This is a genomic window from Pseudomonas sp. efr-133-TYG-5 (assembly GCF_030209175.1).
Classification (GTDB): Bacteria; Pseudomonadota; Gammaproteobacteria; order Pseudomonadales; family Pseudomonadaceae; genus Aquipseudomonas.
The window spans coordinates 224,339-278,387 of the sequence record NZ_JARVSM010000007.1; the positions used below are offsets into that span (position 1 = coordinate 224,339).

A 54,049-nucleotide genomic window follows, 5' to 3' on the forward strand; every position below is an offset into this window, starting at 1 on the left:
GGCGAATTTTTGATCGCCGACTCCTCTCGAAATCCAAAAGAACCGCAGCAATGCGGTTTTTTTTGCTCTGAAAGTCTCTGGCGCTCCAGCTCAGTTTGGTGAAACTCTCAGCAATGTTATTGTGCTATCACTGCGCATAGGTAGGTCTGACGAATTGAACGAACATTTCGCTGGGGCGAAATAGCTTTCTCTTTGCTCTTGGCATTTGGAAGCGATAGGGAGTTGCAAGCACAACGGAAAAATTTGCCACGGTTTTGCTGTGAAAAAATTTAGTGTCATCAAGTTCGGTGAGAACGGAGCCAAACAGAGCCAGGCTGTTTCCTGGCAATCAAGGAAGTCCGCAATGAAACTGATTTTCGCCCTGTTGTTGATGTTCAGCGGTTACACGTTTGCCAGTTGTTCCAGCATCAGTGACAACGATCAACGCAACTATTGCCAGGCCACGCAAGAAGGCAGTACCTGTTCCGCCATTCGCGATAACGATTTGCGTGCGTCGTGCGAAGCGGAGAAGGGCAGTACGTGCGCCAGCATCCGTGACAATGACCGGCGCGCCTATTGCGAGGCCAAAAAGGGCAGCACCTGCGCGAGCATCCGCGATAACGATTTGCGTGCGTCCTGCGAAGCGGAGAAAGGCAGTACCTGCGCCTCCATCGGTGACAGCGACCAGCGCGCGTTCTGTGAGGCGAAGAAAGGCAGTACCTGCGCGAGCATCCGGGACGGCAATCTGCGCAGCCAGTGCGAAGCGATGAAACGCTGATTGCCGCTGGCGCGCGGGGCGGCTCGACGGCCGCGAACGCCTTCGCCAGTGTGATTGGCATGAAAAAGGGACACCCTCGAGTGTCCCTTTTTCATGCGCGCGAACCGCGTGTTATTTGCTCTTCCAATGGCCGCCGCCGTTCTCGCAATCAATTTTCGCCTGGGCCAGATGCTCGGCATCGTAGTAGTAAGTGGTCACTTGGGCGCTGTCGGGGATGTTCAGTGCTTTGGCGTTTTTGTCCTTGCTGGTGGAGTGCGGGTTGGCCAGGGATTCCTGGGTGAGGGTGGCGATGCACGTGGCCTGGTAGTGGTCGGCGCAGTGTTCGACTTTTTTCTTGCTGGCGTTGAGCATGTCCTTGCTTTCATTGCTGCACGACCAGTCGATGGCATCAACGGGCATGCCTTCGTATTCGTAACAGCTGTGGGTTTCGACGGCAGCCACGGAGGCGCTGGAGGAGCGGGTCTGCACGTCGCAGCCCTGGGCCATGACGCAGGTGGGAATGACGCAGAATGTGGCGATCAGCAGCAGAAGGCGGATATTCATCGGCGGATCCTCTTCAAGGGCGCCTGTTTTGAGCGAAACCCGGCGCTTTCAGGTTTCGAGGTGGGGGCATGGCGGGAGGTTCCATCGAGATTGGATTTGCGCCGCCCGGGCAGACTGCGAAACAATCGCGCGCATCTCGCGCCCCACGGACTGGAACACCGCCCATGATTGAAATCGGCCGCCGCAACATCGCTCCCACCTCGCAGCATCCGTTTCACGACGTCTATCTGTTCCATATCGATCTCTCCAGGCCCGCCACGCCTTTTTGTTTCGAACAATCGATGGGCGGCGGACACATGGAGCACGGCGGGGCGCGATTCCTGGCGCTGGCTGAGCTGGACGCCTGGCCCGGCGACTGGCGCGAGCATTTGCGCAAGGCGGGTTGCGCCTGGGTGGCGGAGTTGATCGATGCGTATCCCGGGGTGGAGCAGATGACGGTGGTGGCGCTGATTCTGCAGCGGCACAGTGCCAATGCCAAACCGGTCAGTCGCTTGCAGGCCATCGGGCGCTGGTTCCGGCGCCATTTCTATATCGGCGGCCGCTATGGCCTGTAACCCTCGGAGACTCCCATGACGCAGACCCTCGAACGCGCCATCGCCATTGCCGCCACGGCCCACGCCGGGCAGGTCGACAAGGGCGGGGCACCATACATCCTGCATCCGCTGCAAGTCATGCTGCGCATGCACACCCTGGAAGAACGCATCGTCGCCGTGCTGCACGACGTGGTCGAAGACTGCGGCATCAGCCTCGATGACTTGCGCCAGGAAGGCTTCAGCGAGGACGTGCTGAGCGCCATCGCATCGGTGACCAAGGTGCCGGGCGAATCCTACGAGGATTTCGTCGAGCGTGCCGCGCAGAATCCGATCGGGCGGGTAGTCAAGCTCGCGGATCTGGAAGAGAACAGCGATCTGTCACGGATCGCCTCGCCGAGCTGGGAAGATCTCGAGCGGGTCGAGAAGTATCGCAGGGCCATCGGCCGGTTGCGTGCCTGACGCAGCGAAGAGTCGTCAGCCTGCGTGTATCAGTTAACGGCAAGGAGCCAGGACATGGATTTCGCGACAATTGTTCAATTACTCACGGTCATTGGCGTGGTTGCCGCCGCGACCAAGGTGGTGCGTGAGTTGTCATTCATGGGCAAGAGCCGCCTGGCCGAGGAGTACCGGGTCGCAAAAGAAGTGCTCAAGGACATTCAGGACAATCCCGACTTGCATCCGTTGGTCGTGGAAAGGGGCTATTTCGCCATTGCCGGCACATCGGCGATCAATCCGGCTGACGTCGAGTACCTGATATCAATCGTCAACCCGGCCACTAGCCTCAAGGATTATGTGCGTTCGAGGAAGTACGTCGAGCTCGATGAGCGACGGCGTCGGATCGACTTTCGGCCCAAGTACAAACGGAAGTTTTCCAGGCTCTGGAGAAAGGCCTGGTATCTGATGATGTATATCGTCTGGTGCGTCGTTGCGATGGGGCCGCTTCTGTTGATTCAACCCATGAAGCTTGAACCCAAGTTCGCGTTCTGGGCGTTCATAACGCTGCCCGGGGCGGGGCTGCTGGCCATCAGCGCGTTGATCGACTGCCTGAAGATTTCCAAGAGCGAAACACTGGTCAAGTGTCAGGAACCGCACACGCCGAGGATTCTGGCGGCGCACGCCGCGAAGGGGACGGCCATTGCCCTGAACAGGCCCCGAGCCTGATTTACTCCGCTGAGGCGATAACGCCGTAGAGCCATTCCAGACGTTCGATCCACGCCGGCGAGGCCGCGAATCTTGCGCAGTAGGCGCGCTTTTCAACGTCACTCAAGCGGGTGAAGAACGGCACGAAATAGCAATCGTTGTAGTGGCCCTGCGCGCCTTGCATGTTGTCGCTCCACCAGGACGGCGGGTAATCGTTGAAAGCAATCCACGGCGGCGGTACGGCGAAGGTTTCCTGGCTCAGCAGGTTGAGAAAGTCCGTGCTGTTGGTCACCAGGCGCATCGTCACGCCGTTGAACTCCTGGCTGGAGCCGAACAGGACCAGTCGCTCTGCGTTCAACCGGTGGTGGTACTCGACGACGGGCTGTCCATTGAACGTTCTTTGGTGGGTTGCACGGAAGCGAGATGCTACGAGGGATGCAAGGCGCGCCGCATCCTCGGGATCCATGAGAAAAGTGGCGTGGCAGGCCGCTATACCGCTGTCGATCAACGGCATCAGGTTGACCTGATTCGTCAGGTCCGCCAGGGATAAGGGCGCGTTGAAAAGCGCCTGCAGCTCGCGCTTGCTGTACCCAGCGATCTGTTCCGACGGTCCAGCACTGATCATGGACAGCAGTCGGCTGAGCAGATTCATGGGCAGCCGTCCTTGGGGCAGGTAAACATCGTCAACATCCGTGTGAAAGCACTGGGCGGATGTTACACACCCGCACGATCGCCGGCCACGTACTTGAAAGATCCACCCGTGGCGCGCAGCGATCCGGCGTAACAATGGCTACGTGAGCCTTTGCCCGCGTCGCGCCGAGTCAGGCATGCCCCAATGCGATGGCAAACGACACGACGACCATGCAAGCAAATGCGAAATTGAGATTCATCAGCTGTTCATCCTGAGCCTTGAGTGGTGCCGCCATTCTGAACAGGGCACCGGCGGAGGAAAAATTCGCCGTGGTGATTCCAATGATCGAAACAATTGATAGCCGGTTTGTGTTTGTCCGCAGGGTTCGCTAGGCTCGGAAAACCTGCAATTACCCGCATAAACAGGCATAATCATGCACGATCATTCCACTGCCGAACTGCCATCCCTGCGTCGGCAGAAAATCCTCCTGCTCCTCGAACGCGACGGCAAGGTCATGGCCTCCGAGCTGAGTCAGCATTTTGCGGTGTCCGAGGACACCATCCGCCGCGATCTTGCCGAACTCGACAACGCCGGGCTGGTGCAGCGGGTGCACGGCGGGGCGTTGCCGCGGCCGAAAGACAGCGGCAAGGATTACTTCACCCGACTGGAGGAAATCGATGAGGTGAAGGTCCGGCTGGCGCAATTGGCAGCGCAGAAGGTCGAGGATGGGCAGACGGTGCTGTTCGATTCCGGCTCGACCACCTTGCAGGTCGCGCGTTCGTTGCCGACGGACATCCGCATCACTGCCGTGACCGCAGCACCGATGACGGCGATTGCCCTGGCGGAGTACAAAAACGTGAAGGTGATTCTGGCCGGTGGCCAACTGAACCCGAAAACCCTGGCGGCCGGTGGCCATGAGGCGCTGCGTCTGATCGCCGGGATCAAGGCTGACCTGGCGTTCACCGGTGTCTGTGCGATTCATCCGCAGGTGGGCATCACCTCGCTGCATTTTGATGAAGTGCCGGTGAAACAGGCGCTGCTCGACAGTGCGGCGCGGGTGATCGCGGTAACCTCCGCGGACAAGCTCGGGGCGGTGGAGCCGTTTGTGGTGGCACCGTGCGAACGCCTGCACACGCTGATTACCGAGCGGCACCTGGCCTCGGGCAGCGTCGAGGATTATCAGCGGCTGGGGATTGTCGTGGAGCAATTGCCTGACTGAGATTTTAGTGAGGCTGATGTCCCCATCGCTGGCAAGCCAGCGCCCACATGGATCATTGTGTACACAGAGTCTGTATACGGCGCCAATCACTGGGGGAGCTGGCTTGCCAGCGATGAGGCCAGCCGAGCCCATGCATAAACCGGCATGCGGCCGAGGGATCAATCAGCGCAGTTTTTCCAGCATCTGGTAGTACCACATGCCGGCCGCGAGCATCGGATTGCCCAGCAGGTCGCCCATCGGCACGCGGATGTGCGAGCACGCGGCAAACGTGTCGAACTGCTGCATCTGTCCGGTGATCGCCCGGCTCATGATTTCGCCCATGATATGGGTGGTGGCGATGCCGTGGCCGGAGTAGCCCTGGCAGTACCAGACGTTATCCGACAGCTTGCCTAGTTGCGGGATGCGGTTGATGACGATGCCCATCGCGCAGCTCCACTGGTAATCGATTTTCACCCCCTTGAGCGCCGGGAACGTCTGCTCGATGCACGGCCGCAGCTCGCCGGCGATGTCCCGCGAATCCTTGCCGCTGTAGTTGGCGCCGCCGCCGAACAGCAGGCGGCCGTCGGCGGTGAGACGGTAGTAATCGAGGACGAAGCGGCAGTCGTAGACGGCCAGGTCTTCAGGGTTGATCTGCTTTGCCAGCTCACCCAGCGGTTCGGTGGTGACGATGCCGCCCATGGCCGGGAAGATCTTGCCCTTGAGCTGGCCCGGTTCGAGCTTGTGATAGACGTCACCGGCCAACAACACCTGGTTGGCGTCGATCTGGCCATGGGCGGTGCGCACGCCCGGCGTGGCGCCGTGGATGATCTCCAGCACTTCACTGTTTTCGAAGATCAGCGCGCCGAGGCTTTCCGCTGCCCGCGCTTCACCGATGCACAGGTTGAGCGGGTGCAGGTGCATGTTGCGGGTGTTCTTGATCGCGCCGTGATAGAGCTCGCTTTGCAGCAGATCGCGCACCTGGCAGCGGTCGAGCAGGCTGACTTCATCACCCATGCCGCGACGCACGGCTTCGTCGTAGTCGCTGCGCAAACCGGCCATGTGGCTCGGCTTGTAGGCGGCGTGCAAATGGCCGTGCTTGAGGTCGCAATCGATCGCGTATTTCTCGACCCGCTGCTGGATGATTTCGTGGCCGCGCCAGCGCAGGTGCCAGATGAAGTCATCGACCTCATAGCCCAAGGTGTTGCGCATCTGTTTGCGCATCGCGCCGTCACCGGAGAGGCTGCCGGTGACCTGACCACCGTTGCGCCCGGTGGCGCCCCAGCCGATCTTGTGGCTTTCGACGATGGCGACCTTGAGGCCTTTTTCGGCCAGTTCCACGGCGCTGGCGACGCCGGTGAAACCGCCGCCGATGATCACCACGTCGACCTTGTGCCGACCTTGCAGGGTCGGGTAGTCGGTGTCGCGGTTGAGGGTGGCGGTGTAGTAGGAATTGCTGCGTTGAGTCATGTCAGTGTCCAGATCCGGTAGTCGGTGCACGGACCCTGTGGGAGCGGGCTTGCTCGCGAAAGCGATGCGTCAGTCACCTGAAGTGTTGAATGTGACGACGCCTTCGCGGGCAAGCCCGCTCCCACAAGGGGGGAGTTGTGAACGATCAGGCTTCGGTCAGATACCAACGCCAGTCCTGCTCACCCACTTCGGCCATGAACTGCCGGTACTCCGCACGTTTCACTGCCAGGTACACCCCGAGAAACTCCTGCCCCAGCGCATCCCGCGCCCACACCGATTTTTCCAGCGCCGTGAGCGAGGTCAGCCAGTCGGTCGGCAGCAATTCCTTCGCCTGGGCATAACCATTGCCTTGCACCGGCTCGCCCGGATCGATGTCTTCTTTTATCCCGCGATGAATGCCCGCCAGAATCGCCGCGGCCGCCAGATAAGGGTTGGCATCGGCGCCGCAGATGCGGTGCTCGATGTGCCGGGTGTGGGCCGGGCCGCCAGGCACGCGCAGGCTGACGGTACGGTTGTCGACGCCCCAGGTCGGCGCCAGCGGCGCGTAGCTGTTGGCCTGGAAGCGCCGGTAGGAGTTGGCGTTCGGACAGAACAGCAGCAGCGAATCGAGCAGCGAGGCGAGCATGCCGCCAATCGCTGTGCGTAACAGCGGCGTGCCGGCCGGGTCCTCGGCGGCGAACAGATTGTGCCCCGCGCCATCGGCGAGGCTGACGTGCATGTGCATGCCGGTGCCGGCCAGATGATCGAACGGCTTGGCCATGAACGTCGCCTGCATGCCGTGCTTGTGCGCCACGGCTTTGACCAGGCGTTTGTAGCGCACCGCCTGATCCATCGCCGCCAGTGCGTCACCGTGTTCGAGGGTGATTTCCACCTGGCCCGGGGCGTATTCGGAGATGGCCGTGCGTGCCGGAATGCCGTGCAGTTTGCAGGCGCTGTAGAGATCGGCGAGGAACGGTTCGATCTGCTCCAGTTCCCGCAAGCCGTAGACCTGGGTGTGGTGCGGTCGACCGCCGTCGGCATCCAGCGCTGGCTGTGGACGGCCCTGGTGATCGCGCCTGGCGTCGAGCAGATAGAACTCCAGCTCGCAGGCCATCACCGGGTGATAACCCTCGGCCTTGAGGCCGTCGATGACCTTGATCAGCAAGTGGCGCGGGTCGGCGATGCTGGCGGGCAGGCCCTGTTGCGGGTGCATGCTGACCTGGACGGCGGCGGTCGGAATCTGCCGCCACGGCAGGCGCACCAGACTGCCCTCGAGCGGGTAGGCGCGGCAGTCGATGTCGCCGACGTCCCAGACCAGGCCGGAGTTTTCCACGTCCTCGCCGTGCACGGTCAGGCCGAGGATGGTGCTCGGCAACGGGCGACCGCTTTCGTACACGGTGAGCAATTCCTCGCGGTGCAACAGCTTGCCGCGCGGCACGCCGTTGGCGTCGATGATGAACAGCTCGATCATGTCGATGTCGGGGTTTTGCTCAAGAAAATCACGGGCGTCTGCAATGGCTGCGAATTTCATATCAATCACTCACGATGGCGCCGCACAGGCGCGCAGATTCGGGCCGGACGCAGCGCGGCAACAGGCGCAGGCATCCAGGCAGGGAGATCGGGCAAGAGGGGGACTGTCGCGGCGTGTAACGGGCGCGATCAGACGGGCAGGGCGATATCCGGCGGGCGTGCGGAGTGACGCAGCTTGGAACGGCGCAGGGCCATGGGCAGATTGACGATGCGATTCATGCGCAGCCCCTGCGAGAGAGGGCGCACACAGCGGAGACGTTCAACGGTTGGAGTTGTTGTAGTGACGTGCTCATGACGCGTGTTTCCGTTGGCGGAAAACGTCGGTGGCGGGAGTGCCCGCCGACCGGTGTGCCTGGATAGTAAGGGGGAATCCCCGGACAAGTAAACGCCTTATTCCGCCATGACCGGCAGGCGCGCAGGGTCAGCGCAGCAGGTGAAAGCCCAGCCCGATCAGGGCGCAAACGATCAACACCGCGATGACGCCGCGCTTGAAGACAAACAAGGCAAGCGCCGCCGCCACGGCCAGCACCAGGGAAAAAATATCCGCCTGGCCGGCAAACCCCTGGGGCCAGAACACGTGATAGGCGAAGAAGCACGCCAGGTTCAGAATCACCCCGACCACCGCTGCCGTGATCGCCGTCAACGGCGCGGTGAACTGCAGTTCGTTGTGCGTCGACTCCACCAGCGGCCCGCCGGCAAGAATGAACAGGAACGAGGGCAGGAAGGTGAACCAGGTCACCAGCGTCGCCGCCAGCGCGCCGGCCGCGAAGGCGTGCTCCGCACCGAACGCCGGTTGCACGTAGGCACCGACGAAACCGACGAATGCCACCACCATGATCAGCGGCCCCGGTGTGGTTTCGCCCAGGGCGAGGCCGTCGATCATCTGCGTCGGCGTCAGCCAGCCATACTGCCCGACCGCACCCTGGTACACGTAGGGCAGCACGGCGTAGGCGCCGCCGAACGTCAGCAGTGCGGCTTTGGTGAAGAACCAGGCCATTTGCGTGAAGGTCCCGCTCCAGCCGAACAGCGCCGTCAGCAGCGCCATCGGCACGCACCACAGCACCACGCCGATCAGGGCCAGGCGCAGCAATTTCGGCAAGCTGAACCGCGTGTGTTCCAGCGGGGGTGTGTCGTCATCGATCAGCGCCGGGCCGAAGGTCTTGGCGCTGCTGCGCGGGCCGCCGTTGGCGAATCGCGCCGGGGCCAGGCGCCCACCGAGGTAACCGATCAGCGCCGCGCCCAGGACAATCAACGGGAACGGCACGTTGAAGGCAAAAATCGCCACGAACGATGCCCCGGCAATCGCCCACAGCCAACTGTTCTTCAACGCCCTCGAGCCGATGCGATGCGCCGCGTGCAGGACAATCGCGGTGACCGCCGGTTTGATCCCGTAGAAGATCCCGGCCACCACCGGCATATCACCGAAGGCGATGTACAGCCACGACAGCGCAATCAGGATGAACAGCGACGGCAACACAAACAGCCCGCCGGCCAGCACGCCGCCCCAGCTGCGATGCAGCAGCCAGCCGATGTAGGTCGCCAGTTGCTGGGCCTCGGGGCCGGGCAACAGCATGCAGTAGTTGAGGGCGTGGAGGAAACGCCGCTCGGAAATCCAGCGCCGGCGCTCCACCAGCTCCTGGTGCATGATCGCGATCTGCCCGGCCGGACCACCAAAACCGATGCAGCCAAGCTTGAGCCAGAAGGGCCAGGCCTGGCGCAGACTGATGGGGGCGGGGCGCGGTAGGTCCTGCGGTGCTGTGCTCAAAGGCGGCTCCTGGGTCGGTGCTGGCGGAGCCGTTATCTAAGCAGGTTTTTGTTTAACCGTGGTGTCCGGCGTGGCCCTCACTCCAGCCCTTTTCTAAGGGAGAGGGCCAGGAGCAGTTTGATGTTCAGGTGGGCGCCAGGCTCCAGCGCAACGCCGCGTCCTGATCGCTCTGGCGGGCATCGACCCAATGCGAACCCGCGGGCGTGGTCTCACGCTTCCAGAACGGCGCGCGGGTCTTGAGCAGGTCCATGATGAACGCGCAGGCCGCGAACGCCACCTGCCGATGCTGGCTGCTGACGCCGACGAAAACGATCGGCTCGCTGACCGCCAGCGCTCCGACCCGATGCACGATTTCCACCCCCAGCAACGGCCAGCGTTCGCGAGCCTGCGCGGCGATCTGTTCGAGGGCTTTCTCGGTCATTCCCGGATAATGCTCGAGGAACAACTCCCGCACCGGCTGGCCGATGTTCAGGTCGCGCACGTAGCCGATGAAAGTCACCAGCGCACCGACCTGCGGATTGCGTGCGTGCAGATCGGCCGTCAACTGCGCGATGTCGAAGCGTTTGTACTGGACGCGAATCGTCATGCCTCAACCCCCGGTGACCGGTGGGAAAAAGGCGATTTCGTCAAAATCCTCGATCGGCTGATCGGTCTGGCAAAGCTCCTGATTGACCGCGCACATCAGGTTGCCGGCGCCGAGCACGTCCTGCCACACCGTGCCGCGCGCCATGAGCATTTGCCGCACATCCTCGACGCAGGTGAAGGCGTCGCTAGCGGCGATTTTCTCGCCACCGAGGTTGAGGCGGTCACGGTAGCTGGCGAAGTAGTTGATCAGGATCATTGCGCGTTCTGCCATTGAAAGTGGCCGCTGTGGCCGCCCTGTTTACTGAGCAGGCGGATGTCGCCGATGACCATGGCCCGATCCACCGCCTTGCACATGTCGTAAAGGGTCAGCGCAGCGACGCTGGCGGCGGTCAGGGCTTCGAGCTCGACACCGGTCTGGCCGGTGAGGCGGCAGGTGCTGGTGATCTGCACACGGTCCGGTGCGCGGGCCGTCAGTTCGACGTGAATCGAGCTGAGCAGCAACGCGTGGCACAGCGGGATCAGCTCATGCGTACGCTTGGCTGCCTGAATCCCGGCAATCCGCGCCACGGCGAACACGTCGCCCTTGGGGTGGCCGTGGGCCTGGATCAACTGCAGCGTCTCGGGGCGCATCTGCACCCAGGCCTGCGCCGTGGCTTCGCGGCGGGTGGCGGCTTTGTCGCCGACATCGACCATGTTGGCGCGGCCCTGGTCGTCGAGGTGGGTGAGGGTGTCGCTCATGGCTGAAGCTCCTGGATCGGGCTGTAAATGCGCGGGGCATGGCGGTGCGGAACGTGGATCAGGTTCAGGTGGTGCTGGCGCGCCCAACGCACGGTCAGTGCGGTGGGGGCGGACAGGCTGACCAGGGTGCCGAGGCGGGCGCGCACGGCTTTGTGGATCAGCTCGAGGCTGCAGCGGCTGGTGACTACGACGAAGCCTTCGCGGCTGTCGATCGCGTCGCACTGCAGGGCGCCGATCAACTTGTCGAGGGCGTTGTGCCGGCCGATGTCTTCACGGCACAGCAGGGCGTTACCGGCACCATCGAAATACAGCGCGGCGTGCAGGGCGCCGCTGCTGCGGGCCAGCTGCTGGGCCTGTTCGATGCGCTGGCGAATGCCGTCGAAATGCTGCGCCGGCGGGAGCGCCGAGGGTGGCAGGATCGGCAGCTGCGGCAGGGCCTGCTGCAGCGCTTCGACGCCGCAAATGCCGCAACCGCTGATGCCGGTCATCTGCCGGCGGTGATCCTTGAGCGCCCAGAACGCGCGGTTGGAAATCTGCACGTCAGCCTGACAGGCCTGATCGCCATGGCTCAGGCGGATGTCGTAGATCTCGTCGACGCTGTCGATGATCGCGTTGCTCAAGCTGAAGCCGCGGATGAAGTCTTCGAGGTTGCCGGGCGAGACCATCATCACCGCCTGGCTCAGGCCGTTGAAGGTGATCGCCAGGGCGATTTCCGCAGCGAGCGGCGCATGAGAGAGCCCGGCGTCCGCCAGGTATTCGCGAAACGCCACCGCTGACGGTTGCGGTGCGGGCGCGTTGGCATCGCCCGATTCGACAGTTGAATCACCGTGACACAGCATCTTGAAAAGTCCCGCAGCGCTGAAGTGCATTCAGGCTACGGGGGCGTTGAAAGTGCGTCCAATCGCTTGTTCTGATCTGCTGATCGGCTTGGTCGATCAGCGCGTCCAGAGGCCGGCGCCAGTCAGGCCTGGCTGCTTCGCGAGTGGCTCGCTCGCACTTTGAAGTGCGTTTTACCGGGGAGCGAACCTGCGTGCGAAGACGATCCTGCAGCCAGCATCACCTAGGCATCAGGCGCCTCGATCCCGAACAGTTTGCGCGCCTCGGCAAAGCATTTCTCGGCAATCGCCGAGCGCGGCTCGGTCTTGCGCATGACCAGCCCCAGCGGCGCGAGGACGCTGGCGTCCGGCAGGTTGATGAAGGCCAGGTGCTCGATCGGTTCCTGCAAGCCACTGTCCAGCGGCATGATCGAGCAGCAGAAGCCCTGGTGGATCGCCTGCAGCAGCTGGTAGGTCGAGTCGCTTTCCAGGATCGGCTGCGGATTGAGCCCGCGGCTGCGGAAGCTCAGGTCGATGGATTTGCGGTAGTGCATGCCGTTGCTGATCATTCCCAGCGGCAGTTCGGCGGCGTCTTCCCAGCTCATTTCCGGGCCGTCGAAATGGAAGTGGCGGGTATCGTAGAGCAGGCCGACGCGGGTTTCGCCGATCTCGAAGAACTCGAAATAGTTCGGATTGACGTGATCCAGGTAGCACACGCCGAGGTCCAGCTGGTTGTTGCCCAGGCCCTCGATGATCTCGTCCGAACTCAGCGACGACAGGCTGTATTTGAGTTCGGCAAACGTGCCGTGCAGGCCTTGAATGTAATTCACCGGATTGAAATTGCTCAGCGGCACCAGGCCCAGGCGCAGGCTGCCGACCAGTTGCCCGCGACAGGCCGCGGCCTCGGCGAACAGGCCGTCATGCGCCGCCAGCAGGGTGCGGGCCCAGGCCAGGACCCGTTCGCCGGCCTGGGTGAAACCTTCGAAGCGCTGGCCACGGTTGACCAGCACCAGGTCCAGTTCGTCTTCGAGATTGCGCAGGCGCATCGACAGGGTTGGCTGGGTGATGTGGCAACGCGCGGCCGCTTGGCCGAAGTGGCGGGTTTCATCCAGCGCGATCAGGAACTTGAGTTGTTTGATGTCCACGAAGGCACCTGCCTGGTTTCGAATATTGATTGAGTATTGACGCGGATGCGCACGGCGCACGAAAAGCGCAGGGTGCGACGATCCCACCAAGTGCGCCATTCGTCCAATCGTTCGTGTTTACGAGGTTATCGAGGCCTTCGATGAGGCCCGGTTCCATTGGCCTTGAGCGCACCTGAAAGTGCGCGAACGGCAGCGATAGAGCGCCTCGATAATGCGGTTGGTTAGAGTGATTAGACAGTACCGACAAGCGCCACTTAGGCTCTGGCGAATTGAATCGAAAACTGCCGGAGATTGCCGTGAGCGTTAAATCGGATGCCTTGTTTGTGCCCCTGAATATGGCCGTGCTGACGGTCAGCGATACCCGTGATTACGCCAGCGATACCTCCGGGCAATTACTGGTCAGCCGTCTGCTCGAGGCCGGCCATACCCTCAGCGAGCGCAACCTGCTCAAGGACGACCTGTACAAGATCCGCGCCCAGGTCGCCCAGTGGATCGCCGACGAGAGCATTCAGGTCGTGCTGATCACGGGCGGCACCGGATTCACCGGTCGCGACAGCACCCCGGAAGCCGTGGCCTGCCTGCTCGACAAACAGATCGACGGCTTCGGCGAGCTGTTCCGCGCCATTTCGATTCTCGACATCGGCACCTCCACCGTACAAAGCCGCGCGCTGGCCGGGTTGGCCAACGGCACACTGGTGTGCTGCCTGCCGGGCTCGACCGGAGCCTGCCGCACCGCATGGGAAGGCATCCTCGCCGAGCAACTGGACAACCGCCATCGTCCGTGCAATTTCGTCCCGCACCTGAAAGCCGTACAAGCCTGCGGGCCACGCGGATGAGCCGTGCAGCGTTGATGCCGGTCGAGGACGCGCTCGACCAATTGCTGGCGATGGCCAGCGAGCAACGCCTGCCCGACAGTGAGTCGCTACCGCTCAGTGCGGCGCGCGGGCGGGTGCTGGCCAGTGATCTGGTGGCGACGCTGGATCTGCCGCCCTGGCCGAACAGCGCCATGGACGGCTACGCCCTGAACCTGGCCGATCTGCACCGCCAGCCCCTGAAGGTGTCGCAGAAAGTCTATGCCGGCCTCGCGCCGGATGCGTTGTTGCCCGGCACGTGTGCGCGGATTTTCACCGGTGCGCCAGTGCCGCCCGGGGCCAATTGCGTGCAGATGCAGGAAAACGTCGAGGTGCTGGAGGACGGCCGCGTGCGCTTCCTGCAGCCGCTGAAGCTCGGCCAGAACATTCGCGCCCAGGGGCAGGAGAACCGCGCTGGCGACACGCTCCTGCGCGCCGGCAAACGCCTGGGCCCGTTCGAACTGGCGGTCGCGGCGGCGCAGGGCATCACGCACCTGCATGTGGTGCGGCGCGCACGCGTGGCGTTGCTGTCTACCGGGGATGAACTGGTCGAGCCGGGCCAGCCGTTGCGTCCGGGCAGCATCTATAACAGCAACCGGGTGTTGCTAGCCCATTGGCTGGACGCGCTCGGCTGCGAGGTGATCGACGCCGGCATCCTGCCGGATCGTCCGGCGCAGACGCGGCTCAAGCTTGAGCAACTGCAAGTGGCTGCCGATCTGATTCTGACTACCGGCGGTGTCTCCGCCGGCGATGCCGATTGCCTCGGTCAGGTTCTGCGCGACAGCGGTAGACCGCTGCTGTGGAAACTGGCGATTAAGCCAGGCAAGCCACTGACAGTGGGGCATTTCGGCACGGTGCCGGTGATCGGTCTGCCGGGCAATCCGACCTCGGCACTGGTGACCTTCGGCCTCCTGGCGCGCCCTTATCTGCTGCGCATTCAAGGCGTGCAAGACGTCATGCCGCTGAGTCTCACGGTCACCGCCGGTTTCGCCTGGCCCAAGCCTGGGAGCCGCCGCGAGTACCTGCGCGTGCGCCTGGAGGCCGGCAGCGCAATGCTCTATCCGAACCAGAGCTCGGGCGTTCTGCTCGGCGCGACCTGGGCCGATGGCCTGGTGGAAATCCCCGAACTCAGCACGCACAACGTGGGTGATGCGTTGCGGTTCATCCCTTTCAACGAACTCTTCTGACGCCAGCATCAACGGCTCGCAGCCGGCGGCAGCGCCTACACCGGAATGCGTACTCCTGTAGGAACTGCCGCAGGCTGCGAGTTTTTTGTTGCCGTGTTATCGCTGGCAAGCCAGTTCCTGCAAGGGAATTCGCTGGCGGGTTGGGTGGGGCGCGATCAGCTGAGCACGTAGTCCACCGGTTTCAGTACCGGCGGCAAGTCTGTCACGCCCAATTCGGCGAGGATGTCGCGCTCGAGGGTGCGCACCAGTGCATCGGTGGGCAGGTCGTTTTCGTCGCGGCCGAACGGGTCTTCCAGTTCATCGGCAATCGCGTCGAGGCCAAAGAAGGTGTAGCTGACGATGGCGGTGAACAGCGGCGTCAGCCATCCCAGCGGCTCGGCCATGGCGAACGGCAGGAGGATGCAGAACAGGTAGATGGTGCGATGCAGCAGCAAGGTATAGGGGAAGGGCAGCGGCGTGTTCTTGATCCGCTCGCACACCGCTTGCGCCTGGGTGAGGCTGGTCAGGTGGTTGGCCAGCAGCATGTAGCGCCACTCCGTCAGCTCGCCGCTCTGGTGCAGGTCGGAACATTGCTGACCGACGTTTTGCAGAATTCGCCCGCTGTAATCCGGCACGTCGGCGTGCGGTGCCGGCGTGAGCCACTGGCTGCTCGCCGTGGCTTCGCTCTCCTTGCGCAACCGCGCATTGAGGGCGTGGGCGAAGCCGCAGAGGTTGAGCAGCATCGGCCGGCGCTGCAGCGATTCGCGGATGACGTGGGTTTCGCGGATCAGTGAGCGGATGTGCACGATCACCTCGCCCCAGGCCTTGCGCGCTTCGTACCAGCGGTCGTAGCAGGCGTTGTTGCGGAAATTCATGAAGATCGACAGCGACAGGCCGAGCAGCGTGAAGGGGGTGGCGTTGACCTTGGTGAAGTTGCTCGGGTGGAGCATTTCCACCAGCACAATGGCCGAGGCCAGCAGTGTGACCATCAGGGTGCGCAGGGCGATGCGCTTGGCGATCGAGCCCTTGAGGGTGAAGAGGACCGCGAATTGATTGACCTTGGGTCTGATGATCATGCTGTGTGATTCCGGTTACGCACGGGGTGGCGGTTCAGCCACCGGTCATGTTCATGAAGCGAACCACTTGCACGTCGTCGTTCACTTCAAAGTTGTGCCGATAGGGCTTGAGCTTCATCGCCTCGATAATGGCTTTCTCCAGCCGTTGCGGTTGGCCCGGATGGGCGCGCAGCACGGCTTTCAGATCCACGGCATGTTCGTTCCCCAGACACAGCAGCAGGCGGCCCTCGACGGTCAGGCGCACGCGGTTGCAGGTGCCGCAGAAATTGTGGCTGTGCGGCGAAATGAAGCCCAGGCGAATGTTCGGCGCCTGCGCCAGCCGCCAGTAGCGCGACGGCCCCTGCGTCGACTCGGCGGAGTCGATCAGGGTATAGCGTTCGGCGATCCTTTCCCGCACTTGCGCGCTGGAGAAGAACGACTCGGCGCGGCTGTGTTCGCTGATGATGCCCAGGGGCATTTCCTCGATGAAGGAGATATCCAGGTCGCGGTCGATGGCGAAGCGCACCAGGTCGTTGATCTCGTGATCGTTGCGCCCCTGCATCACCACGCAGTTGAGTTTAGTGCGGGTGAAACCGGCCGCACGCGCCGCGTCGATGCCGTTGATCACCTGCGCCAGGTCACCGGTACGGGTCATCTGCCGGAAGCGTTCGGGGTCGAGGCTGTCGAGGCTGACGTTGAGGCGCTTGACCCCGGCGTCGAACAGCGGCGCAGCGAGTTTGCCCAACTGCGAGCCATTGGTGGTCAGGCACAGTTCGCGCAGGCCGGGCAGGGCGGCGATCTGCGCGCACAGCTTGACCACGCCGGGGCGAATCAGCGGTTCGCCACCCGTGAGGCGAATCTTGCGCGTGCCCAGCGCGACAAAGCTCTGCGCCAGTTGGTAGATCTCTTCCAGCGTCAGCACTTGTTGCCGCGGCAGGAACTGCATGTCTTCGGCCATGCAATAGACGCAACGAAAGTCGCAGCGGTCGGTGACCGACATGCGCAGATAGTCGACGCGGCGGTTGTAACCATCGATCAAGACGCGCTCTGACATGACAGCCTCGCTCGGACAAGAAACACCGCGGTTAACGGTGGGAGTTGGCGCAGGTTAGGGACAACTTTCCAAGCCGTCCAATCACTATTAATGAATAGCTGATTGATGGGCTCGATGATGAACTTTCTTTACCCTCTGATGGCCGCGTTAGTTTTGCAAGTGGCCGAATTCAAAGGGTTTTTATCCGTGATAGAGGCTTTCGATAGTGTAGTCATAAATAGCGATTAGACAATGTTTTGCAGCGGTTCCTATCCTTGCCCCGGCAAATCGAACGACGGCTTTTTGCAAGTGAAAGTCAGTCGTCGCTAATTAAATCCGATCAGGTTCCTGCCTGTGTGCATCGTCATGGAGATGTCCCATGTCACAAGTCGACCGTTATAAACCCTACAAGGGCGCCGCTGCGGGCTGGGGGGCTGTCATCGCCCTGACCAAGACCTGGCTGGGCAGTGAGAACGCCCTGAAAAACATCCGTGCCATGCTCAAGACCAACCAGAACGGCGGCTTCGACTGCCCGGGTTGCGCCTGGGGCGAAGCGCCCGGCGCGAGCATGCTCAAGTTCTGCGAGAACGGCGCCAAAGCGGTCAACTGGGAAGCCACCGGGCGCCTGGTCGATCCGGCATTCTTTAACAAGTACACGGTGTCGAGCCTGGCCGAGCAGAGCGATTACTGGCTCGAATACCAGGGCCGCCTGACCCATCCGATGCGCTACGACGCACGGGTCGACCGCTACGTGGAAATCAGCTGGGACGACGCCTTTGCGCTGATCGCCGAACACCTCAAGGGCCTGTCGTCGCCGCACCAGGCCGAGTTCTACACCTCGGGCCGCGCCAGCAACGAAGCGGCGTTTCTCTACCAGTTGTTCGTTCGCGCCTACGGCACCAACAACTTCCCCGACTGCTCGAACATGTGCCACGAAGCCAGCGCGGTGAGCATGGGCGAAACCCTGGGCGTGGGCAAAGGCACGGTGGTCTACGAGGATCTGCATCACGCCGACGCGATTTTCGTCATCGGCCAGAACCCCGGCACCAACCATCCGCGCATGCTCGAACCGCTGCGGGAAGCGGTGAAGCGTGGCGCTCAGGTGGTGTGCATCAACCCGCTCAAGGAGCGCGGTCTGGAGCGTTTCCAGAATCCGCAGAACCCGCTGGAAATGCTCAGCAACGGCTGGGAAGCGACCAACACCGCGTATTTCCGCCCGGCGCTGGGCGGCGACATGGCGATGATTCGCGGCATGGTCAAATTCCTTCTGCAGTGGGAGCGTGAAGCCCAGGCCAGCGGCGGCGAAGCGCTGTTCGACCACGCTTTCATCGCCGAACACACCACGGGCCTGGACAGTTACCTGGCCGAAGTCGATGCCACCAGCTGGGCGCACATCGTCGAGCAGTCCGGCGTGCCGTTGCACGACATCGAACTGGCGGCGCGCATGTATGCCCGCGCCAAGAGCGTGATCATGTGCTGGGCCATGGGCCTGACCCAACATGTGCACTCGGTGCCGACCTTGCAGGAAGTCATCAACCTGCAGCTGCTGCGCGGCAACGTCGGCCGGCCGGGCGCCGGTCTGTCGCCAGTGCGCGGTCACAGTAACGTGCAGGGCGACCGCACCATGGGCATCAACGAGCTGGCGCCGAAAGAGCTGATGGATGCCCTGGAAAAACGCTTCAACTTCAAGGTGCCGCGCCTGCACGGGCACAACACGGTGATGGCGATTGGCGCCATGGAACGTGGCGAGGCCAAGGTGTTCATCGGCCTGGGCGGCAACTTCGCCCAGGCCACGCCGGACACTCCGCGCACTCACGCGGCGATGCGCAAGCTCGACCTGACCGTGCACATATCCACCAAGCTCAACCGCAGCCACCTGGTGACCGGGCGTGACGCGCTGATCCTGCCGTGCCTCGGTCGTACCGACATCGACATCCAGGCCGAAGGCCCGCAAGGCGTGACCGTGGAAGACACGTTCAGCATGGTGCATCTGTCGTTCGGTCAGTTGAAACCGAAGTCGGCGCACTTGAAGTCCGAGCCAGCGATCATCGCCGGCATTGCCGCCGCCACCCTGGGCAAGCACCCGATCGACTGGGAATGGGCCGTGGGCGATTACGGGCGCATTCGCAACCTGATCGCCGACGTGATTCCCGGCTTCGAGAACTTCAACGAAAAACTGCTGACGCCCGGTGGTTTCCACCTCGGCAACGATGCCGCCGACCGGGTCTGGAACACCGCCAGCGGCAAGGCCCAGTTCACCCCGTGCGTGCTGCCCGAGCACTTGATCAGCGCAGGCGTGCGCAACCTGCCGGTCAAGCCGCACCTGATCCTGCAGACCATGCGTTCCCACGATCAGTACAACACCACGCTGTACGGTCTCGACGACCGTTATCGCGGGGTCTACGGCATGCGCGACGTGATCTTCGCCAACGAGCAGGACATCCAGCGACTCGGTTTCGAACCGGGGCAGAAGGTCGACCTGGTGGCGCTGTGGGATGACGAGCGCGAGCGCCGGGTCAGCGGCTTCACCCTGATCGCCTACGACATTCCGCCGGGGCAGGCCGCGGCGTACTACCCGGAAACCAACCCGCTGGTGCCGCTGGAAAGTTACGGCGAGCGCACTTACACGCCGACCTCGAAGTTCGTCGCCATCCGCCTCGAGGCCGCGGCGGCGAGCAACCTGATCCCGTCGTCGGTGGCGTAACCGGCGACGGCGACATCCCCCCGCGATAACACCATTGACTGGCTGCAGGCGTTCGCGCCTGGCGGTGGCCCGACCGTGTGCTGCCGCTTTTCAGCCCTGATGAGGACATCATCATGCTTAACCTGGAGGCACTGGACCTGGCGCGCATTCAATTCGCGTTCACGGTTTCGTTCCATATCATTTTTCCGGCGATCACCATCGGCCTGGCGAGTTTCCTGGCGGTGCTCGAAGGCGTGTGGCTGAAAACCCACAACGACACGTACCGTGATCTCTACCATTTCTGGTCGAAGATCTTCGCCGTCAACTTCGGCATGGGCGTGGTATCCGGGCTGGTCATGGCGTATCAGTTCGGCACCAACTGGAGCGGGTTTTCCGACTTCGCCGGTGCCGTTACCGGGCCGTTGCTGACCTATGAAGTGCTGACGGCGTTCTTTCTCGAGGCCGGGTTCCTCGGGGTCATGCTGTTCGGCTGGAACCGCGTCGGTCGGGGCCTGCACTTCTTCGCCACGGTGATGGTCGCCATCGGCACGCTGATCTCGACGTTCTGGATTCTTGCCTCCAACAGCTGGATGCAGACGCCGCAGGGCTTCGCAATCGTTGACGGCCGAGTGATGCCGCTGGACTGGCTGGCCATCGTGTTCAACCCGTCGTTCCCGTTCCGCCTGGCGCACATGGCGATTGCCGCGTTCGTCGCCACGGCGTTCTTCGTCGGCTCGTCGGCGGCCTGGCATCTGCTGCGCGGCAACGACACGGCGCCGGTACGCAAAATGTTTTCCATGGCGTTGTGGATGGCGCTGATCGTGGCGCCGATCCAGGCGCTGGTCGGTGACGCCCATGGCCTGAACACACTGGAGCATCAACCGGCGAAAATCGCCGCCATCGAAGGCCACTGGGACAACGCCGATAACGGGCCGAGCCCGCTGGTGCTGTTCGGCCTCCCGGACATGCAGGCGGAAAAGACCCGGTACGCAATCGAGATTCCCTACCTCGGCAGCCTGATCCTGACCCACAGCCTCGACAAGCAGATCCCGGCACTCAAGAGCTTCCCGAAAGAGGACCGGCCGAATTCGACCATCATCTTCTGGAGCTTTCGCGTGATGGCCGGGCTGGGCCTGTTGATGATTCTGGTAGGGCTGCTGGGACTGGCGCTGCGGCGCAACGGCAAGGTCTACCGCCATCGCGGCTTCCAGCGCCTGGTGCTGCTGATGGGGCCGAGTGGTCTGATTGCGCTGCTCGCCGGCTGGATCACCACTGAAGTCGGGCGTCAGCCGTGGGTGGTGTACGGCCTGATGCGCACGCACGACGCCGCGTCCCATCACTCGGTGGCACAGATGAGCACGTCGCTGGCGCTGTTCGTGGTGATCTATTGCTCGGTGTTCACCGTGGGCATCGGCTACATGATGAAACTGGTGAGCAAGGGCCCGCAGCCGCATCACGAGCATCCTCCGGCAGGCGACGCCACGCAGACCCCGCGCCGGCCACTATCGGCGGCCACCACCAGCCTCGAATCCGCCGCCCGGACCCACTGAAAAAGGAGCATTGAGTCATGGCTATTCAAGGTATCGATCTCTCGTTGATCTGGGGCGTGATCATCGCCTTCGGGGTGATGATGTACGTGATCATGGACGGCTTCGACCTCGGTCTGGGCATCCTCTTCCCGCTGATCGCCGACGAGCAGGAACGCGACGTGATGATGAACACCGTCGCGCCGGTCTGGGACGGTAACGAGACGTGGCTGGTACTTGGCGGCGCGGCGCTGTATGGCGCGTTTCCGCTGGCCTACGGGGTGATTCTGGAAGCGCTGTACCTGCCGCTGGTGCTGATGCTCTGCGGTCTGATTTTCCGCGGCGTGGCGTTCGAGTTCCGCTTCAAGTCGTCGCCGCAGAAGCGTCACTGGTGGGACAAGGCCTTCATCGGCGGTTCGCTGCTGGCGACGTTCGCCCAGGGCGTGGTGATCGGCGCGTATGTCTCGGGCATACCGGTGGTCGATCGACAGTTTGCCGGCGGCGGCCTCGACTGGCTGGCACCGTTCCCGCTGGTCTGCGGCGTGGGTCTGGTGGTGGCTTACGCATTGCTCGGCAGCACCTGGCTGCTGGTCAAGACCGAAGGCATGCTGGAGTCGCGGATGCGTCACTACAGCCGTCCGCTGGCCTGGTTGCTGCTGGCGATGGTGCTGGTGATCGGGGGGTGGACGTTACACCTGCATCCGCAACTGGCCGCGCGCTGGTTCAACGCTGCGCACTTGACCGTGTTTGCCGGCCTGGTGGTGTTGGCCCTGCTGGCGCTGTTCGGCCTGCTGCGTTCGCTGCGCCAGCGCCACACGCACTGGCCGTTCGTGTTCACCCTGGTGCTGATGTTCCTCGGCTACATCGGCCTGGCACTGAGCATCTGGCCGAACATCATCCCGCCGTCAGTCAGCCTGTGGGCGGCGGCATCCCCGGCCAGCAGCCAGTTGTTCGCCCTGATCGGCGCGCTGTTCATCCTGCCGGTGATCCTGATGTACACCTGCTGGAGCTACTACGTGTTCCGCGGCAAAGTGAGGATTGGCGATGGCTACCATTGATAACCGCGAAGTGAAATCTGCCCGCTGGTACCAGCGTCTTGGCTGGTTGCTGCTGATCTGGTTCGCCAGCGTGGGGGCGCTGGCAGTGGTGGCGAGCCTGCTGAAACTGGCGATGTACGCCGCCGGAATGAGAACCCACTGACAAAAAAAACCGCAGCCATGGCTGCGGTTTTTTTGTGCCACCCCATCCTCCAGATGACTGATTCCCCTGTGGCAGCTGGCAAGTCAGCTGCCACAGGGGAACATTGGTGTTTTTGGGATTTACTGCGCACCGAACATCGCGGTCCAGTAGATCCCGGCGCTGCTTTTCGGATCGGTCGCGTAGGCGGCGCCGAGTTCTTTGTATTGGGGGTTCATCAGATTGGCGCAGTGGCCGGGGCTGGCGAGCCAGCCGTCGACCACCTTGCGCACGGTGTCCTGGCCGGCAGCGATGTTTTCGCCGACCAGTTGCCCGCTGTAGCCGGCCAGTTCGGCGCGGTCACCGGGTGTGCGGCCGTCGCGGTCCTTGTGGTCGAAGTAGTTGTTGTTGGCCATGTCGCGGCTGTGATCCTGGGAGATCGTGGCCAGGCTCGCGTTCCACGCCAATGGCCCGGCGGCGGCAAAGGCCTGCGCGCCGCATTGGCGTGGCTGGGCGCGGGCCGCGTTGAGTTGCTCGAGCAATTTCTGACCTTCGCTCTGCGCATCCGCGAGTTTTGCCGAAAGCAACGGTCGCGCCAGCACAATGCGCCAGTCGCGGTCGGCGCGGCTGACGCCGACGTCGACGAACTGCGGATCGAGCACGACCTGGCAGAAGCTTTCCTTGATCGCCTGCATGGCCGAAGCGGGGTCACGCGGGCCGTTGAGGCTGATCGCCTGAACGTTGACCATCGGGTAACTGGCGCGCGCCATGGCCTGCTGCAGATCCACCGCGCCACTGGCCGGCAGAATCAGGCGCGGATCGGCCGACAGCGGCGGCAGTTCGCTGGATGCCTGGCTGCCGCAACGCTGCGGCTGGCTGCGGTAGCTGTTGATCGATTCGATCAGTTGCGACTCGTCGGTGGCCATGGCCGAGGCGGCAAACGCCAGGCCGGCAGACAACGCGGCGAAGCGCAGAACAGAGGGCATGAAGCGCATGGAAATCTCCCTGGGGCTGAGTGCGCCCATGATGCGCGAAACGCCCCCCGTGGGTGCAATGTCTTTTTCTTCACGGGGCGCTTTTTTCTGCGGAACGTGCCTCTTGTTTTGCCGTCTACACTCTCCGAAGGCCCCGGGATCCGGGCGTCTCCCCGACGAAACACTCAGCCCGTAGCGGGCGCTGCCGGAAGAACGAAGATGGGATTGAAATGGTTGACTGGCTGTTTCGCATTAACCCTGATGGCCGGCGTGGTGACTGCCACCGAGCAGGCGCCGATCAAGGCCAAGGCTGAAGAAAAGGCCCAGGTGCTGGAAGAGAAAGCCGCCGACAAAGTCAGCGCGGCGCCGGCACCGAAATCCGAAGCAATCACCCCCACCGAAGTGCAGGCCGTCGACCCGGCCGGCACCGCGCCGCTCGACGATCCGATCACTTGCCTGGCGCGCAGTATCTACTGGGAAGCCAAGGGCAAGGACACCCCGGAAATGGAAGCGGTGGCCAACGTGGTGATGAATCGCCTCGGCCACGAGGGTTTCCCCGGCACGGTCTGCGAGGTGGTCAAACAGGGCTCGGAATCCAGGAGTTGCCAGTTTTCCTGGTGGTGTGATGGCAAGCCGGATCAGGTCAAGGAAGACGCCGAATATGCGCTGGCCAAGGAAATCGCCGGCAAGGCACTGAACCGCCAGTTGCCGGATCGCACGCGCGGTGCCTTGTATTTCCATGACCGCAACGTCCATCCGAGCTGGGCCAAGGAGTACACCAAGACCGCCGAGACCGGCAAGTTCCTGTTCTACAAACCGGCCGGAGGCGACGCGCGCTAGGCGCAGATCTGCCGCACACAATCGCGCAGCCAGCGGTGCGCCGGGTCGGCGTCCATGCGCGGGTGCCAGAGCATCGACACCGGGATGTCCGGCAGCAGCAGCGGCAGGCTGAAACTGTGCAGCCCGGCGCGCAGCCTTTCGGTATGGCGCGCCGGCACGCTGGCGATCAGTTCGCTGTCGCGCACCAGCGCCAGGGCGGCAGCAAAACCGCCGACGCTGGTGACAATCGTGCGCGCCAGGCCCAGCCCTTGCAAGGCCTCATCCACCGGCCCGCTGTCACGCCCGCTGCGTGACACCAGCACATGTTCGCCCGCGGCAAAGCGCCTGGCGCTGACCTTGGCGCAACTCAACGCATGGCCGGCGCGCACCACGCCGACGTAACGGTCGCGAAACAGAATACGACTGTGCAAGGTGTCGTCGATGCGCGCGCCGACCACGCCGGTTTCCAGGTCGACCCGGCCGTCGCGCAGCAGCGTGCTGTCCTTGTCGGTTTTCTGCAGGAAGCGCAGGCGTACTCCCGGCGCCTCCCGGGCAAGGCGGGCGAGCAGGGCGGCGGCGAAGGTTTCGACAAAACCGTCGCTGCATCTCAGGGTGAAGGTGCGTTGCAATTGCCCGGGATCGAGCAGTTGCGCCGGGCGCAGCATGGCTTCGGCTTCCTGCACCAGCACGCTGACCCGCTCGCGCAGTTCCAGCGCCCGCGGCGTGGCGACCAGGCCGCGCCCGGCGCGCACCAGCAGCGGATCACCGGTGGTTTGCCGCAATCGGGCGAGGGCACGACTCATTGCCGACGGGCTCAGATTCAATTGTTCGGCCGCGCGGGCGACGCTGCCTTCGCGCAGCAGCACATCGAGGGTGATCAGCAGGTTCAGATCCGGCGTGCTCATGACATGGCGTTCCATGCAGCTATCGAGTGCAAAGCATGCGTCTTCCGCCAGGTGCTGTCGAGCCTCAGGCTAGGGGTTCCGAACCTTGCCGAGTGCGCCTGCCATGTCCCGACAACCCCTGAAACCTTCCGCCCGCTGGGCACTGACCGGCCTGTGTCTGGCGACGCTCATGCCATCGCTCGACACCAGCATCGCCAACGCTGGCCTGCCGACCCTGGCGGTGGCATTCGACGCGTCGTTCCAGCAGGTGCAATGGATCGTTCTGGCCTATCTGCTCGCGGTCACGACGCTGATCGTCAGCGCCGGGCGCCTCGGTGATCTGTTCGGCCGGCGACGGCTGTTGCTGATCGGCATCGGCGTGTTCAGCGCAGCTTCCCTGGCCTGTGCCCTGGCCAGTGCCTGGTGGTGGCTGATCGCGGCGCGGGCCGTGCAAGGGCTGGGAGCGGCGATCTTGCTGGCGCTGACCCTGGCGCTGGTGAATGCCGCGGTGCCGAAGGAACGCGCGGGCAGCGCCATGGGCCTGCTCGGCACGATGTCGGCGATCGGCACCAGCCTCGGGCCGTCGCTGGGTGGACTGCTGATTGCGCACGTCGGCTGGCCGTGGATGTTTCTGCTCAATCTGCCATTGGGCGTGCTCAATGGCTGGCTGGTCCACCGGTATCTGCCGAGGGACGAAGTCGCGCGGAAACCACAGCGTTTCGATCTCTGCGGCACTGGCGTGCTGGCGTTGACGCTGGCGGCTTATGCCTTGGCCATGACGCGCAACAGTGAGGCCTTGCTCAGCGGCGGGTTGCTGCTGCTCAGCGTGGTCGGCAGCGGGTTGTTCATCGTTGTCGAAAAACGCGTCGGCGCACCGTTGCTGCAACTGTCGCTGCTGCGCGACGTACAGCTGAGCAGCCGCCTGGCGATGACCCTGTTGGTGGCGACGGTGATGATGACCACGCTGGTGGTCGGGCCGTTTTACCTCAGCCGTGGGCTCAGCCTCGACAGCGCCGCGCTGGGCCTGGCGCTGTCGCTCGGACCGTCGCTGGCGGCCCTCGGCGGCGTGCCGGCCGGACGCCTGGTGGATCGCTTCGGCGCGCGACGGATGCTGCGCGGCGCGCTAATCGCAATGCTCGGCGGTTGCAGCCTGCTGGCGCTGTTGCCGATGCGCCTCGGGCTGCCCGGTTATCTGTTGCCGATGGCGCTGCTGACGCTGGGTTACGCGCTGTTTCAGGCGGCCAACAACAGTGCGGTGATGGCCACGGCCGAGGCAAATCAGCGCGGCGTCGTCGCGGCGTTGCTGGGACTGGCGCGCAATCTGGGGCTGATCAGCGGCGCAGCGGCAATGGGCGCGCTGTTCGCCGCGGCCAGCGCTGACCCGACCCAGGCCTCGCCCGGCGCGATCGCCGGCGCTGTGCACCTGACGTTCGCGCTGGCAACTGGATTGCTGCTGTTGGCGTTGAGCCTGGCCAGCGTCGCGACTCGGGTCAGAGCGGGTGCTCGCGAGCCGGGAAAAACAGTTCGAAGCAGGTGATGCCATCGGCGCTGCTGACCCGGTAGCGACCCTGGTGCAGCTGCATGATGGTCGCGACGATCGACAGGCCGAGGCCGTTGGACTGCGCCGAGCGCTCGCGAGACGGGTCGACACGATAGAAGCGCTCGAACAGCCGCGCCAGGTGCTCGGCGGGAATGCTGCTGCCGTGGTTGCGCACCCGCAGGTAGGCGCCGTCCGGTTCGGCGACGGCTTCGACCTGCATCGTCGAATCCGCGGCGCCGTACTTGATCGCGTTGGCACACAGATTGGCCAGGGCCCGGCGCAGCAGCATCGGTTCGGCCCAGATCACGCCGCTGCCATGGGCCTCGATGCTGATGCCGACATCCGCCGCCAGGCCTTCGAAGTAATCGGCGATGCGTTGCATCTCCTCGGCGGCATCCAGTTCCTGGCGCTGGCTCAGGGCCGAGGCCGGGTCGGTACGCGCCAGGAACAGCATGTTGTCGAGCATCCGTGCCAGTCGCTCGAGTTCTTCGACATTGGACGCGAGCAGTTGCTGATAGGCCTCGATGCTGCGCTGCTGGTGCAGGGCAACCTGGGTTTCGCCGAGCAGGTTGTTGATCGGCGTGCGCAGTTCGTGGGCCATGTCGGTGGACACCTGGCTCAACTGTGCAAAACCGGTGTTGAGGCGGTCGAGCATGGCGTTGAACGCTGCGATCATCGGCTGCAATTCCCGCGGCGTGCCATTGCTGTCGAGGCGCTCGCCGAGGTTGCCGACGCCGATGCCGTGGGCGTGCTGCGCCAGGCGGCGCAACGGCAGCAGGCCGCGATACACCAGCAGGCAGCCGGTCAGCGCCAGCAGCAACGCCGCCAGCGACGCCAGGCCATACACGCTGAGGCGGTAATTGGCGAGCATCGCCGTGCGCTCGCTCATCAGCCGTCCGGTCAGCACTTGCAGGTTGCCGAGGTCGCCGGAGTCGATGGTCGCCGCCACGGCGGAAAACGGTACGCCGTCGATACTCGGCAGATGCTGTACGTCATTGAGTGTCATGGCGTGGTCGACAGGCACGGGCGGCAGGGTGGGCGGGGTGAGATTGCCGGGGTTGACCACCAGCAACGGCGGTTTGCCGGGGGCGCCAATGGTCAGCAGCGCCTCATGGTTGCCGAGCATGTTCTGGAACAGCGCCGGTTTGGTCTTGATCAGCTCCAGGGTGTTGCTGTCGTTGAGGAAGGTGCGCAACTGATCGACGCGGCTGACCAGGGAAATGTCATCGCGGCGGATCAGTTGCGCTTCCATTTCGCTGTACAGCGCGGCGCCAAGGCCCGCCAGCGAGGCAAACCCGAGCAGGGCGAACAGCAGCGCCAGGCGCAGGGTCAGGGAATAACTGCCGGCAATCTTCATGGCTGGGTGTCGAAGCGGTAGCCGATGCCGCGCACGCTGTGGATCAGCTTGAGCGGGAACGGATCGTCGATTTTCTGCCGCAGGCGGCGCACGGCGACATCGACCACATTGGTGTCGCTGTCGAAATTCATGTCCCACACCCGCGAGGCGATCAGCGAGCGCGACAGCACCTGCCCGGTATGCGTGGCGAACAGTTGCAGCAAGGCGAACTCCTTGTTGGTCAGGGTGATCCGCGTGCCGTCGCGGCTGACCCGGCGCTTGAGCACGTCGATGTGCAGATCGGCCACCTGCAGGTGTTCGTCCTCGTGGATCGGGCCGCGCCGGGTCAGCGTGCGCAGGCGCGCCACCAGTTCGGCGAAGGAGAACGGCTTGATCAGGTAGTCGTCGGCGCCCAGCTCGAGGCCCTTGACCCGGTCGGCGATGTCGTCGCGGGCGGTGAGGAACAGCACCGGCGTGTCGGCTTCCTTGCGCAGCCGGCGCAGCACCTCCCAGCCGTCCATTTTCGGCATCATCACATCCAGCACGATCACGTCGAAGCGCTGTTCCTGCGCCAGGTGCAGGCCATCGGCGCCGTCGCGCGCCAGGCTCACGCTGTAGCCCAGTTCCTGCAAGCCATTGAGCAGGTAGTTGCCGGCCTTGGGTTCATCTTCGACAACCAGGATATTCATGGACGATGGGCCTCAATGGTCATTGATGCAGCCGCTGCCTTGCACGTCGTAGTCCAGCACATGTTCGCGGCCCTGGTGGTCGAGGTAGTCGAGCCGTGCCGGAATCACCCCGCAGGCCTGAGAAATATCGGTGCTGGACAGCACTTTGTCGACATCCAGATGCACGTGGAAGGCATTCTTGTCGTGAATCACCGTGGTGTCGGGCGAGGGGGCGGCGAACACCGCAGCACTGGCGAGGAGGGCGCTGAAGGCAAGGATCAGGGTTTTCATGATGAGTCACTCGTGTGGCTGAAGAAGATCGGCGTTGGCGCCGGGACAACTTCAGGCTACCGAGCGATCCGCACGGCAAACCGACAACTCAATGACAAATCTGTAATGAAAGGGCGGGAGGGCTGACGGCGAGGTTTTTATGTACCGCCGCCGTCAGTTGCCAGAGGGGGGAGGAGCACATCGCCGCCTGCGCCAGCCCCCCCGCACGGCTCAGCTGCCGTGGGTGCTGAGGATGCTGGCGATCTGTTGCGGCTGGCAGTTGAGGTACGGCGAGGATTTCAGCCACTTCTGGTCCGGGTACCAGGAGAACATGTACTGGCCGTTCTTCAGGCTGTCGATCACCCGTTTGGCCACTTGCGGCCGCACGGCCGGGCAACCCTGGCTGCGGCCGATGCGGCCCTGGCGCTTGCTCCACAGCGGATTCACGTAGTCGGCGGCATGGATGACAATGGCGCGGTCGCGGGCCATGTCGTTGAAGCCCGGCTCCAGGCCGTCCATGCGCAGCGAATAACCGTGGCTGCCTTCGTAGCTTTCTTGCGTGCGGAACAGGCCGAGGCTGGACTGATAACTGCCTTCGCGATTGGAGAACTGGGTGGCGAAGTTTTCCCCGGAGTTCGACCCGTGGGCGACCAGATCGCGCAGGATCAGCTTCTTCTTCGCCAGGTCGAAGATCCACAGGCGCCGCTCGGTGGACGGCTGCGAGTAATCGATGATCGCCAGGTGACGCGATTGCCGGGCGCCGTTGTTGATCGCGCATTGCATGGCGTTCAATGCACCTTTCAGCGCCTGGGGATTGAGTTCCGGCGCGGCGTGCGCGAGGCTGGTGTACAAGACCGGCGAAGCGCCGCCGGCGGCAAACACGGGGCTGGCCAGCACGCCAAGGGCGGTGGCAGTCAGCAGAAGTCGGCGCAAAAACGTCAACATTTACAGTAAGTCCTCGCTTGCTACTTGTTTGGCACTTAGGCTCCTGACGTCCAGTCGTCCCCGGCAGACCCGCGAATCGGGCCTGACTGTTCACCGCACCTGAGGTAAGGTTGACCGTCATCTGGACGGCCATGGATTGGAGTAAAGCAGTTGTTCAAAAAGTACGCATGCTACTTGAGCATTTGTTTGCTCGCTGCGCCGTTTGTCGCTTGTGGCGAAGAACCGTTGCCGACGCTGCCGACGCCCACGCTGGAGCTGCCGGTAGAACCGCAGACGCCGTTGCAGGCGGTGCTGATCGGTCTGTCCCAGGCATGCCCGACCGTGGCCGCGCACCTCAGCGGCCCGGCGCTGGAGCAATTGCAGGCGTTCTATCAGCAGCAGGACTGGCTGCCGGTGTGGGCGCAGGGCGGACGGTTAGCGGCCTTGCAGGGGCAGTTGCAACTGCTGGCCGACGACGGCCTCAACCCGAAACGCTACCCGGTGGCGGCCAATGCGCCGCAGGACGGCGAGCTCTGCGCCGACATCGACATCAGCCGCTATTACCTGCAAGCCTTGCAGGATCTGCACTTTGGGCGGCTGCTGCAATCGCACTTCGAGCCGCTCTGGCATGCCGACGACACGCCACGTGACCGCCAGACCGAATTGCTCGCCATCGCCGTACCGGGCCTGCACGACATCCCGGCGGCCTTCGATCTGGCCCGGCCGCGTCTGGCGCAATACCAGAACCTGCGTCATCTCTACGCTGCGCAACGTCTGCAGGCTCTGCCGCACTGGCAAGCCGTCGGCAACGGCCCGCTGCTGCGCCCGGACATGGAAGACAAACGTGTGCCGGAACTGGCCCAACGGCTGTACAACGAGGGCTACCTGAGCAGCGTCGTCGGCAGCGCCGACACCGCCTATCACGGTGTGCTGGTGGACGCGGTGAAAAGCTTCCAGGCCAATCACTCGCTGCAGGCTGACGGCGTAGTCGGGCCGGGCACCATTGCCGAACTCAACATCAGTCCGCTGACGCGTCGCGAACAGCTGCGGGTCAACCTCGAACGCTTCCGCTGGCTGGCCCAGGACATGGAGCCCGATGGCCTGCTGGTCAACGTCGCCGCCGCCGAACTGACCCTGTATCAGGGCGGCCTGCCGGTGTGGCAGACCCGCACCCAGGTCGGCCGCGCCGAGCGCCAGACCCCGCTGCTCAAGTCGCGGGTCACGCGCCTGACCCTCAACCCGACCTGGACCGTGCCACCGACGATCTGGAAGGAAGACAAACTGCCGGAGATCCGCAAGGACCAGACCTTCCTCAGTCGGCAGAACCTGCAAGTCCTCGACGCCAACGGTCAGCCCCTGGCGGCCGCGGACATCGACTGGGACAACCCGGGCAATATCCTCCTGCGCCAGGACGCCGGGCCGCGCAATCCACTAGGGCAAATGGTCATCCGCTTCCCCAACCCGTTCTCGGTGTACCTGCACGACACGCCGAGCAAGGCGCTGTTCGACAAGGGCCCACGGGCCTTCAGTTCCGGCTGCGTGCGGGTCGAGCATCCGCTGAAGCTGCGCGATCTGTTGCTGACGCCGGCGGAGAAGGCCCGCACCGAGACCTTGCTCGCCACGGGCACCACCCATGAGTTTCGTCTCTCGGCGCCGGTGCCGATCCTCATGACGTATTGGACGGTGCAGGTCGACAACCACGGTCGCGTGCAGTACGCGCCGGACATCTACAGCCGTGACAGCGCGCTGCTGGCCGGCCTCGACCGGGCGCACTGAGGTTTACGCGCCACGGCGCCAGAAGCGCCGGGCCAGCCAGGCATCGATGCTCAACCTGCCGGCCCCGGCGAACACCAGCGGCACCAGCGCGGCGAGGTAGATCGCCGGCAGTTTGAAGTTGCCGAAGCCCTTGTTGGTGATCGCGTAGCCCTGAGCCAGTTCGCTCAGGGTCGACCAGTCGGCCGGCCAGTGCACGGCGGCGGTGGCGACGATGGTCACGACGATCAGCGCCATCGCCGAGAATCGCGTACCGAGGCCGATCAGGATCGCCACGGCGCCGATCAATTCCGCCCACATCGACAACTCCCAGTTGAGAGTCGCGGGCAGGTGATCGAAGGGAAAGGGGAAGCGTTCCTGGATGTCTTCGAACCAGTTCTGGCCGTTGAATTTCTCCAGGCCCGATTCGAAGAATTCCCAGGCAATGAACAGGCGCAGGGTCAGCGGCGCCAGCCACTGGCCGGCGCGATCGAGGTTCAGGTGCAGGCCTTTGACGGCGGTCGAGAGAGCTGTGGTCATGAAAAGGGCTCCGGTCAGTCAGAGAAAAAGGGGCCGCGGCGTGCCCCGTGCAGGGTTTACTCGCTGGCGCCGCACTTGCCTTCGCCGCATTTGCCTTCCGCGGTTTTTTCCGCGCTGTCGGTGGCGGCCTGCGCCTGGCTGTAGCCGTGTTCCAGAGGCTTGGTGCGGAAGGCTTCGGAGGCCGACGCGGCGTTGGCCAGGGTCAGGCCGCCGGCCAGCAGCAGGCCGAGGGTCAGGGAAGTTTTCGAGAGTCGGTTCATGGTCAATCTCCGTCGCATTGAGTGAGTGGCAGGGCCGGACCGGCAGTGACGGTCGACAGGTGCATTTCAGCGTCGGGGTGTATCGGCGATGTGTCGCCGGCAGGGGGGAATTAGCGCGATCGTGTGTCTGCGCCGCCGCGGTACACACTGTGATACACGCGGCGGCAACTCCGTACGCTGGCGGTGTGATCCGGGCTCGCTCGGCGGCGTCTAGCCTCCGTGTCCCCGCAATCCCATGGGGCGAGACTTCGGAACCCGGCATGCAAGCGCTGTTGAACGAGATCCTTGACGCTGTCCGGCCCCTGATCGGGCAGGGCAAGGTGGCTGACTACATTCCCGCCCTCGGCACTGTGCCGGCCAATCAACTGGGCATCGCCGTGTATGGCAACGACGGCGAGATGTACAGCGCCGGCGACGCCGAGACGCTGTTCTCGGTGCAGAGTATTTCCAAGGTGTTCAGCCTGGTGCAGGCCATCGAACACTCCGGCGAAGCGATCTGGGAACGCCTCGGCCATGAACCGTCCGGCCAGCCGTTCAACTCGCTGGTGCAGCTGGAATTCGAACGCGGCCGGCCGCGCAACCCGTTCATCAACGCCGGGGCCCTGGTGATTTGCGACATCAACCAGTCGCGCTTCGCCGCGCCGGCCCTGTCGATGCGCGACTTCGTCCGGCGCCTGTCGGGCAATCCGCAGGTGATGGTCGACGGCAAGGTCGCCGAATCCGAATACCAGCACCGCGCCCGCAACGCGGCGATGGCCTACCTGATGCAGTCCTTCGGTAACTTCCACAACGACGTCGAAGCGGTGCTGCGCAGCTACTTCAGCCACTGCGCCCTGCGCATGAGCTGCATCGACCTGGCCCGTGCGTTCTGCTTCCTGGCCAACGACGGCTTCTGCAAGCACAGCGGCGAACAGATCCTGAGCCGCCGGCAGACCCAGCAAGTCAACTCGATCATGGCCACCAGCGGCCTCTACGACGAGGCGGGCAACTTCGCCTACCGTGTCGGCCTGCCGGGCAAGAGCGGCGTCGGCGGCGGCATCGTCGCGGTGGTGCCGGGGCAGTTCACGGTGTGCGTGTGGTCGCCGGAGCTCAACGCTGCAGGCAACTCCCTGGCGGGCATGGCGGCGCTGGAAATGCTCAGCTCGCGGATCGGCTGGTCGGTGTTCTAGGCACGTGGTCTGGCGCTTTTTCGCACAATTGGAGGTGTGATCCGGCGCGCTTCATTCGTATCGTCCCGCGCTTTTGACGCACTGGCGTCGGGGGGGATGAAGCGATGATGTTCACATGGCGCAAAAAAGCACGCGCAGACGCTGGTGAGACGGTGGTGGTGACGCAACCGGCGCCTGCGCAGAGCGATGAGACGCTGCTCGGCGCCCACGCGAACGAGCGCCGCGAGCGGGATTTCTTCCGCGGCCTGGCGCAGCACTTGCTGACCTGCGGCAACTCGCTGGCGCCGGTCAGCGAATCTTTCTCGATGCTCAACCAGCGCCTGAAACTCAACCATCAACGCGCCGCCGCCGTGGCCAGTGCGGCCATCGCCAACCGCGAGCAGGTCGGCCATTTGCAGGAACAGTCGCGGGTCATGGCCACCGGGCTCGAAGCGCTTGAAGGGGCGATCACTCATCTGGTCAGCCGCGCCAGCGAGATCGACCGCATCGTCGACCTGATCAGCGACATCGCGCGCAAGACCAACCTGCTGGCGCTCAATGCCGCCATCGAGGCCGCCCGCGCCGGCGACACCGGGCGCGGCTTTGCGGTAGTCGCCGGCGAGGTGCGCCTGCTCGCGGAAAAGACCGCCGAGGCCACCCGCGAGATCATCAAGGAGACCTCGGCCATCCAGGACGAGATCGGCCAGGCCAAACGAGACATCTCTGCGCAGAGCCAGGTGTCCGCCGCGTTCGGCGCGATCATCGATCAGACCGCCGCCGCCATGGCCGGCATGTACGATCAGGCGCAGCAGATGCAGCGTGAGATCGACCAGTCGCACCTGCTGTCCGACATCGAACTGGCCAACCTGCAAGAGCTGACGCTGAAAGTCACGGTGTATGACCGCTTGCTCAACCCCGGGCCGCAGGCACCACTGACACTGCCGGATGAAACCGAATGCCTGTTCGGCCAGTGGTATTACGGCGCGCAGAACCACGGCCAGCAACGTGATGCCGACTTCCGCCGCATGGAGGTGCCGCATCGTCTGGTGCACAGCAGCGGCCAGGCCGCGCTGCAGGCTCATGCCCGGGGTGAGCTGGAGGAAACGCTGCGCCAGGTCGGGCAGATGGAGCAGGCCAACGCCGCGGTGATGCGGACTGTCAAAGGCGTACTGCACGCGCGTCTGCAATCGCCTGCCTGAGGCGTGACGCTCGGGGACTTTTGCTATACATTTTTCGCCCGCTCCTCTGCATGGTGAATCCGTTTCATGTCTCTTGCGCTCGAACGTCTCGTCGCTGGCACGCCTATCCCTTTCGCTGGTAACCGCGTCACCGTGGTCAGCCCCGAACTGGCCGAGCGCTTTCGACCCGGCGATCACCTGCTGGTCGAGCAGGTCAGTGGCGAGCTGCTGCTGATTCCGGTGGCGGATCAGCAGGCGGCTGCCGTGGCGATCGAGCGCGCAGCAACGGCGTTCACGGCGTTGTCGGCGGTGCCCGATGAGGCGATCAGCCGTTTCTTCGATCTGTTTGCCGAGCGTCTGGAGACCCCGGATTGCTGGACGCAGATCGAGGCGGCCAACCTCGCCGACATCGAACGGGCCAAGGCGCGCGGGCGTTCCACCACCCGCTTGCTCGCCGATGAACGCATGCGCCGTGACATGATCGCCGGCCTGCGTGCCTGGCGGGATGCGCCGGCCACGCGCGGCAAGGTCATCAGCAGCGTCGAGCATGACGGCTGGAAGGTTGAGCAGGTGGTGTCGCCGCTGGGCATCGTCGCCTTCGTGTTCGAAGGCCGGCCCAACGTGTTTGCCGACGCCGCGGGGGTGCTGCGTACCGGCAACACCGCCGTGCTGCGCATTGGCAGCGACGCGCTGGGCACGGCGCAGGCCATCGTCAGCCATGCGCTCAACCCGGCGCTGGCGGCGGCCGGTCTGCCGCCGGGCGCGGTGTCACTGGTCGAGAGCGTCAATCACGCCGCCGGTTGGGCGATGTTCGCCGACCGCCGTCTGTCGCTGGCCGTGGCCCGGGGTTCGGGGCGTGCGGTCAGCCAGCTGGGCAGCATCGCCCAACAGGCGGGTACCGCCGTCAGCCTGCACGGCACCGGCGGTGCCTGGCTGATCGCCGACCGTGACGCCGATGCCAGGCGTTTCGCGGCCGTGGTGCGCAACTCGCTGGACCGCAAGGTCTGCAACACCCTCAACGTCTGCCTGATCCAGCGCGAGCGTGCCGGCGAGCTGGTGCCGTTGTTCCTCGATGCCTTGCAGCAGGCCGGCACCGCCCGTGGCCAGGGCTGCAAACTGCACATCGTCGAAGGCAGCGAAGGTTGCCTGCCGGGCGAATGGCGCGACGCGACAGTCGAGGTCTACCGCGCCGAGGGCTACCAGACCGAGGCCCTGGCCGAACCGTTGCCGGAGGCGCAATTGGGGCGCGAGTGGGAATGGGAAGAAACCCCGGAAGTCAGCCTGATGCTGGTTGACGACCTGGATCAGGCGATTGCCTTGTTCAACCGCTACAGCCCGCAGTTCACCGTCTCGCTGATCAGCGAAGACGCGGCGACGCAGGAGCGTTTCTACAATGCGGTCAACGCGCCGTTCGTGGGCAATGGCATCACCCGTTGGGTCGATGGTCAGTACGCCTTGAACAAGCCGGAGCTGGGTCTTTCCAACTGGGAGAGCGGGCGCCTGTTTGCCCGCAGCGCGATTCTGTCCGGCGATGGCGTGTTCACCGTGCGCAGCCGCATGACGCAGATCGACCTCGGCGTGAAACGCTGAAACCTGCAACGCCGCGCCCGTCGTCAGGACGGGCGCGGCGTCGGCTCATTGGCTGCGCGCCGCGGATTCGATCAGGTGGGCCACGGTTTTCGGGTTCGACACCATCACCACATGAGACGCGCCCTTGACCACCACGGTCTGTCTGGCGTGTGCCCGCTGCGCCATGAACGCCATGGCTTGCGGCGGGATGTTCTTGTCCTGGTCGCCATAGACGAACCATGACGGAATCGATTTCCACGCCGGCTCGCCAGCCGCTTCGTTGAGGGCGGCCTCGGTCACCGGGCGCTGCGTCGCGGCCATCAACTGCGCGGCGGCGTTCGGTACGTCGGCGGCGAACTGGTCATGGAACTTGTCCTGCTGGATGTACAGATCCTTGCCACCATCCTGCAGTGCGACCGGCGCCGCCAGGGTCGGCCCGAGGGTGCTGCCCGGGAAGCGTCCGGCCAGCCCGGCGACGGTTTCACCCGCTTCGGGCGCCAACGCGGCGACGTACACCAGCCCCTTGACATTGGCATTGCCATACGCGGCGGCACTGATGACCGGCCCGCCGTAGGAATGGCCGACCAGCACCACGGGCGTCTTGATCGTGGCCAGTACGTCCGCCACCGATTGCGCATCGCCCTTGAGCGAGCGCAGCGGGTTGGCGGCGGCGATCACCGGATAACCGTCCTGTTGCAGAATCTTCACCACACCGTTCCAGCTGCTGGAATCGGCGAAGGCACCGTGCACCAGGACCACGGTCGGTTTGACATCCGCGGCCATGGCCGAAGAGGCGCCGACGAGAGCGGCGAGGGCCAGGCCTGCAAACAACTTGTTCATTGGGTATTCCTTGAATGGGGAGGAGGGGTACAGCGACAGGGCCCATTCAAGGCGCTGGCTGTATCGGCGGTGTGTCCGCCGCCCATGGCGGGTGCAAGGAACTGTGTCTGGCGGGGCTCAGGCTACACACTGATACAAAGGGCAACGCCCCGACGGCGCGGGGCGTTCGTTTCAGGCCGCATTGATGGCCTGGCCGTGCACCGCGCACGTTGCCGGATGCTCGGCCAGGGCGACAAAGGTGCGGCGGTCGGCGCTCAAGGCATCGATCGAACCGGTCTCGATGTCGTACACCCAGCCGTGCAGGTTGAGCCGACCCTGCTCCTGCGCCAGGCGCACGCTCGGGTGGGTCTGGATGTTCGCCAGCTGCGCGATCACGTTCTCTCGCACCATCGAACTCAACCTGGCTGCGTCACTGGCATGTGGGCGTGACTCGTTGACCACTTTGGCCGACTCGGCGTGCTGCAGCCAGCCGCTGACGGCGGGCAGGTGATCCATGCATTTGCACTGGGCGATGGCGGTCATCGCACCGCAATCGGAGTGGCCGCAGATGACGATATCGCTCACGCCGAGGACCGCCACCGCGTACTCCACCGTCGCCGACACCCCGCCCGGATGCGGGCTATAGGACGGTACGATATTGCCGGCGTTACGAATCACGAACAGCTCGCCGGGCTCTTGCTGGGTCAGCAGTTCCGGCACCACGCGGCTGTCGGAGCAGGTGATGAACAGCGTGCCCGGCTGCTGGGTGGTGGCCAGGTGCTTGAACAATTCGCTGCGTTGCGGAAAGGCTTCTTTCTGGAATTTCAGGAAACCATCGATCAGGTTTTTCATGGTGTGGTCCTCTCAGTTCGAACAGCCGCTGCCGAATTCGCTGTACTGCAGAATGTGTTTGCCGCCATGGCTGTCGAGGTAGGTCATTTCTACCGGGACCACGCCACAGACGTCGGCAACCGGGGTGATGCTGAGCACTTGAGCAATGTCCAGGGTCATGCCGTAGCGATAGGCGACAGCCTCATCGGCGGCATGGGCCTGGGCGGTCAGGCCGGCGAGCAGGGCCAGGGTCAACAGAATTTTTTGCATGGGACAGCCTCCAGTCGAATGTGGTGACGGTTGCAATCGGGGTCAGGGTCGGCCCGCACACCGTGCGGGCCGGGATGGATCAGAACGGACGCAGCGGCAGGAACTTGCCGTCGAGGGTGATCACCGCGCGGGAGCCACCTTCCGGGTCTTCGACTTTCTTGATGTCGAGCTTGAAGTTGATCGCGCTGATGATGCCGTCGCCGAACTGCTCATGAACCAGGGCTTTGAGGGTGGTGCCGTAGATCTGGATCATCTCGTAGAAACGGTAGATGGTCGGGTCGGTCGGCACGCCACCGAGGCTGCCGCGCAGCGGAATGATTTGCAGGGCGGCGATGTCGGCGGCGTCCAGCTCAAGCTTGTCGCCCACCACCTGGGCGGCGGCTTGTGGCAGCGGATGCTGGCCGAGCAGGGCAGCGGTGACGTAGGCCAGGCTCAGGCCGGTGTCGTCGGCCAGATCCTGCCACGACAGGTTCTTGCGGGCCTTGGCATCCAGAGCGCGGGTAGTCAGGGCCAGGCTGGCGTCGTTGTAAGCGTGGGACTGTTGCATGGTGTCACTCCTTGCGGGTTGGCTTGCTGGTGTGGAGTGATCTTCTGCCGATTGCTCCATAGCGTCCAAGACCGATATACAATGCTAAGCATAAGTACAGCCTATAGATGGAGCGCCCCGATGCTGCTGCGACACTTGCGTTACCTGCTGGCCGTGGCTGATCACGGCGGCTTCACCCGCGCGGCCGAGGCCCTGCATGTCTCGCAGCCGACCTTGTCGCAACAGATCCGCCAACTGGAAGAAAGCCTCGGCGTGGAGTTGTTCGACCGCACGTCGCGTTCGGTCAAACCCACCGACGCCGGCGAGGCGTACATCGAATGCGCGCGGCGGGTGCTGGTGGAACTGGAGGCGGGCAAACGCGCCCTGCATGACGTCAAGGATCTGTCCCGTGGCAGCCTGCGCTTGGCCATGACGCCGACATTCATGGCTTACCTGGTCGGGCCGCTGGTGCGCGATTACGTCGCGCGGTTTCCGCGGATTCACCTGCAAATCTTCGAGCTGTCGATGGACGACATCGAAGCCGGGCTGGCGGACGATTCGCTGGACATCGCGATTGCGTTCACGCCGGTGCGCAACCCGGACATCGAATGCATTCCGGCGTTTGTCGAGACCCTGGGGGTTATGGTCGGGCGCGAGCATCCGCTGTATGACAGCCCTGTGCTGCTGAGTCCGAGCGATGTCGCGCAACTGGACTTCGCCTTGCTGGCGCCGGACTTCATCACGCGGTTGTCGATCGATGAGTATTTCCGCCAGCACGGCATCACACCGAAGGTGCAGATCGAAGTGAATTCGGTCAGCACCTTGCTCGAGGTGATCCGCCATGCGCCGATTGCGACGATGCTGCCGGAGGCGATTGCCACCGAGGACCGGGCCTTGTGCCGGTTACAATTGCGCAGTGAGGCGCCACAGCGTGGCGCGGCGTTGTTGCGGCGCAAGAACAACTATCACAGCGCGGCCGCCACGGCGTTTATGCAACTGGTGCTGGAAAGGGAGATCCGCTGAGCGCTATTCGCCAGGCCAGGAAAGCAGCGGTTGACGCTGCGCCCTGCATCTCTGGCAAGCCAGCACCTGTAGATCGGCGGTGCAGGCCAGAGACAAAAAAAGGGCCTGCTCCTTATCGGAGCAGGCCCTTTTATTTATGTAACGTCGAACTTAGTAGAACCGATCAATCACCCGAACTTCATTGTTGTTCTGCATCGAATCCCACGCCTGTTTCAGCGTCTGCAGGACACTGCCGATGAAGTCCTTGTCGGCCGCGGCTTTTTTGCCGACATAACCGTGGCCACGGCGGTACATCTTCAGGCGGGCCAGCAGGTTCTGGTTGTTGCGGTCGAATTCTTCTTCACCAGCGTGGGGCGACAGGCAGTCGATATGCACCTGACCCGACTTGCTGATCCACAGAATATGGCTGTCGTGGCTGTCTTTCTGCGCCGCGAACATACGAGCCAGTTCTTCGATAGTAGGTTGATTGTTCAGATTCATAATGTTTGCCCCTTGACCAGTTTGGTGATCTTTCAAAGTTGATTCGCTAATACAGGTAGCCCATCGGTTAGTTGATCCCTGGCACCGAAACCAGGACGTCAGCGGTCGCCCGTGTGGAGTACGGGGTCATGCATCTGTTGCATGTAGTCGTGTTGAATAACTGCTACGCAATAGCGTCACAACGAGGAGAAGCAGCGAAAACCGGGAGGCTCCTTGACGACGTTTTCAGGGTCGACCACAAGCGTCTTGAGAATTTTCGCCAGCGTTTCTCGTCCTTGTACTGGACGTTCAGGCCAGGTCAGCTTCTTCAATCTGCCTTGTGGGCAGCGTGTATCCGGAAAAAACAGCTCGGCGGTCAGACGAGCTTGCTCAAGCGTGTTGCCAGTGCTCCCGATCGGGGAGACGTCTGCATCATGCAAAAGCAAAACGGTGCCGTCAACGGTTTTGTAGTGATTATTTTTGCTCACTACATATTGTCCGACAAAGTCTTTCTGGAATTAGAAAAAGGCGGGTTCAGGCAACGGCTGCGGGGCTGTGCAGGCCGTAGAAGGTGCACGGATAACCGTTGACCGTACGCTGCTGCCGGGTGAATTCGCCGCCGCTCAGATCAGCGATGATCCGCGCCCAGAAGCGCTGTGCCGGGCGGTTGGCGTCGATGTGGAAAATCTGCCATTGCCCGGGCAGGCGGCTCAAGAGGGCAGAGACGACAAACTGCGCGACGCCTTGGCCACGGAAGCGCCGGCTGACGAAGAAATAGCCGATGTTGTACTCGGCGCCGTTGAGGTGAATGTCGTCATCCACGCTCACGAACCCCGCCAACTCACCGTCGACCCTGAGCAGGAACGGTCGGGTTGCCGGCAGGCGCCAGTAATCGTCCAGTGGCTGGATCCGGAAGAAGCCGTGTTCAGCCAGTTTCAGCGGCAACCATTGGCTGAAGTCGTACAGGTAGAACTGCATCAGGTTCTCGATGATTTGCAGTTCGTCGCGCTGGGCGGGGTGCAGCTCGATGATGGACATGTTGGCGAGCTCTGGAGACAAGACCTGAGTATTGTCGATTGCTTCGCCAACGGCACACGATCAGTTGCCGTGCCGGGTGCCAGCGGACTAGCTGGCTGCCGGTTTCGCCGCCCGCCTGGCGCTGCCTGGTGTTTTACTGCGGGTCGACTTGCGCTTTTTCTTCCACGGCGCCGCAGCCTTGCCGGTGGGTGGCGGGCCGCTGATGGTCAGGCTCAGGCCGGCGCACCGGCTGACCTGCTTGCTCATCCAGGCCGCCTGTTTGGTGACGAATTCTTCCAGGCTCATTTCGCCGCTCTGGACCATGTCCAGCGCCTGTTCCCAGATGGCCGTGGTGCCGGGGTCGGCAATGGCTCGGGGCACCGCATCGATCAGGCTGAATGCTGCCGGGGTCGCGGCCAGGGCCTTGCCGTTCTTCACCAGGTAGCCGCGATCCAACAGGCCCTGGATGATCGAGGCGCGGGTGGCCTCGGTGCCGATGCCGGTGGTGTCCTTGAGTTTCTGCTTGAGCAGGGGATCTTCCACCAGTTTGGCGACGTTCTTCATTGCCTTGATCAGGTCGCCTTCGGTGTAGGGCTTGGGCGGTTGTGTCCACAGGTCCTTGAGCTTCACCTCGGCCACGGCGCACTCGGCACCCTGGGTCAGCGCCGGCAGGGTTTGCGGTGCCGGTGCTTCGCGGCCCTTGGCCGGGGCCAGCGCTTCAGGTAGGGCGCGCTTCCAGCCCGGTTCGATGATCTGCTTGCCGACGGCGCGCAATGCCTGGCCGGCGCAGTCGAAGTCGGCCTGGGTGCGATCGTATTCATGGTTGGGCAGGAACTGCGCCAGATAGCGTGCGCGAATCAGCGTGTAGACCGCGCGGTGCTTGCCGCTGAGCTTTTCCAGATGCTTCGCCGCGGCGGTGGGGATGATGCCGTGGTGGGCGCTGACTTTGCCGTCGTTCCAGGCGCGGGATTTGCGCTGCGGCTCGAGAAAGCCCTCGAGCGCTGCAAGGCCTGGGTCGGCCTGGCGCAGCGCGGCGAGAATCCCCGGCGCCTCGCTGTGCTGGCTCAGCGGCAGGTAACCGCAGTCGCTGCGCGGATAGGTGATGACTTTGTAGGTTTCGTAGAGCGCCTGGGCGATGTCGAGGGTTTCCTGGGCGCCGAGGCCGAGTTTCTTCGAACAGACTTCCTGCAGGGTGCCGAGGTCGAAGGGCAGCGGTGCCACTTCGCGCATGCGCTCGGTGCGCAGCTTGACCACCCGGGCACTGGCGGCGCTGCCGAGTGCCGCCGCGGCTTGCTGGGCCAGCGCCTGATCCAGGCAGCGATCCTGATCGTCACAGACATCGCCTGGCGCGCGCCATTGCGCGGTGAACGGCGTGCCGTCGTGAAGCAACTGCACTTCGATGGCCCAGTACGCCACCGGGACAAAGTCGGCGATGCTGCGATCGCGATCGACTACCAGGCGCAGGGTCGGCGTCTGCACCCGGCCCACCGGCAGCACGCCCTGGTAGCCGGACTGGCGGCCGAGCAGGGTGAACAGGCGGCTCATGTTCATGCCGATCAGCCAGTCGGCGCGCGAGCGCCCCAGCGCCGAGTGATAGAGGCTGAAGGTTTCCGCCCCCGGTTTGAGTGCCGCCAGGGCCTTGCGGATCGACGCCTCGTCCAGCGCCGACAGCCACAGGCGGCGGATCGGCCCGCGATAGCGGCAATGCTCGACCAGCTCGCGGGCGATCATCTCGCCTTCGCGGTCGGCGTCGGTCGCGATAATCAGCTCGCTGGCTTCGCCGAGCAGCCGCTTCACCGCTTTGTACTGGCTGGCGGTGCGTGGCTTGACGGTCATCTTCCATTTGTCCGGGATGATCGGCAGGTCCGCCAGTACCCAGCGTTTGTAGCGGGCGTCGTAGGCGTCCGGCGGGGCGGTTTCCAGCAGGTGGCCGATGCACCAGGTCACCGTGACATCCGTTCCCAGCCAGCAGCCGTCGCCCCGGCGCCTGGCGCCGAGCACGGCCGCGATATCCTTGGCCTGGGAAGGTTTTTCACAGAGGTACAGCTGCATAACCACCATCGTCGATCATTGCCCGCAGAGGCGCACAGAATGGCCGGACTTGCGCAACGGAGCAACTTTTATCTGTATGGATATACAGATAAAAGCATTGCCGCAAATGACCGGGCGGCAGTGTGGCGAAGGCGCAGATACTTCGGGCGTCGCGGTTTCATTGCAGCGGGAAACCGTTCGGCTGCGAATCCGGCGTAATCCCATGGCATGGGTTATACCTGAACCGGTCTCTTCGCCGTCTTCAGGAGAACCCCATGAAAAGCTCCGGTCCCAGCCCCGTGATCACTGTCGAAGAACTTCCAGGTTGCCTGGTGGTGAAATTCCATGGCATCCAGGTCGCTGCGTCGTCCCATGTGCTGGTGCTGAACGAGGCCAACTATCCGCCGGTGTACTACGTCCCGCGCGAAGACATCGACGAAAAATACTTCGCCCGCACCGACCACACCAGTTATTGCCCGTACAAGGGCGACGCCAGCTACTTCAGCCTGCAGGTACCGGGACATGAAGGGGCGAATGCGGTGTGGACCTACGAACAGCCGAAGATCTCGGTCGATCAGATCAAGAACTATGTGGCGTTCTATCCCGATCAAGTGAAATTCGAGGTGATCAAGGCGGATGCCTGAGCGGCAAAGCGGTGGGAGGTATGCCGGTGCGCTGAGGGAGCAGGCTCCCTCAGCCGGTTTATCGACTCGCGATCAGTTCTTGTCCAGATCGATATTCTTCGTCTCGCGCAGACAGATCATCCCCACCACCAGGCTCACCGCGGTCACCAGTACCGGGTACCACAGGCCGTAGAAAATATCCCCGGTGTAGACCACCAGCGCGAACGATACGGTCGGCAGGAAGCCGCCGAACCAGCCGTTGCCGATGTGGTAGGGCAGGGACATCGAGGTGTAGCGGATGCGCGTCGGGAACAGTTCGACCATCAACGCCGCCAGCGGCCCGTAGCACATCGCGGAGATGATGATCAGCGCGACGATCAGGGCGACGATCATCGGTTTGTTGATCTGTTGCAGGTCGGCCTGTTGCGGGTAGCCGGCGAGGGTCACCGCGCCGCGCAGGGCCGATTCATCGAAACCGTCGAGTTTCACATCGCCGACGCTCACCTGCACCGCGCTGCCGGCGGGCGCCGCGACGCTGGTGTAGGGCAGGCCCTGTTTGACCAGGAAGGTCTTGACCTTGTCGCATGGGCTGTCGAATTTGGCCTTGCCCACCGGATCGAACTGGAAGGTGCAGGTGGCCGGGTCGGCCACCACGGTGATCGGCGCCTGGCGGCTGGCCTGGTCGATCGCCGGGTTGGCGTAGTGCGCCAGCGATTTGAAGATCGGGAAGTACAGCGCCGTGGCCAGCAGCAGGCCGAGCATCAGCACCGGTTTGCGCCCGACCTTGTCCGATAGCCAGCCGAAGATGATGAAGAACGGCGCGCCGATCACCACGCTGATAATCAGCAGGCTGTTGGCCACCGCCGGATCCATTTTGAGGAACTGGGTGAGAAAGAACAGCACGTAGAACTGCGCGGCGTAGAAGGTCACGGCCTGCCCGGCGTTGATGCTGAACAGGGCGATCAGCACCACCTTGAGGTTTTCCCATTTGCCGAAGGATTCGCGAATCGGCGCCTGCGAGGTTTTGCCTTGCTCTTTCATCTTCAGGTACGCCGGCGATTCATGCAGGCTCAGGCGAATCCAGGTGGAAATGCCCAGCAGCACGATCGACAGCAGGAACGGAATGCGCCAGCCCCACACTTCGAACTGATCGCCGGTGAAGTAGCGGCAACCGAGTACCACCAGCAGCGACAGCAGCAGGCCGAGGGTCGCGGTGGACTGAATCCAGCTGGTGTGGAAGCCACGCTTGCCGATCGGCGCGTGTTCCGCCACGTAGGTCGCGGCGCCGCCGTATTCGCCGCCGAGGGCCAGGCCCTGGAGCATGCGCAGCAGCACGAGGATGATCGGCGCGGCGATGCCGATGCTGGCGTAGGTCGGCAGCAGGCCGACGCAGAAGGTCGCCACGCCCATCAGGATGATGGTGGCGAGGAAGGTGTATTTGCGCCCGATCATGTCCCCCAACCGACCGAACACCAGCGCGCCGAACGGCCGCACGATAAACCCTGCCGCGAACGCCATCAGGGCGAAGATGAACGCCGTGGTGTCGTTGACCCCGGCGAAGAACTGCTTGCTGATGACCGCCGCCAGGGCGCCGTAGAGAAAGAAGTCATACCATTCGAACACCGTCCCCAGGGACGAGGCGAAGATGACCTTGCGGGTATCGGGGCTGGTGTCCGCGCTGCGCGCGACGTCCAGCGGCTGAACGTGTTCTGACATATCGGTATCCCTCACAGTGATTGTTTTTGTTGTTCCACTGGTGCTGCATGTCCGGGTGTCGCGTGATGCCTTTGTTCTCTGGTGCAAAAAACGCGGGGTGCGAGCCTGCTCGCGAAGGCGCACTTTGCGTCAATCTCTATGTTGAATGGGCGAGCGCATTCTCCAGCGGGCTCGCTCCTGCAATGGCGCTGTTCACCGGTGGCGTAAGGATCAGCTGGGCGGCCTTCTCGGCAATCATCAGCGTAGGCGAACAGGTGTTGCCCGAGGTGATGCACGGCATGATCGAGGCATCGGCGATGCGCAGGCCGGGGACGCCATGCACGCGCAACTGCGCATCGACCACCGCGTCGGCATCGTTGCCCATGCGGCAGGTGCCCACCGGATGGAAAATCGTCGTGCCGATCTTCGCCGCCGCTTCGTGCAGTTGTTGTTCCGTTTGCAGGCTGGCGCCGGGCAGGTATTCCACCGGGTTGAACGCTTGCAGGGCCGGGGCACTGATAATCCGGCGGGTCAGGCGAATGGCGTCGGCGGCCACGCGCAGGTCCTCGGGATGGCTGAGGTAATTGGGCTGGATCAGCGGTGCCGCCTGCGGGTCCGCCGAACGAATGTCCACCCGGCCACGGCTCTGCGGCCGCAAGTCACACACCGACGCGGTGAACGCCGGGAAGCTGTGCAGCGGTTCGCCAAAACGCTCCAGCGACAACGGCTGGACGTGGTATTCGAGGTTGGCCGAGGTCTGTTCCGGCCCGGAGCGGGCGAACGCGCCGAGCTGACTCGGCGCCATCGACAGTGGCCCGCTGCGGTCATACAGATAGCGCAGGCCCATGCCCATCTTGCCCCACAGGCTGCCGGCGATCTGGTTGAGGGTGCGGGCGTTGTCCAGTCGATAGATCAGGCGCAGTTGCAGGTGATCCTGCAGATTGCCGCCGACTCCCGGCAGTTCATGCGTGACGCCGATGCCGAGTTTCTCCAGCAGCGGTCGCGGGCCGATCCCGGAGCGCTGCAGGATGCCCGGCGAGCCCACCGAACCGGCGCACAGGACTATTTCCTTGCGCGCCTTGAAGCGTCTGACCTGGCCCTGCCAACGGGCGCTGACGGCGGCCGCGCGACCTTCCTCGAATAGCACCCGGTCAACCTCGACCTCGGTCAGCACGGTCAGGTTGGCGCGGTGGCGAATCGGCTTGAGAAACGCCTTGGCCGCGTTCCAGCGCACGCCGGCCTTCTGGTTGACCTGGAAGTAGCCGCAGCCTTCGTTGTCGCCCTGATTGAAATCGTCGATGCTGGCGATGCCGCTCTGTTCGGCGGCGCTGCGAAAGGCATCGAGAACCGGCCACGACAGACGCTGGCGTTCGACCCGCCATTCGCCTTGGTCGCCATGAAATTCAGCGGCGCCAGCAAAGTGGTTTTCGCTCTGCTTGAACAGTGGCAGCACGTCGTTCCAGGCCCAGCCCGGATTGCCTGCCGCCGCCCAGCCGTCATAATCGCCGGCCTGGCCACGCATGTAGATCATGCCGTTGATCGAAGAGCAGCCGCCCAGCACCTTGCCGCGCGGATAGCTCAGCGCGCGCCCGGCAAGGCCCGGTTGTTGTTCCGTCTTGAAGCACCAGTCGGTGCGCGGGTTGCCGATGCAGAACAGGTAACCGACGGGGATGTGAATCCACGGATAGTTGTCACGCCCGCCGGCCTCCAGCAACAGCACGCGCTGGCCAGCGTCCGCCGACAGTCGATTGGCCAGCAAACAGCCGGCGGGGCCGGCGCCGACCACGATGTAGTCGTATTCATCGAGGGAAGTCTGCATTCCCTGACCTCACTTCTTGTTTTTGTTGTCGGACACTCTAGTTGTTAGCTTTCGTTAAAAGAATGTTAGTTTTTGCGCAGCCGCTGTGCGTTTTTAAACAGCATTGTTTGACGATAGCCGACAAGGACAAGCCATGTTCGACTGGAACGACCTGCGGTTCTTTCTCGAGTTGCAGCGCAGCGGCCGTTTGCTGACCGCCGCGCGCCGTCTCAACACCACCCATGCCACCGTTGCCCGGCACATCGAGGCCATCGAAAAGAGCCTCGGCACCGCGCTGTTCGTCCAGCATGCCCAGGGCTACGAAATGACGCCGGCGGGGGAGGCGCTGCTCAAGCACGCCGAGGCCATGGAAAACGTCGCACTGCTGGCCCAGGAAGAAATCACCCAGTCCACCGCACCGCTGGGCAAGATCCGTGTCGGGGTGACCGAAGGCCTCGGCGTGATGTTTCTGGCGCAGCGCATGATCGGTCTGTTCGAGCGCTATCCGGGCCTGGAAGTGGAGCTGGTGGCGGTGCCGCGCTTCGTCAGCATCCTCAATCGCGAGGCGGAAATCAGCATTCACCTCGAACGCCCGGCCGCCGACATGCTGGTCACCCGCAAACTCACCGACTACCGCCTCGCGCTCTACGCCAGCCAGGCCTATCTGGACAGCGCACCGCCGCTGCGCAGCCGCGAAGACCTCGCTCGGCATGCCTGGATCGGCTACGTCGACGACCTGTTGTTCAGCCAGGAACTGATGTTCCTCAACAGCTTCTGCCGCAACCCGCGTGTGGTCTTCCACAGCACCAGCGTCATCGCCCAGCAGCAGGCCGCGCGCTCCGGCCTGGGGATCGCCGTGCTGCCGTGTTACATGGCCGCGTCCGACCCGCAGCTGGTGGCGTTGCTGCCGGACGAGAGCATCGAGCGCAGCTACTGGATCAGCACCCGCCGCGAGCTGCACAAATCAGTACGCCTGCGGGTGGTCTGGGATTACGTGGTGGGGTTATGCGCGGCGGAGCAGGGGTTGTTGCTCAACGCCTGCGAGCCGCCGTCCACCGCCGAGGCCTGCCGGGATGGCAGTGACTGAAGACCGGGCGTCACTCAGCGCGTGGTTGCTTTATATATGGAAATCCGTATATTCGATTTTCCATATATACGAGGTGCTGCCTGGTGATCACGCCCGCCGAACTGTTCAAGAGTCTGGCCGACGAAACTCGCGCCCGCGCCACGCTGCTGATCGCCGATCAAGGTGAGTTGTGCGTCTGCGAGCTGATGTGTGCGCTGGACGACAGCCAGCCGAAAATCAGCCGCCATCTGGCCCAATTGCGCAGCAACGGCCTGTTGCTCGATCGCCGTCAGGGCCAGTGGGTGTATTACCGGCTCAACCCCGAGCTGCCCGCCTGGGTTGGGGAAATCCTGCAAGTGACCTTGCAGGCCAACGCCGACTGGCTGCAACACAACGCCGCGCGCCTGCACAGCATGGACGGGCGGCCCGTGCGCGATGCCGCCTGCTGCTGAACCCCCGATCTCTATGTCTGCCCGAAGTCTCCGGAGCCTCCCCATGCGAATCCTGTTCATGTGCACGGCCAACAGTTGCCGCAGCATTCTCTGCGAAGCGCTGTTCAACCATCTGGCACCGCCCGGTTTCACGGCGATCAGTTCCGGCAGTTTTCCCAAGGGCCAGGTGTTGCCGCGCAGCCTGTCGACCTTGCAGCAGGCCGGCATCGCTGTCGCCGGCCTGTCCAGCAAAGGCAATGACGCCTTCGCCGACAATCCACCGGACATCGTCATCACCGTCTGCGACAAGGCCGCCGGCGAGAGCTGTCCGGTGTACTTCGGCCCGGCCCTGAAGGCGCATTGGGGCCTGGCGGATCCGTCCGATGTCAGCGGCGATGAAGCGACCATCGACGCTGCATTTCGCGCCACCCTGGCACAGATCGAGCGCCGCTGCCGCGCCTTCCTCGACCTGCCTTTTCCTACCCTGGGCCGTGATCAACTTCAGCGCGAGCTGAATCGCATCGGCTCGCTCTGAGCTGGAGGACCCATGTCACAGCACCTGCCCAACCTTGATCACCACCTGTTCGACGGCCCGCCCATCGCCTTGCCGCCGGGTGCGCACAAACCGCGCATCCTGCTGTTGTACGGTTCGACCCGCGAACGCTCGTTCAGCCGTTTGCTGGTGGAGGAGGCCGCGCGCCTGCTCGAGCATTTCGGCGCCGAGACGCGCCTGTTCAATCCGTCGGAACTGCCATTGCCCGATGACGTGGCGGTAGAGCATCCGAAAGTCCAGGCGTTGCGCGAGCTGGTGCTCTGGTCGGAAGGCCAGGTCTGGTGCTCGCCGGAGCGGCATGGCTCGATGTCGGCGGTGTTCAAGGCGCAGATCGACTGGATCCCGCTGGCCCTCGGCGCGGTTCGGCCGACTCAGGGCAAGACGCTGGCGGTGATGCAGGTCTGCGGGGGCTCGCAGTCGTTCAATGTGGTCAATCAATTGCGCGTGCTGGGCCGCTGGATGCGCATGTTCACCATCCCCAACCAGTCCTCGGTGCCCAAGGCCTATATGGAGTTCGACGAGGCGGGGCGGATGAAACCGTCGGCGTACTACGATCGCTTGGTCGACGTGATGGAAGAACTGGTCCGGTTCACCGTGCTGTTGCGCGACAGCCAGGCACTGCTGGTGGATCGCTACTCGGAGCGCAAGGAGAGCGCCGAGCAACTGATGGCGCGGGTCAACCAGCGCTCGCTCTGAGGGCCACCAACCAGCCCGCCCGGTGACCGCCGGGCGGGCTTTTTCGTCGCCGCAGCAAGTGCTGCCGGGCGGGTGAAACTAAACGCTGGGGCCGCAGGTCACTGCTTTGGCGGGAGGTTGAGTCATGTCGCCGAACCTCGAATACCGAAGACCCAAGCCGTGGCCACTCATCTCGATCGCCGCAACAACCTGTCGCTGGACAGCCTGAATTTCTTCCTCGCCGACGTGCGTGACGGCCTCGGCCCTTATCTGGCGATCTACCTGCTGGCGGTGCACCAGTGGCAGCCGGCGAGCATTGGCCTGGTGATGACCATTGCCGGGATCGCCGCGCTGATCACCCAGACGCCGGCGGGAGCGCTGGTCGACGCCACGCGCTACAAACGCGCTTTGATCGCGGTCGCCGCGCTGCTGGTCACCGGCAGTTGTCTGCTGTTGCCCTTCGTCACCTCGTTCAGCCTGGTGGCGCTGACGCAAGCACTGAGCGCCGTGGCGGCGTCGATCTTCGCCCCGGCCATTTGCGCCATCACCCTGGGCATCAGCGGGCCGCGCGCCTTCACCCGGCGCACCGGGCGCAACGAAACCTTCAACCACGCCGGCAACGCCTGCGCCGCGTTGCTGGCCGGGCTGTTCGCCTGGCTGTTCGGCCCGGTGGCGGTGTTCTACCTGATGGCGGTCATGGCGCTGGGCAGCGTGATTGCGGTGTCGTTCGTTTCGGCCGAAGCCATCGATCACGATATCGCCCGCGGCCTCGACCCCACTGGCGCCGGGCAGGGCCAGCAGCCTTCGGGCATGGCCGTGCTGTTCGGCAACCGGCCGTTGCTGATGTTCGCGATTTGCTGCGCGCTGTTTCACCTGGCCAATGCCGCGATGCTGCCGCTGGTCAGTCAGAAACTGGCGCAGGCCAATTTGCACATGGCCACGCCGCTGACATCGGCGTGCATCGTCGCCGCGCAACTGGTGATGGTGCCGATTGCGCTGCTGGTGGGGGCCAAGGCCGATGTCTGGGGGCGCAAGCCGTTGCTGCTGGCCGGATTCTTGATCCTGCCGCTGCGCGGTGTGTTGTATGTGCTGTCCGACGACCCGTGGTGGCTGGTGGCGGTGCAGTTGCTCGATGGCGTCGGCGCGGGGATCTTCGGCGCACTGTTCCCGGTGGTGGTCAAAGACCTGACCCAGGGCACCGGTCACTTCAATATCAGCCTCGGTGCGCTGTCGACCGTGTTCGGTCTGGGCGCCGCGTTGAGCAACAGCCTCGCCGGGTTTGTGGTGCAAGCGGCGGGCTACAGCGCCGCGTTCCTGACCCTGGCGGCGGTCGCGGCCGCGGCGCTGCTCCTGCTGTGGCTGGCCGTGCCGGAAACCTTGCATGGCGATGCCCGGCAAGCCAGCGACCTGGCGGGCACACCGCCGTCGGCTGCGGTGCCCTGACTCAACCCTCGGCGGTCACGTCGACCAGCGGAATCGGCTCGATGGCCCAGGCGCTGCTCTGACGGCGTTCGGGGCAGGGGATGGCGCACGCCTTGCGTCCGTTGAAGTCGCGGGCGAGCCGGGCTTCATCGATCTGCCAGCCCTGCCGCTCGAGTTCGCGCACGCGTTGGCGCAAGGCGATCTGCAACGCGTCGGACTTCAGCGACACCTCCTGCTGCCAGGAGTCGGGCACGCGTTCCGGGCGGACGTTTTTCAACACCGCGTGATCCTCGCGGAAAATCTTCAGATTGCTCGCGACAAAACGCCGGTCGAGCCAGCGCGAGCGCAGAAACGTGCGCCCCATCAGCCACCAGGTGCGGGTGTGGTGGGCATCCACCGGCACATGGGCGGCGACGATGTAGATCCGCCAGCCGTTGGGCAATTGCAGTTCCAGGGTGGTGCACGGCCCGGACAGATGATAGCCCGGCAAGGTCACCACGCTGATCCGTTCGGTGGCGGATTTGCGTCGCAACAGGCCGCTGCGCCGGGGCCGCTTCATCAGCATGCGCGCCTGTCCCTGCCAGTCATCGCTGGCAACGTCGAACGCGTCGATCTGCGGCTGCGCCGGGTCACCGAACGTGTTGCCATGCACGAACGGCGCGTGGGCGAAGTCCAGGCCGTTTTCGATGACCCGCTCCCAATTGGCCTGCCAGTCGAAGTGGCCGCTGACCACTCGCACGTCGGGGTTCTCGAGCCAGTCCAGCGTCGGCAGCGGCGGGCGCTCGGCCTCGGGCAGATCGCCGAGAAAGGCCCAGATCCAGCCGTAGCGTTCCTGCGTCGGGTAGGCATCGACGCGCGCCTTCGCCGGGATGCGCAACGTCGGTTGCGCGGGAATCTCCACGCAGCGGCCGTCGCCGTCGAAGCGCCAGCCATGGTAGGGACACTGCACGCTGTCGCCGACCTTGGCCCCGGCCGATAGCGAGCCGCCGCGATGCACGCAGACATCGGAGAGCAGCCGCGCCTTGCCGCTGCTGTCGCGAAAGGCCACGAACGGCTGGCCGAGCAGGCGCACGGGGCGCAGGGCATCGGTCAATTGCGCGGCGGGGAGAATCACGTACCACAGGTTCTTGAGCATGTGCAGCGACCAAAAGGGCTGGGAAGGGAATGGGCCTGAAAACGCTTTGAGCGTGCACACGCCCATGCAGTTCACCCGTGCGCGACAGGCCCTCAGCCTGGCGGCGAGGTGGCCTGCCGGGCGGTCGGAATCGACAACGTCGCACGCAAGCCGCCGTCGGCGCGATTGGCCAGCGTAATGCGCCCGCCCAGGCGGGTGGCGATGGTGGCGACGATGGTCAGGCCCAACCCTGCACCCTGCGCGTTGCCGCGGCTGTAGAAGCGTTCGAACAGGCGCTCGCGATCCGCTTCATCGATCCCCGGCCCCTGGTCTTCGACGCTCAAATGGCAGAAGCCGTCGGCGTGGCTCAGCTGCACGGTGATCACGCCATGCTCGGGCGAGAAGGTGGCGGCGTTGCTGATCAGGTTGTTCAGGGCGATGTCGATGGCAGCGGCATCGGCCAGCACCGGGAAGGGCTGAGCGCTGACATCGAAGGCCAGCTCCAGGTGTTTGCTCAGCAGCCACGGCGTCAATTGCACCAGGCTGTTGCGCACCGTTTCGCTGAGGTCCAGACGTTGCAGGAGCGGGGCATTGGCCTTGGGTTCGAGGCGCGCCATGGTCAGCAACTGGTTGACCAGGCGACTGGTGCGGTCGACCCCGGCGATGAGGAAGGCCAGCGACTCGCGACGCTGCTGTTCGGTGCCGGCCTCTTGCAGGTTCTGCGCGTGCACCCGCAGCACCGCCAGCGGTGTGCGCATCTCGTGGGCGGCGTCGGCGATGAAGCGGCGCTCGCGGCCCAGCACTTCCTGAATCTGCGCGAGCATGCGGTTGAGCGCGGCTTGCATCGGTTCCAGTTCATTGGGCAGCGGCGTCAGTTGCAGCGGTTCGAGCGAGCCGCCGTGCCGCGCGCGCAATGCCGCAGCCATGTTCGTCAACGGTTTGAGGCCCCAGCCGATGGCCAGCCAGACCATCGCCGCCAGCAGCAGGCTGCCGATCACGTTGGGCCACAGCGTATGGCGAACGATGCGGTCGACCAGATCGGCGCGCACGTCATCGCGTTCGCCGACCCAGATGCGCAGGCCGTTCTGCTGGTCTTCGAGAAGGAAGGCGCGCCAGTGGCGGTTGTTCAGATCGACCACATCGCTGAAGCCCGGCTGGGTGGGCGGCGTGCTGAAGGACGGCGCGCTGGCCGTGTGCACCAGGACGTCACCGCTCGGGTTCCACACCTGGAAAGCGATTTTGCGTTCGTACGGATGACCGTCGCCGTGCGGCACCGCCTCGCCCAACGCGGTGTTGAAGGCGCGGTACAACTCGGCGTGCTGCCGGCTCGCCAGTGGCATGCGCATCACGCCTTGCAGCATCCGCGCGTTCTGCGCCAGTTGCGCGTCGTAGACCTCGGCGATCTCGTGATTGCTGTCGTGCAGGTTGAACACGCTGAGCACCGCCAGGCCGGCGAGCAGCAGGCCGATAATCAGGGTCAGGGTGCGGCGGCGGATCGAACTCATCGACGTTCCTCCA

General features: G+C 63.9%; 58 protein-coding genes and 1 pseudogene (2 of these 59 cut by a window edge). 26 read left to right on the forward strand and 33 right to left on the reverse strand.

Annotated elements, in window-relative coordinates; translation table 11 throughout:
* Both QRN70_RS22985 and QRN70_RS22990 read left to right on the forward strand, forming a co-directional pair.
* Positions 1 to 13 carry the 3' end of a cupin domain-containing protein gene (locus QRN70_RS22985; RefSeq protein WP_011333561.1) on the forward strand. 536 nt of this gene lie to the left of the window's left edge, so only the last 13 of its 549 coding nucleotides appear in the window; the start codon falls outside the window, past its left edge; its stop codon occupies positions 11 to 13.
* Positions 14 to 343: 330 nt separating this feature from the next.
* Entirely contained in the window at positions 344 to 757 is a 414-nt protein-coding gene (locus QRN70_RS22990; RefSeq protein ID WP_285420176.1) for a hypothetical protein, read from the forward strand.
* A gap of 111 nt (positions 758 to 868) precedes the next feature.
* Here QRN70_RS22990 and QRN70_RS22995 read toward each other — a convergent pair whose 3' ends face one another.
* Positions 869 to 1,300, reverse strand: a complete 432-nt coding sequence (locus QRN70_RS22995; protein WP_285420177.1) for a hypothetical protein — start codon at positions 1,298 to 1,300, stop codon at positions 869 to 871.
* Between the two features lie 164 nt (positions 1,301 to 1,464).
* Between QRN70_RS22995 and QRN70_RS23000 the strand changes: the two genes are divergently transcribed.
* Genes QRN70_RS23000 through QRN70_RS23010 form a run of 3 tightly spaced genes read left to right on the forward strand, consistent with a single transcriptional unit; the run spans position 1,465 to position 2,994 of the window.
* Positions 1,465 to 1,854 carry a hypothetical protein gene (locus tag QRN70_RS23000; protein ID WP_285420178.1) on the forward strand — a complete coding sequence of 130 codons (390 nt, stop codon included), beginning with the start codon at positions 1,465 to 1,467 and terminating at the stop codon, positions 1,852 to 1,854.
* A 15-nt stretch (positions 1,855 to 1,869) separates the two neighbouring features.
* Positions 1,870 to 2,292, forward strand: a complete 423-nt coding sequence (locus QRN70_RS23005; protein WP_285420179.1) for an HD domain-containing protein — start codon at positions 1,870 to 1,872, stop codon at positions 2,290 to 2,292.
* A 54-nt stretch (positions 2,293 to 2,346) separates the two neighbouring features.
* A complete protein-coding gene (locus QRN70_RS23010; protein ID WP_285420180.1) occupies positions 2,347 to 2,994 on the forward strand; it encodes a hypothetical protein in 648 nt (215 codons plus the stop codon).
* A gap of 1 nt (position 2,995) precedes the next feature.
* Here the strand turns inward: QRN70_RS23010 and QRN70_RS23015 are convergent, their stop codons facing one another.
* Positions 2,996 to 3,625, reverse strand: coding sequence for a hypothetical protein (locus QRN70_RS23015; RefSeq protein WP_285420181.1), 630 nt, complete (start codon positions 3,623 to 3,625; stop codon positions 2,996 to 2,998).
* Between the two features lie 412 nt (positions 3,626 to 4,037).
* Between QRN70_RS23015 and QRN70_RS23020 the strand changes: the two genes are divergently transcribed.
* Positions 4,038 to 4,823 (forward strand): DeoR/GlpR family DNA-binding transcription regulator, encoded by a 786-nt coding sequence (locus tag QRN70_RS23020; protein ID WP_285420182.1) that lies wholly within the window; start codon positions 4,038 to 4,040, stop codon positions 4,821 to 4,823.
* Between the two features lie 162 nt (positions 4,824 to 4,985).
* Here QRN70_RS23020 and QRN70_RS23025 read toward each other — a convergent pair whose 3' ends face one another.
* The 8 genes from QRN70_RS23025 to QRN70_RS23060 all read right to left on the reverse strand — a co-directional run bounded on the left by QRN70_RS23025 (position 4,986) and on the right by QRN70_RS23060 (position 12,826).
* Positions 4,986 to 6,269, reverse strand: coding sequence for an NAD(P)/FAD-dependent oxidoreductase (locus tag QRN70_RS23025; RefSeq protein ID WP_285420183.1), 1,284 nt, complete (start codon positions 6,267 to 6,269; stop codon positions 4,986 to 4,988).
* A 145-nt stretch (positions 6,270 to 6,414) separates the two neighbouring features.
* Positions 6,415 to 7,779, reverse strand: coding sequence for a glutamine synthetase family protein (locus QRN70_RS23030; RefSeq protein WP_285420184.1), 1,365 nt, complete (start codon positions 7,777 to 7,779; stop codon positions 6,415 to 6,417).
* 420 nt (positions 7,780 to 8,199) lie between these two features.
* Complete coding sequence (chrA, locus tag QRN70_RS23035) at positions 8,200 to 9,543, reverse strand: chromate efflux transporter (RefSeq protein ID WP_285420185.1); 1,344 nt, start codon at positions 9,541 to 9,543, stop codon at positions 8,200 to 8,202.
* 124 nt (positions 9,544 to 9,667) lie between these two features.
* Positions 9,668 to 10,129, reverse strand: a complete 462-nt coding sequence (moaE, locus tag QRN70_RS23040) for a molybdopterin synthase catalytic subunit MoaE (protein ID WP_285420186.1) — start codon at positions 10,127 to 10,129, stop codon at positions 9,668 to 9,670.
* 3 nt (positions 10,130 to 10,132) lie between these two features.
* Positions 10,133 to 10,384 (reverse strand): MoaD/ThiS family protein, encoded by a 252-nt coding sequence (locus tag QRN70_RS23045; RefSeq protein ID WP_285420187.1) that lies wholly within the window; start codon positions 10,382 to 10,384, stop codon positions 10,133 to 10,135.
* On the reverse strand, positions 10,381 to 10,866 hold the full coding sequence (moaC, locus tag QRN70_RS23050) for a cyclic pyranopterin monophosphate synthase MoaC (protein ID WP_285420188.1): 486 nt from the start codon (positions 10,864 to 10,866) through the stop codon (positions 10,381 to 10,383). The genes QRN70_RS23045 and moaC overlap by 4 nt, the downstream gene beginning before the upstream one ends.
* Positions 10,863 to 11,705: a formate dehydrogenase accessory sulfurtransferase FdhD gene (fdhD, locus tag QRN70_RS23055; RefSeq protein ID WP_285420189.1), complete on the reverse strand. Its 843-nt coding sequence runs from the start codon at positions 11,703 to 11,705 to the stop codon at positions 10,863 to 10,865. Before fdhD ends, moaC begins: the two co-directional genes overlap by 4 nt.
* 221 nt (positions 11,706 to 11,926) lie before the next feature.
* Entirely contained in the window at positions 11,927 to 12,826 is a 900-nt protein-coding gene (locus QRN70_RS23060; protein ID WP_285420190.1) for a LysR family transcriptional regulator, read from the reverse strand.
* Between the two features lie 296 nt (positions 12,827 to 13,122).
* On the opposite strand from QRN70_RS23060, the gene moaB reads away from it, so the two are divergent.
* On the forward strand, positions 13,123 to 13,662 hold the full coding sequence (moaB, locus tag QRN70_RS23065) for a molybdenum cofactor biosynthesis protein B (protein ID WP_285420191.1): 540 nt from the start codon (positions 13,123 to 13,125) through the stop codon (positions 13,660 to 13,662).
* Complete coding sequence (locus tag QRN70_RS23070; protein ID WP_285420192.1) at positions 13,659 to 14,864, forward strand: molybdopterin molybdotransferase MoeA; 1,206 nt, start codon at positions 13,659 to 13,661, stop codon at positions 14,862 to 14,864. The genes moaB and QRN70_RS23070 overlap by 4 nt, the downstream gene beginning before the upstream one ends.
* 155 nt (positions 14,865 to 15,019) lie before the next feature.
* Here the strand turns inward: QRN70_RS23070 and QRN70_RS23075 are convergent, their stop codons facing one another.
* Positions 15,020 to 15,919, reverse strand: coding sequence for a bestrophin family protein (locus QRN70_RS23075; RefSeq protein WP_285420193.1), 900 nt, complete (start codon positions 15,917 to 15,919; stop codon positions 15,020 to 15,022).
* Between the two features lie 34 nt (positions 15,920 to 15,953).
* The gene (gene moaA / locus QRN70_RS23080) at positions 15,954 to 16,952 is read right to left on the reverse strand and encodes a GTP 3',8-cyclase MoaA (protein ID WP_285420194.1); all 999 of its coding nucleotides are present in this window, start codon (positions 16,950 to 16,952) and stop codon (positions 15,954 to 15,956) included.
* 358 nt (positions 16,953 to 17,310) lie between these two features.
* Here moaA and QRN70_RS23085 point away from each other — a divergent pair, with 358 nt between their 5' ends.
* The 4 genes from QRN70_RS23085 (at position 17,311) to QRN70_RS23100 (ending at position 22,340) form a co-directional block, all read left to right on the forward strand.
* A complete protein-coding gene (locus tag QRN70_RS23085; protein WP_285420195.1) occupies positions 17,311 to 19,635 on the forward strand; it encodes an FdhF/YdeP family oxidoreductase in 2,325 nt (774 codons plus the stop codon).
* A 113-nt stretch (positions 19,636 to 19,748) separates the two neighbouring features.
* Positions 19,749 to 21,164, forward strand: a complete 1,416-nt coding sequence (locus QRN70_RS23090) for a cytochrome ubiquinol oxidase subunit I (protein ID WP_285420196.1) — start codon at positions 19,749 to 19,751, stop codon at positions 21,162 to 21,164.
* A 17-nt stretch (positions 21,165 to 21,181) separates the two neighbouring features.
* A complete protein-coding gene (cydB, locus tag QRN70_RS23095) occupies positions 21,182 to 22,198 on the forward strand; it encodes a cytochrome d ubiquinol oxidase subunit II (RefSeq protein WP_285420197.1) in 1,017 nt (338 codons plus the stop codon).
* A complete protein-coding gene (locus QRN70_RS23100) occupies positions 22,185 to 22,340 on the forward strand; it encodes a DUF2474 domain-containing protein (protein WP_285420198.1) in 156 nt (51 codons plus the stop codon). The genes cydB and QRN70_RS23100 overlap by 14 nt, the downstream gene beginning before the upstream one ends.
* 119 nt (positions 22,341 to 22,459) lie before the next feature.
* On the opposite strand, the gene QRN70_RS23105 is transcribed toward QRN70_RS23100, so the two are convergent.
* Positions 22,460 to 23,311 carry a CAP domain-containing protein gene (locus QRN70_RS23105; protein ID WP_285420199.1) on the reverse strand — a complete coding sequence of 284 codons (852 nt, stop codon included), beginning with the start codon at positions 23,309 to 23,311 and terminating at the stop codon, positions 22,460 to 22,462.
* 198 nt (positions 23,312 to 23,509) lie between these two features.
* On the opposite strand from QRN70_RS23105, the gene QRN70_RS23110 reads away from it, so the two are divergent.
* Entirely contained in the window at positions 23,510 to 24,130 is a 621-nt protein-coding gene (locus tag QRN70_RS23110) for a cell wall hydrolase (protein WP_285420200.1), read from the forward strand.
* Here QRN70_RS23110 and QRN70_RS23115 read toward each other — a convergent pair.
* Positions 24,127 to 25,014: a LysR family transcriptional regulator gene (locus QRN70_RS23115; RefSeq protein ID WP_285420368.1), complete on the reverse strand. Its 888-nt coding sequence runs from the start codon at positions 25,012 to 25,014 to the stop codon at positions 24,127 to 24,129. The two genes, QRN70_RS23110 and QRN70_RS23115, sit on opposite strands and share 4 nt — an antisense overlap.
* A gap of 103 nt (positions 25,015 to 25,117) precedes the next feature.
* Here QRN70_RS23115 and QRN70_RS23120 point away from each other — a divergent pair, with 103 nt between their 5' ends.
* The gene (locus QRN70_RS23120) at positions 25,118 to 26,530 is read left to right on the forward strand and encodes an MFS transporter (RefSeq protein WP_285420201.1); all 1,413 of its coding nucleotides are present in this window, start codon (positions 25,118 to 25,120) and stop codon (positions 26,528 to 26,530) included.
* On the opposite strand, the gene QRN70_RS23125 is transcribed toward QRN70_RS23120, so the two are convergent.
* The 4 genes from QRN70_RS23125 to QRN70_RS23140 all read right to left on the reverse strand — a co-directional run bounded on the left by QRN70_RS23125 (position 26,484) and on the right by QRN70_RS23140 (position 29,752).
* Entirely contained in the window at positions 26,484 to 27,890 is a 1,407-nt protein-coding gene (locus tag QRN70_RS23125; protein ID WP_285420202.1) for a heavy metal sensor histidine kinase, read from the reverse strand. The genes QRN70_RS23120 and QRN70_RS23125 overlap by 47 nt on opposite strands.
* On the reverse strand, positions 27,887 to 28,558 hold the full coding sequence (locus tag QRN70_RS23130) for a heavy metal response regulator transcription factor (protein WP_285420203.1): 672 nt from the start codon (positions 28,556 to 28,558) through the stop codon (positions 27,887 to 27,889). Before QRN70_RS23130 ends, QRN70_RS23125 begins: the two co-directional genes overlap by 4 nt.
* 12 nt (positions 28,559 to 28,570) lie before the next feature.
* Positions 28,571 to 28,828, reverse strand: coding sequence for a DUF2790 domain-containing protein (locus QRN70_RS23135; RefSeq protein ID WP_285420204.1), 258 nt, complete (start codon positions 28,826 to 28,828; stop codon positions 28,571 to 28,573).
* Positions 28,829 to 29,038: 210 nt separating this feature from the next.
* Entirely contained in the window at positions 29,039 to 29,752 is a 714-nt protein-coding gene (locus tag QRN70_RS23140) for a murein L,D-transpeptidase catalytic domain family protein (RefSeq protein WP_285420205.1), read from the reverse strand.
* 150 nt (positions 29,753 to 29,902) lie between these two features.
* Here QRN70_RS23140 and QRN70_RS23145 point away from each other — a divergent pair, with 150 nt between their 5' ends.
* Positions 29,903 to 31,507 (forward strand): L,D-transpeptidase family protein, encoded by a 1,605-nt coding sequence (locus QRN70_RS23145; protein ID WP_285420206.1) that lies wholly within the window; start codon positions 29,903 to 29,905, stop codon positions 31,505 to 31,507.
* A 3-nt stretch (positions 31,508 to 31,510) separates the two neighbouring features.
* Here QRN70_RS23145 and QRN70_RS23150 read toward each other — a convergent pair whose 3' ends face one another.
* The gene (locus QRN70_RS23150; RefSeq protein ID WP_285420207.1) at positions 31,511 to 32,023 is read right to left on the reverse strand and encodes an HvfX family Cu-binding RiPP maturation protein; all 513 of its coding nucleotides are present in this window, start codon (positions 32,021 to 32,023) and stop codon (positions 31,511 to 31,513) included.
* Between the two features lie 56 nt (positions 32,024 to 32,079).
* Positions 32,080 to 32,283, reverse strand: coding sequence for an HvfA family oxazolone/thioamide-modified RiPP metallophore (locus QRN70_RS23155; RefSeq protein ID WP_285420208.1), 204 nt, complete (start codon positions 32,281 to 32,283; stop codon positions 32,080 to 32,082).
* Between the two features lie 260 nt (positions 32,284 to 32,543).
* Between QRN70_RS23155 and glsB the strand changes: the two genes are divergently transcribed.
* The 4 genes and pseudogenes from glsB (at position 32,544) to QRN70_RS23170 (ending at position 36,199) form a co-directional block, all read left to right on the forward strand.
* Complete coding sequence (gene glsB, locus QRN70_RS23160; RefSeq protein ID WP_285420209.1) at positions 32,544 to 33,452, forward strand: glutaminase B; 909 nt, start codon at positions 32,544 to 32,546, stop codon at positions 33,450 to 33,452.
* A gap of 497 nt (positions 33,453 to 33,949) precedes the next feature.
* Positions 33,950 to 34,207: pseudogene (locus QRN70_RS27885) on the forward strand (methyl-accepting chemotaxis protein); the annotation flags it as partial.
* A 36-nt stretch (positions 34,208 to 34,243) separates the two neighbouring features.
* A complete protein-coding gene (locus tag QRN70_RS27890; protein WP_502941675.1) occupies positions 34,244 to 34,630 on the forward strand; it encodes a CZB domain-containing protein in 387 nt (128 codons plus the stop codon).
* A 66-nt stretch (positions 34,631 to 34,696) separates the two neighbouring features.
* A complete protein-coding gene (locus tag QRN70_RS23170) occupies positions 34,697 to 36,199 on the forward strand; it encodes an aldehyde dehydrogenase family protein (protein ID WP_285420211.1) in 1,503 nt (500 codons plus the stop codon).
* A gap of 45 nt (positions 36,200 to 36,244) precedes the next feature.
* Here the strand turns inward: QRN70_RS23170 and QRN70_RS23175 are convergent, their stop codons facing one another.
* The 4 genes from QRN70_RS23175 to cynS all read right to left on the reverse strand — a co-directional run bounded on the left by QRN70_RS23175 (position 36,245) and on the right by cynS (position 38,645).
* Positions 36,245 to 37,018, reverse strand: a complete 774-nt coding sequence (locus QRN70_RS23175) for an alpha/beta fold hydrolase (protein WP_285420212.1) — start codon at positions 37,016 to 37,018, stop codon at positions 36,245 to 36,247.
* 171 nt (positions 37,019 to 37,189) lie between these two features.
* On the reverse strand, positions 37,190 to 37,849 hold the full coding sequence (locus QRN70_RS23180; protein ID WP_285420213.1) for a carbonic anhydrase: 660 nt from the start codon (positions 37,847 to 37,849) through the stop codon (positions 37,190 to 37,192).
* A 12-nt stretch (positions 37,850 to 37,861) separates the two neighbouring features.
* Entirely contained in the window at positions 37,862 to 38,098 is a 237-nt protein-coding gene (locus QRN70_RS23185; RefSeq protein WP_285420214.1) for a DUF2790 domain-containing protein, read from the reverse strand.
* A 79-nt stretch (positions 38,099 to 38,177) separates the two neighbouring features.
* On the reverse strand, positions 38,178 to 38,645 hold the full coding sequence (gene cynS, locus QRN70_RS23190; RefSeq protein ID WP_285420215.1) for a cyanase: 468 nt from the start codon (positions 38,643 to 38,645) through the stop codon (positions 38,178 to 38,180).
* A 120-nt stretch (positions 38,646 to 38,765) separates the two neighbouring features.
* Here cynS and cynR point away from each other — a divergent pair, with 120 nt between their 5' ends.
* Entirely contained in the window at positions 38,766 to 39,647 is an 882-nt protein-coding gene (gene cynR / locus QRN70_RS23195) for a transcriptional regulator CynR (RefSeq protein WP_285420216.1), read from the forward strand.
* A 150-nt stretch (positions 39,648 to 39,797) separates the two neighbouring features.
* Here the strand turns inward: cynR and QRN70_RS23200 are convergent, their stop codons facing one another.
* The 4 genes from QRN70_RS23200 to QRN70_RS23215 form a co-directional block, all read right to left on the reverse strand.
* A complete protein-coding gene (locus QRN70_RS23200) occupies positions 39,798 to 40,127 on the reverse strand; it encodes a hypothetical protein (RefSeq protein ID WP_285420217.1) in 330 nt (109 codons plus the stop codon).
* A gap of 176 nt (positions 40,128 to 40,303) precedes the next feature.
* Positions 40,304 to 40,594: a hypothetical protein gene (locus tag QRN70_RS23205; protein ID WP_285420218.1), complete on the reverse strand. Its 291-nt coding sequence runs from the start codon at positions 40,592 to 40,594 to the stop codon at positions 40,304 to 40,306.
* Between the two features lie 46 nt (positions 40,595 to 40,640).
* Positions 40,641 to 41,144, reverse strand: a complete 504-nt coding sequence (locus QRN70_RS23210) for a GNAT family N-acetyltransferase (RefSeq protein ID WP_285420219.1) — start codon at positions 41,142 to 41,144, stop codon at positions 40,641 to 40,643.
* Positions 41,145 to 41,231: 87 nt separating this feature from the next.
* Positions 41,232 to 43,175, reverse strand: a complete 1,944-nt coding sequence (locus tag QRN70_RS23215) for a DNA topoisomerase III (RefSeq protein ID WP_285420220.1) — start codon at positions 43,173 to 43,175, stop codon at positions 41,232 to 41,234.
* A gap of 254 nt (positions 43,176 to 43,429) precedes the next feature.
* Between QRN70_RS23215 and QRN70_RS23220 the strand changes: the two genes are divergently transcribed.
* On the forward strand, positions 43,430 to 43,798 hold the full coding sequence (locus QRN70_RS23220) for a DUF427 domain-containing protein (RefSeq protein WP_285420221.1): 369 nt from the start codon (positions 43,430 to 43,432) through the stop codon (positions 43,796 to 43,798).
* Positions 43,799 to 43,870: 72 nt separating this feature from the next.
* Here the strand turns inward: QRN70_RS23220 and QRN70_RS23225 are convergent, their stop codons facing one another.
* Positions 43,871 to 45,493 carry an MFS transporter gene (locus QRN70_RS23225; RefSeq protein ID WP_285420222.1) on the reverse strand — a complete coding sequence of 541 codons (1,623 nt, stop codon included), beginning with the start codon at positions 45,491 to 45,493 and terminating at the stop codon, positions 43,871 to 43,873.
* 136 nt (positions 45,494 to 45,629) lie between these two features.
* Positions 45,630 to 47,291, reverse strand: coding sequence for a GMC family oxidoreductase (locus QRN70_RS23230; RefSeq protein ID WP_285420223.1), 1,662 nt, complete (start codon positions 47,289 to 47,291; stop codon positions 45,630 to 45,632).
* A 133-nt stretch (positions 47,292 to 47,424) separates the two neighbouring features.
* Between QRN70_RS23230 and QRN70_RS23235 the strand changes: the two genes are divergently transcribed.
* The 5 genes from QRN70_RS23235 (at position 47,425) to QRN70_RS23255 (ending at position 51,438) form a co-directional block, all read left to right on the forward strand.
* The gene (locus QRN70_RS23235) at positions 47,425 to 48,357 is read left to right on the forward strand and encodes a LysR family transcriptional regulator (RefSeq protein ID WP_285420224.1); all 933 of its coding nucleotides are present in this window, start codon (positions 47,425 to 47,427) and stop codon (positions 48,355 to 48,357) included.
* An 83-nt stretch (positions 48,358 to 48,440) separates the two neighbouring features.
* Positions 48,441 to 48,788 carry a metalloregulator ArsR/SmtB family transcription factor gene (locus QRN70_RS23240; protein ID WP_285420225.1) on the forward strand — a complete coding sequence of 116 codons (348 nt, stop codon included), beginning with the start codon at positions 48,441 to 48,443 and terminating at the stop codon, positions 48,786 to 48,788.
* A gap of 43 nt (positions 48,789 to 48,831) precedes the next feature.
* The gene (locus QRN70_RS23245; protein ID WP_285420226.1) at positions 48,832 to 49,302 is read left to right on the forward strand and encodes an arsenate reductase ArsC; all 471 of its coding nucleotides are present in this window, start codon (positions 48,832 to 48,834) and stop codon (positions 49,300 to 49,302) included.
* Positions 49,303 to 49,314: 12 nt separating this feature from the next.
* Complete coding sequence (arsH, locus tag QRN70_RS23250; RefSeq protein WP_285420227.1) at positions 49,315 to 50,016, forward strand: arsenical resistance protein ArsH; 702 nt, start codon at positions 49,315 to 49,317, stop codon at positions 50,014 to 50,016.
* Between the two features lie 159 nt (positions 50,017 to 50,175).
* Positions 50,176 to 51,438, forward strand: a complete 1,263-nt coding sequence (locus QRN70_RS23255; RefSeq protein WP_285420228.1) for an MFS transporter — start codon at positions 50,176 to 50,178, stop codon at positions 51,436 to 51,438.
* A gap of 1 nt (position 51,439) precedes the next feature.
* Here QRN70_RS23255 and QRN70_RS23260 read toward each other — a convergent pair whose 3' ends face one another.
* From QRN70_RS23260 to QRN70_RS23270, 3 genes are all read right to left on the reverse strand, one after another.
* Positions 51,440 to 52,552: an aromatic ring-hydroxylating dioxygenase subunit alpha gene (locus tag QRN70_RS23260; protein ID WP_285420229.1), complete on the reverse strand. Its 1,113-nt coding sequence runs from the start codon at positions 52,550 to 52,552 to the stop codon at positions 51,440 to 51,442.
* Between the two features lie 92 nt (positions 52,553 to 52,644).
* Entirely contained in the window at positions 52,645 to 54,036 is a 1,392-nt protein-coding gene (locus QRN70_RS23265; RefSeq protein ID WP_285420230.1) for an ATP-binding protein, read from the reverse strand.
* Positions 54,033 to 54,049: the final stretch of a response regulator gene (locus tag QRN70_RS23270; RefSeq protein WP_285420231.1), read on the reverse strand. It continues 646 nt past the right edge of the window; only the last 17 of its 663 coding nucleotides appear in the window; its start codon lies off the right edge, out of view — the gene reads right to left on this strand; the stop codon is at positions 54,033 to 54,035. Before QRN70_RS23270 ends, QRN70_RS23265 begins: the two co-directional genes overlap by 4 nt.

What these genes read in the sequence shown, in the direction of transcription:
- QRN70_RS23120 (WP_285420201.1), top strand. Translation starts at nt 25,118, where the DNA reads ATGTCCCGACAACCCCTGAAACCTTCCGCCCGCTGGGCACTGACCGGC.
- QRN70_RS23230 (WP_285420223.1), bottom strand. Translation starts at nt 47,291, where the DNA reads ATGCAGACTTCCCTCGATGAATACGACTACATCGTGGTCGGCGCCGGC.
- cynR (WP_285420216.1), top strand. Translation starts at nt 38,766, where the DNA reads ATGCTGCTGCGACACTTGCGTTACCTGCTGGCCGTGGCTGATCACGGC.
- glsB (WP_285420209.1), top strand. Translation starts at nt 32,544, where the DNA reads ATGCAAGCGCTGTTGAACGAGATCCTTGACGCTGTCCGGCCCCTGATC.
- QRN70_RS23115 (WP_285420368.1), bottom strand. Translation starts at nt 25,014, where the DNA reads ATGAGCACGCCGGATCTGAACCTGCTGATCACCCTCGATGTGCTGCTG.
- cydB (WP_285420197.1), top strand. Translation starts at nt 21,182, where the DNA reads ATGGCTATTCAAGGTATCGATCTCTCGTTGATCTGGGGCGTGATCATC.
- QRN70_RS23235 (WP_285420224.1), top strand. Translation starts at nt 47,425, where the DNA reads ATGTTCGACTGGAACGACCTGCGGTTCTTTCTCGAGTTGCAGCGCAGC.
- arsH (WP_285420227.1), top strand. Translation starts at nt 49,315, where the DNA reads ATGTCACAGCACCTGCCCAACCTTGATCACCACCTGTTCGACGGCCCG.
- QRN70_RS23045 (WP_285420187.1), bottom strand. Translation starts at nt 10,384, where the DNA reads ATGATCCTGATCAACTACTTCGCCAGCTACCGTGACCGCCTCAACCTC.
- QRN70_RS23105 (WP_285420199.1), bottom strand. Translation starts at nt 23,311, where the DNA reads ATGCGCTTCATGCCCTCTGTTCTGCGCTTCGCCGCGTTGTCTGCCGGC.
- QRN70_RS23170 (WP_285420211.1), top strand. Translation starts at nt 34,697, where the DNA reads ATGTCTCTTGCGCTCGAACGTCTCGTCGCTGGCACGCCTATCCCTTTC.
- QRN70_RS23020 (WP_285420182.1), top strand. Translation starts at nt 4,038, where the DNA reads ATGCACGATCATTCCACTGCCGAACTGCCATCCCTGCGTCGGCAGAAA.
- QRN70_RS23125 (WP_285420202.1), bottom strand. Translation starts at nt 27,890, where the DNA reads ATGAAGATTGCCGGCAGTTATTCCCTGACCCTGCGCCTGGCGCTGCTG.
- QRN70_RS23185 (WP_285420214.1), bottom strand. Translation starts at nt 38,098, where the DNA reads ATGCAAAAAATTCTGTTGACCCTGGCCCTGCTCGCCGGCCTGACCGCC.
- moaE (WP_285420186.1), bottom strand. Translation starts at nt 10,129, where the DNA reads ATGACGATTCGCGTCCAGTACAAACGCTTCGACATCGCGCAGTTGACG.
- QRN70_RS23015 (WP_285420181.1), bottom strand. Translation starts at nt 3,625, where the DNA reads ATGAATCTGCTCAGCCGACTGCTGTCCATGATCAGTGCTGGACCGTCG.
- QRN70_RS23025 (WP_285420183.1), bottom strand. Translation starts at nt 6,269, where the DNA reads ATGACTCAACGCAGCAATTCCTACTACACCGCCACCCTCAACCGCGAC.
- QRN70_RS23005 (WP_285420179.1), top strand. Translation starts at nt 1,870, where the DNA reads ATGACGCAGACCCTCGAACGCGCCATCGCCATTGCCGCCACGGCCCAC.
- QRN70_RS23260 (WP_285420229.1), bottom strand. Translation starts at nt 52,552, where the DNA reads ATGCTCAAGAACCTGTGGTACGTGATTCTCCCCGCCGCGCAATTGACC.
- QRN70_RS23245 (WP_285420226.1), top strand. Translation starts at nt 48,832, where the DNA reads ATGCGAATCCTGTTCATGTGCACGGCCAACAGTTGCCGCAGCATTCTC.
- QRN70_RS23215 (WP_285420220.1), bottom strand. Translation starts at nt 43,175, where the DNA reads ATGCAGCTGTACCTCTGTGAAAAACCTTCCCAGGCCAAGGATATCGCG.
- QRN70_RS23100 (WP_285420198.1), top strand. Translation starts at nt 22,185, where the DNA reads ATGGCTACCATTGATAACCGCGAAGTGAAATCTGCCCGCTGGTACCAG.
- moaC (WP_285420188.1), bottom strand. Translation starts at nt 10,866, where the DNA reads ATGAGCGACACCCTCACCCACCTCGACGACCAGGGCCGCGCCAACATG.
- QRN70_RS23135 (WP_285420204.1), bottom strand. Translation starts at nt 28,828, where the DNA reads ATGAAAACCCTGATCCTTGCCTTCAGCGCCCTCCTCGCCAGTGCTGCG.
- QRN70_RS23225 (WP_285420222.1), bottom strand. Translation starts at nt 45,493, where the DNA reads ATGTCAGAACACGTTCAGCCGCTGGACGTCGCGCGCAGCGCGGACACC.
- QRN70_RS23220 (WP_285420221.1), top strand. Translation starts at nt 43,430, where the DNA reads ATGAAAAGCTCCGGTCCCAGCCCCGTGATCACTGTCGAAGAACTTCCA.
- QRN70_RS23110 (WP_285420200.1), top strand. Translation starts at nt 23,510, where the DNA reads ATGGGATTGAAATGGTTGACTGGCTGTTTCGCATTAACCCTGATGGCC.
- QRN70_RS23210 (WP_285420219.1), bottom strand. Translation starts at nt 41,144, where the DNA reads ATGTCCATCATCGAGCTGCACCCCGCCCAGCGCGACGAACTGCAAATC.
- fdhD (WP_285420189.1), bottom strand. Translation starts at nt 11,705, where the DNA reads ATGCTGTGTCACGGTGATTCAACTGTCGAATCGGGCGATGCCAACGCG.
- QRN70_RS27890 (WP_502941675.1), top strand. Translation starts at nt 34,244, where the DNA reads ATGCAGCGTGAGATCGACCAGTCGCACCTGCTGTCCGACATCGAACTG.
- moaA (WP_285420194.1), bottom strand. Translation starts at nt 16,952, where the DNA reads ATGTCAGAGCGCGTCTTGATCGATGGTTACAACCGCCGCGTCGACTAT.
- QRN70_RS22995 (WP_285420177.1), bottom strand. Translation starts at nt 1,300, where the DNA reads ATGAATATCCGCCTTCTGCTGCTGATCGCCACATTCTGCGTCATTCCC.
- QRN70_RS23140 (WP_285420205.1), bottom strand. Translation starts at nt 29,752, where the DNA reads ATGTTGACGTTTTTGCGCCGACTTCTGCTGACTGCCACCGCCCTTGGC.
- QRN70_RS23155 (WP_285420208.1), bottom strand. Translation starts at nt 32,283, where the DNA reads ATGAACCGACTCTCGAAAACTTCCCTGACCCTCGGCCTGCTGCTGGCC.
- QRN70_RS22990 (WP_285420176.1), top strand. Translation starts at nt 344, where the DNA reads ATGAAACTGATTTTCGCCCTGTTGTTGATGTTCAGCGGTTACACGTTT.
- QRN70_RS23265 (WP_285420230.1), bottom strand. Translation starts at nt 54,036, where the DNA reads ATGAGTTCGATCCGCCGCCGCACCCTGACCCTGATTATCGGCCTGCTG.
- cynS (WP_285420215.1), bottom strand. Translation starts at nt 38,645, where the DNA reads ATGCAACAGTCCCACGCTTACAACGACGCCAGCCTGGCCCTGACTACC.
- QRN70_RS23000 (WP_285420178.1), top strand. Translation starts at nt 1,465, where the DNA reads ATGATTGAAATCGGCCGCCGCAACATCGCTCCCACCTCGCAGCATCCG.
- QRN70_RS23150 (WP_285420207.1), bottom strand. Translation starts at nt 32,023, where the DNA reads ATGACCACAGCTCTCTCGACCGCCGTCAAAGGCCTGCACCTGAACCTC.
- QRN70_RS23090 (WP_285420196.1), top strand. Translation starts at nt 19,749, where the DNA reads ATGCTTAACCTGGAGGCACTGGACCTGGCGCGCATTCAATTCGCGTTC.
- QRN70_RS23175 (WP_285420212.1), bottom strand. Translation starts at nt 37,018, where the DNA reads ATGAACAAGTTGTTTGCAGGCCTGGCCCTCGCCGCTCTCGTCGGCGCC.
- QRN70_RS23085 (WP_285420195.1), top strand. Translation starts at nt 17,311, where the DNA reads ATGTCACAAGTCGACCGTTATAAACCCTACAAGGGCGCCGCTGCGGGC.
- QRN70_RS23030 (WP_285420184.1), bottom strand. Translation starts at nt 7,779, where the DNA reads ATGAAATTCGCAGCCATTGCAGACGCCCGTGATTTTCTTGAGCAAAAC.
- QRN70_RS23070 (WP_285420192.1), top strand. Translation starts at nt 13,659, where the DNA reads ATGAGCCGTGCAGCGTTGATGCCGGTCGAGGACGCGCTCGACCAATTG.
- QRN70_RS23010 (WP_285420180.1), top strand. Translation starts at nt 2,347, where the DNA reads ATGGATTTCGCGACAATTGTTCAATTACTCACGGTCATTGGCGTGGTT.
- QRN70_RS23075 (WP_285420193.1), bottom strand. Translation starts at nt 15,919, where the DNA reads ATGATCATCAGACCCAAGGTCAATCAATTCGCGGTCCTCTTCACCCTC.
- QRN70_RS23180 (WP_285420213.1), bottom strand. Translation starts at nt 37,849, where the DNA reads ATGAAAAACCTGATCGATGGTTTCCTGAAATTCCAGAAAGAAGCCTTT.
- QRN70_RS23200 (WP_285420217.1), bottom strand. Translation starts at nt 40,127, where the DNA reads ATGAATCTGAACAATCAACCTACTATCGAAGAACTGGCTCGTATGTTC.
- QRN70_RS23130 (WP_285420203.1), bottom strand. Translation starts at nt 28,558, where the DNA reads ATGAATATCCTGGTTGTCGAAGATGAACCCAAGGCCGGCAACTACCTG.